We start from the raw sequence: 57,450 nt of genomic DNA on the forward strand, positions 1-57,450 counted from the left end.
AGCGTGGTGAAAGATGATGTTGGCTCCCTTTACAAGAGCTTCTACCAACTTGGTGTCGCGCAAATCACCACGGACTAGTCGAACGGGGCCTCGATTAAGCGACTTCCTAAGATTCTCCGGTCGGCCGGTCGTCATGTTGTCCAGCGCGACGATCTCGACGCAGCCTTCGTCGCACAACAAATCTACGATATGCGAACCGATGAATCCGGCCCCTCCGGTAACGAGAACGCGTTTGCCCTTGAGATCCATGCTGACCGCTCTCCTGGTTCTAGGCTAATCGGCCATCTCGAGGCATTTTGTTCTGAAATACCCGGTCGCTCCGGAATATCTGGGCCTCTCGTGGAGCAACTTTTCTCACTTCGGAAGCAACAATGCCGGCTCGCTCCGGCAACAGCTCGGGATAAATGGGAAGCGATAGAAACTCACGCGCAAGCCTCTCACTTACAGGCAGATCGCCGACGCGATATCCAAGTTCTACGTAGCTCTGTTGTAAATGCACCGGAACGGCGTAATGAATGCCGACGCCGATGCCCGCGCGGCCTAGCATGGCAAGAGCCTGATCGCGATGCTGAAGTCTGAGGGCGTAGATATGATAGACATGCCGGCTGTGGCTGGGTGGCCGCGGACTCGCAAGTGCAGCAGTCGACAATGCCTGATCATATTGCGCCGCGATCGCTCGACGTGTCTCAGTCCAGGATTCGATGTGATCCATCTTTACGTTCAGTACTGCCGCCTGCAATTCGTCCATTCGATCATCGCATCTTGCGAAAACGTGATTGCGCTCGTCATCCTGAGTCCGACCGAGGAGCCACGACACACGTCGCGCGAGTTCCGGCTGATCGGTAACAACTGCTCCGGCCTCACCATGGGCTCCGAGATTCTTATCGGGATAGAAGCTGAAGCAGCCCAAGTCTCCGATCGAGCCGGCACGCCTGCTCTTGTACACAGCACCATGCGCCTGCGAAGCGTCCTCGATCACAAAGAGACCATAGCGGCGGGCAATCGACATGATCGGATCCATGTCCGCCATGAGCCCATGCAGATGGGCCGGCAGGATCGCCCTCGTTCTGTTCGTAATCGCAGCCTCGATCAAAGCAGGATTCATCGTCCACGTGACTGGATCAACGTCCACAAAGACCGGTGTTGCACCGCACCTGATGATGGCAGCGGTCGCCACGACGAAATTCATCGAGACGGTGATCACCTCATCGCCCGGCCCAACTCCAGCCGCCAGCAATGCGAGACGGAGCGCCGACGTGCCGCTGTTGACAGCGCAACAGCACGCGACATTGCAGTAGTCGGCAAACCGCTCCTCGAAAGCGGCCGCTTCGGGCCTCCATGTAGACCGCAGGTCCCGAACGGCGCGCGCGATCGCAACGTCGATTTGCGATCCGACTGTCCGAGCTTGTGCTTTCAAGTCCAAGAAGGGTATCAAATCGGTAGTCTCGCCTCTGGAGGGTTCGGCAGCTTCACGTTCGCGCAGGCATATCTTGCCATATACCCCGAGTATCGATGACGTCGAGATGACGGCGTTCGGCTAGTGGAACCATCTTGAATTCGTCGTGGTCGACCAGGAGAAGGGCGATCTCACACGTGCGCAATGCTTGGTCGATGCTCAAGAATCCCAGCCGATAGTCAGCAAGTTCGGGCGGTAAGTGCCGCAGATTCGGTTCCACAAACTTGATGCGCTCCCCGTACTTCTTCGCGAGGTGTATTGCGATTTCCATCGCCGGGCTTTCGCGCAAATCATCGACATTTGCCTTGAACGTCAGCCCGCAGCAAGCCACGTTTGCATATGGATGATCGTCGATCAGAGCCTCGGCTCGCTCGATAATGCTTTCCGTCTTGGCAATGTTGACCTCGCGGCTCGCCCGCATGAGGCGCGCGAGGTCCGGCGCCGAGTCGATGATGAACCAGGGATCGACCGCAATGCAATGACCACCCACACCTGGTCCCGGTCGCAGCACAGTCACGCGCGGATGACGGTTGGCAATATCGATAACCTCCCAAACGTTGATGTCGAACCTATCGCAGATCAATGAGAGCTCATTGGCGAATGCAATGTTCGTGTCGCGGAACGCGTTCTCCGTGAGTTTGACCAACTCGGCCGCGCGCGCGGTGGTCGCGACGCAGGCCCCCCGAACGAACATTTTATAGAAGCGCTGAGCCCGGCGAGTGCAGGCAGGGGTCACTCCCCCAATGCATCGGTCATTGTTGATCAGCTCACTCAAGATCCTCCCGGGCAATACGCGCTCCGGACAATAAGCGACGTAGATTGCACCATCCTCATGACCGTTGACACCAACTCTCAGGTCGGGCCTGCGTTCGCTAATCCGCTTGGCGATTCCTTCAGTCGTTCCGATCGGCGACGTCGATTCGAGAATGACGAGATTACCCGGTCGAAGCAGATCGAGTATGGACTCGACCGCGGTATTCACGTTGGACAAATCCGGCCGATTGTTTCCGTCAATAGGTGTGGGTACTGCGATGATGAAGACGTCGGCGGCTTGCGGTTCGCTCGATGTCGTCAACGCTCCGCTCGACACCACTTTGGAAACGAGACCATCAAGATCGGGCTCCGAAATGTGAATGGATCCGGAACCAACCGTCCTGACCACATATTCCTTTGTGTCCACCCCAACCACCTGAAGGCCGCGGCTGGCTATCAGCGCGGCTGTCGGCAAGCCGATGTAGCCAAGTCCGATGACAGCAACTTTATGGAATTCAGGCATCAAGAAGCACCTTCACGATCCGCTCGCTCGCCCGCCCGTCACCAAAGGGATTATGGGAGCGAGCCATAGCCGAATAAGTCTCATCGTCGTCGAGAAGACGAAATGTTTCGTAGACGATCCTATCGTAGTTCGCGCCGACCAGTCGTGCGGTGCCGGCCTCGACGCCCTCCGGACGTTCCGTCGTTTCGCGCATGACAAGGACGGGCTTTCCGAACGTCGGCGCCTCTTCTTGCACGCCTCCTGAGTCAGTGAGAACCAAATACGAGAGCGACAGAAGGCTGACGAAATCGGTGTACTCTTGAGGAGAAATGAGTACGACACGCGGATGATCGGCGAGGCGGCTCGCGAACACGTCGCGAACGTTCGGGTTCGGGTGAACCGGAAGTACGACGGCAACGTCCTCCCTGCTCAGGATTGTCTCCAGTGCATTGACGACGTTGAAAACTCCCCCGCCGAAATTCTCTCGGCGATGGCAAGTGACTAGGATAATGCGGCGGTTGCCGTGGCGCTTCTTGATTCCGTCCCAGCGGGACGAGAGCTGCGGATCGGCCTCCACCATGGCTTTCGCGAGGATCAGCGCGTCAACGACCGTATTTCCTGTAACATGAATGCGATCCTTTGAGACGTTCTCCGCCCGCAGCGCTCTCGCAGCACGCTCGGTCGGCGCGAAATGCTGATCGGCGATCGAGCCGACAATCTTGCGGTTCACCTCCTCGGGCCAGGGTGCGAAGATATCTCCACTTCGCAGTCCCGCCTCGACATGTGAGACCGGAACGCGGTGATAGTACGACGACAGCGCACCTGCCATAGCAGTCGCAGTGTCGCCCTGGACGATCACTCTGGTGGGCTTCACCCTCTCCAGCACATCTCCGATCTGCGACAATAGCCGGCCGGTTAGACTATCGAGCGTCTGATTCACTGTCATGACGTCGAGATCGACATCCGGGACCACCTTGGCCACCTTGAGAACCTGGTCGAGCAATTCCCTGTGCTGCGCTGTCGCGCAGACCGTGAGGGCGATGTCTTTGCTCTTTTCGGCCTTGAGCCGCTTGATGACCGGAAACAGCTTAATCGCTTCCGGCCTGGTTCCTAACAGGATGAGAAAATGCTTTCGCACGTCTCACCCTCCGATCCGACCTGCCCCGGGGGGCAGCACACTGTACATGCCAGGCGCCCGTCTAACTGCCTGCCACATGAAGGCTTGCGTCAAGATTCCCGCAAATAGCGTGTTGGTCCTGGCATACCGCCACCACATCCGCCTGGGCTCCTGATAGATGCGGTACAACCATTCGAGGCCGAGCTGCTGCATGCGAGTGGGAGCTCGCCGAACCGAGCCCGCGAGAACGTCGAACCCGCCGCCCACGCCCATGATGAACGGTACGCCGAGCTCGTCGCGGTGGGCCGCAAGAAATCGTTCCTTCCGCGGCGTGGGCATGCCGATGAACAGGCAATCAGCGCCACTGGACTGAATGCCGCGGACGACCTCGTTCTCCTGCTCGCTCGAAAAATAGCCGTGCCTCAACCCAGCAAAGACAAGCGAAGGGTGCTCGTCCCGAACACGCTGCGCCGCCTGTTGCACGACGGCGGGTGAGGCTCCCAGAAAATACGGTCGGAGGCCCTCTTGGGCGCACACTTTCAGCAACTCGCTGAGTAGATCTACGCCGGTGACTCGCGACGTTGCCGGGAGACCAAACACCCGCGCTCCCCACAGGATTCCCATGCCGTCGATTCCGACAATGTCGCTGTTGGCGACATCAGCGGCAAGCACTGGATCGGAGCGCATGTTGACGAACTTCGCTACGTTGAGCGCCACATGCTGCAGACGCTGACGGTTTCGCATGGCCTTACGAGCAAGGTCGACAGTCTCTGCCATAGTCAAGATATCGATGGGGCACCCCAGAAAGTAGGCACGCATGGGTTCCTCCCCGGCCATGGTTCGCTTCGAGCGATGGACCGCCTGCAATTGAACTTAAATAATATCGAGATAATAATGATAGCGATTTTATTTGCAAGTTATATTGATATTATATTTTGACCTTAAATGCGAGGCCGACAGCGCCGGCGACGGGCAAGTCGCGGCAGTCAGTGGCGGAGAGAATTAAATGAACATTAAATCTCGGGCGATTTCGGTGATTGTCCCACATTTGAATCAGCCAAGCGCGCTGAAAACATGCCTGGCCAGTCTCGAGGCGCAGAGCCTTCCCCGGGATTCGTTCGAGATCATTGTCGTTGACAACGGCTCCGCAACCTTGCCAACCGACGTCCTCGCTCAATATCCGGGCGTACGACTGTTGTGCGAGGCGCGGCCCGGGCCTGGCCCGGCGCGCAACACCGGAGTTGCTGCTGCGAGCGGCGAGGTGCTTGCCTTCATTGATGCCGATTGCAGGGCACATCCGGATTGGCTGAGCAGCGTGTGGCGCTCACTGCATTCGTTGCCGCCTCGAACAGTGCTCGGAGGGGACGTCCGCATCTGGCGGGGCACGAAGCCACATCAGGATGCCATCGCGGCCTACGAGAGCGTCTTCGCTTATCGATTCAAGCTCTATATCGAGCGCGATGGCTATTGTGGCACTGGCAACATGGCAATGCTTCGCCGGGATTTCCATTGCGTCGGTCCGTTCGCAGGGATCGACGTGGCGGAGGATATGGAGTGGGGACAACGGGCGCAGCGTGCCGGGCTTCGATTTCAATATATCCCGGAAATGATCGTCTTCCACCCGGCCAGGAGTTCTCTCCAGGAGCTCTATGTCAAGTGGGACCGACAGCTTCTGCACTACCGCAACATGGCCGACGGTAAGCCGGCGTGGAGATTACGTTGGATTGCGCAGGCCCTACTTGTTCTGGCCTCGCCCGCTCCGGGCATCATCACGATCTTAACGAGTGACCGGCTCTACGGTATCCGGGCCCGCATCAAAGCTATCGCAGTCATGTGTGCCGTAAGAATGCATCGGGTCACAACAATGCTGTCGCTGCTGCGCAATCGGCGAGCCGTCATCTGGAACCGTTAGCACAAGCGTTCGTCCCACGGCGTCAGGCCGGAATGGCTACCTTGCCAAAGGCCGAGTTGTGGGTCAGTTCCAGCAAGTCAGCGCGCTGACCGAACGACCACAATATCCAGCCCAGTTCGTAGCTACGGCATTCCAGCCGAAGTCCGACACCGGCATTTTCAATTAGCCCGGACTCGTGTCCGGAGTAGGCGTTTGTGATTGCGCGCAGCATCCTGGGCGCCCTCGTTGTCAGCTCCTGCTTGCGGAGCTGAGATCGGATGGTCAGCCCGAGATCGGGCACCAGCATCGAGCGGCGAAGCTGGTTCTTGCCCAGTACCCAGGTAAATCCCTTGATTAGGGCATTCCGCGCCCCCCGAACCCGGTAGCGCTCTGCCCATTCAAGCAACGCCGGAGCCATGCCATACTGGTGCACCGAGTAGACTTCATAGAAATCAAGCACGCGCCCACCAACCGCATCGAAGAACCAGGGCCACTCGCCGTCGGGGCCTTGAAGCGCAATCAACTTGCGCACGCAGGCCTCTGCCATGGCGAGTGCGGATGACTCGCCTGCGAATTCACCGTAGTGATAGCACGCAATTGAGAGATAGATCTGCGTCGCGAACGAAGCGAAGCGCCGCCGAAATCCCGATGCTGCGTCGAAGAATAGCCCTGATCCGGTGTAAAATCGCTCTTGGAGAAAGCGATACAGCGGAGCGGCGAAAGGCGCCCACTCCTTGCCGCCGGCCCTGGCCTGAGCCACCACGCCCGTCAACAGCATACCCAAATCTTGGGCCCGAAACGTCTTCCACCCCCCCTGATCGCTCAAGAGCGCTTTCACTTCACGCCTAACTTGTTCGGGCAGATCGAGGCTGAGTTCTGCGGAAACCCAAAGCGCCATGCCGAGTGCATACTTTGGTACCGAAAGGACCGTGAGCTGGACCGCATTCCGATGGAATGTTTCCGATAGATTGATGCTGCCAGGAACCTCCTTTATCCTTGACATTCCGAGCAGAACGTTAAGCGTGTAGAACACATCGCTGCGCCGTAAAGACTCGTTCGGCGAAGCGCGCCCGTCCAGATGGTAGATGTGTGACCAGCAGCCGTGTTCAGGTAGCCAACACCGCTCCAATCCTCTGAGCGCATAGCGCACCAGCGGGGAATTTTGCGAGGGATTGGGCATCAAAGTCCCACTGTTGATCGGGTTGATGTTCATCGAAGAACCATGAGTTAACTCGTTCCAATGTCTGCGGATCACTGAACCCGAGACTCAAGTCGGCAGAGACCCGATCTCGCGCAAATACTGACCGTAGCCACTCTTCTCCAACGGTCGCGCCAACTCTTCGATCTGGTTGCGCCCGATGAAGCCCTGCCTCAGCGCAATTTCCTCAAGGCAAGCGACCTTCATGCCCTGGCGCTTTTCAAGCGTCTGCACGAACATAGCCGCATCGATTAGCGACTCCACTGTTCCGGTATCTAGCCAAGCGAACCCGCGTCCCATCCGCTCGACATGGAGCGCCTTGGCCGAAAGATACTGCATCTGTAGATCGGTGATCTCGAGTTCCCCGCGCGACGACGGCTCAATGCGCCGTGCGTAGCGCACGACGTTGTTGTCGAAGAAATAGAGACCTGTGATCGCCCAGTTCGAGCTCGGCTGCTTCGGCTTCTCCTCGATCCGCAGCGGGCGATCAGACTCGTCGAACGTAACGACGCCATACCTCTCCGGGTCTCGTACATGATAGGCGAAAACGGTTGCACCTTCCTCACGCTCGGCAGCCCTTGCGAGCATTTCGCTCAGACCGTCGCCAAAGAAGATGTTATCTCCAAGCACCATCGCAACACGATCGCTCCCGATGAAGTCTGCGCCGACAATGAACGCATCCGCCAGACCGGCGGGTCGGGGCTGCTCCGCGTAACTGAGCCTAACTCCCCATTGACTGCCGTCCCCTAGTAGGCGCTCAAACTGACACCGATCTGATGGCGTGGTTATGATAAGAATCTCGCGCACGCCTGTCAGCATCAGCGTTGACAAGGGATAGTAGATCATCGGCTTGTCATAGATGGGCAGTAGCTGCTTGCTCACCGCTCTCGTGATTGGATACAGTCGAGTTCCGCTGCCTCCGGCCAGCACAATTCCTTTCAGCATCGATTCTACCTTCCGCGAGTTGGTCGAGACAAGTTTCGAGAGAACAACGCCATAACGGCAATCGAATACCTAAGACGCGTTCTGCCTTGGATGAATCGAGGCGCGAATTCCGCGGCCGTCGCGCGGCCGTCTGGTACTGTTCGCTCGTGATCGCCTCAAGCTGCGGCACTCGGATTCCGCGATGAGCGAGCAAGTCGAAAATCGCTTGGGCAAACCCATGCCAAGTCGTCTCACCCTGTCCGGCAAGATGAAAGATGCCGGCCATGGTTCTACGATCATGGGTAAGCAGCCGCGCCGAGAGCTGAAGGATCGCCGACGCAAGGTCGAGCGCGAAAGTCGGATTTCCGCGCTGATCCTGAACGACTCTGACGACTGGTTGCGATTCACAGAGCCGCAGCATCGTCCGAACAAAGTTGTTGCCGTGGGGACTATAAAGCCATGAAGTGCGAATTACCGTTGCGAGCGGGTGAGCCGCTAGAACGGCAGCTTCGCCCGCGAGCTTCGATGCGCCGTACACATTCATCGGCGCAGGAACATCGCTTTCCTCGTAAGCATCCAGCTTTGTGCCGTCAAAGACGTAGTCGGTTGAGATTTGGATGAACGGTATATTCATTTGCCATGCGACATCGGCCAACGCGGCCGCTGCGTCGCGATTAATGCTGAAGGCCCTTGCTACTTCCGATTCTGCTAGGTCCACCGCCGTGTAAGCGGCAGCGTTGATGATCATGGACGGCGCGAATGGATCGATCGCCCGTCGGAGTTCCCCATGCGCCTCCAGATTGAGTTCGCTGCGTCCAAGGGAGACCACGGGCATGCTGTGCAGCACCGCGAGGTCATGAAGACACCTTGCCAACTGACCGTTGCGACCAGCAATGAAAATGGGCCTTTCCGTCATTCTCAGCCTCAATGTTGTGGAGCCAAGAGCCCCAGACGCGAGCCGTCATAAACCCCGTTGCGGGCACGCTCCCACCACGCGCGGCTCTTGAGATACCATGCGACTGTTTCGGTCAGCCCCTGCTCGAACGTTCTTGTGGGCCGCCAGCCGAGCTCACGGCGAGCTTTCGACGCGTCAATCGCGTAGCGGACATCGTGTCCCGGACGATCCGGCACAAAGGTAATCATCGATCGTCGCGTTGCCGGACCGGGATACAGCCTGTCGACGACGTCGCAGATCTGGGTAACCACGTCGAGGTTCGAGCGTTCGCTATCGCCACCGAAATTGTACTTCTCGCCGGGCCTGCCTTCCGACAGAAGCGTGATCAAACCTGCCGCATGATCTTCAACATGCAGCCAGTCGCGCACGTTTCGGCCGTCGCCGTACACCGGCAGCGGCTTGCGCTCGATCGCATTAAGAATCATCAAAGGGATGAGCTTTTCTGGAAATTGAAAGGGGCCGTAGTTGTTCGAGCAATTCGATACAATGACCGGCAGGCCATAGGTCTTGAACCATGCAAGCGCGAGATGATCCGAGGCAGCCTTGCTCGCTGAATAGGGCGAGCTCGGCTGGTAAGGCGTTTCTTCCCGGAAGAAGTCGGCAAGTCCGAGTGAGCCGTAGACCTCGTCTGTCGAGACGTGAACGAAGCGAAACCGCTTTCGTCGTGACACCGAGAGGCCCTCATAATATTTTCTGGCTGCTTCCAATAACGTGTAGGTCCCCACGATATTCGTGGCAATGAAAGCGGCCGAGCCGGTGATCGAGCGGTCGACGTGACTCTCGGCTGCGAGGTGAATAATTGCGTCAGGCTGGTAGCTGCTGAACACGAAATCCATGGCCTCGCGGTCGCAGATATCCTGCTGCTCGAACAAGTATGACTTTCGCCCCTCGATAGACGCCAACGAGGCTGAGTTGGCCGCATAGGTCAGCTTGTCAACATTGATCACGGCAGCGCCCTTCTGTAGCACCAAGCTACGGCACACTGCAGAGCCGATAAATCCCGCTCCCCCGGTCACCAGAACGCGCATCTGACCGCTCTCCGTCACTCGAAAATGGCCGTAAGCTGGTCCAGCCTGGGCAGGGACCTGTCTTTTGGCGACACTTGGGCCTCGACTGTTGTCACCGGCCACTCGATCGCCAGTGCCGGATCGGCCCAATACAGCCCTCCGTCATGGCTTGGAGCGTAGACCTGGTCGACCTTGTAGAACACGACGGTCTCAGGTTGCAGCGTGCAGAAACCGTGCGCAAAGCCCTTCGGGACAAGCAGTTGCTCACCCGTTTTGCTATCCAGCTTGACAGCTATATGCTTTCCGAAGGTCGCCGACGAACGCCGAAGATCGACCACGACATCCAGGATGGCGCCGCTCAGCACTCGGATGAGTTTGGCCTGGGCGAACGGCGGTCGCTGGAAGTGCAAGCCCCGGACCGTCCCGACCTGATCTGAGCTGGATTGATTGTCCTGAACGAAATCGACGGGAATCCCTTTCTCTGCGAACGCCGATCGCTGAAACGTCTCGCAGAAATAACCCCGCGCGTCGGATACTCGATCCGTTTGAATGATCTTTATATCTGGGATCTCTAAACACCGTACTTCCAGCATGAAAACGTCCTCCGGTACGTGGTGCTCAGTCCCGCCAGAAGGCGCAACGAAGTCTTCAAAGCACCGATCGAAATTGCTCTCGTCGAAACTGCCTTCGCCGTTGTCATTCGAGCCGTCATGATGGGCGCTCGCACATGCCACGCGTCTGCAGCGCGGGAGGAATTAGATTCTTGCCGAGTCGCATCGCCATGCCAGCACGCGGCCCATTCAAGGCGTTCGACGGTCGTTGAATGATCGGGGAGACCCGACACGCTTCTTCCTTCACGACCGGTCCCGCGCCATGCTTTAATCACCATAATTCAAATATCATTTAATAATTCCGTCCGCCGATTATCGTGAGCGCGCAACAGCGACTCCGCGTGAAGTTGGCCAAAAGGCCCCCTTCCGCGGACCGTCATCCAATTAATAACCGAATAACATTTAATTTGGCAATCATATTTTTCTGCGTTATATTCATTTAATAAATCATATACCAAACGCTCGCATGCGGGCGACCAAGCCGACGTGTTCCCGAGCCAGACAGGTACTTCATGCTTCAGAGCAATCTTCTACAGACCGACAGAACACGCTTGCCACTGGCCAGCCACGCCCAGTCGAACGAGATGGACGGCGGGGGAATCGGCGATCTCGTCAAGTTCGCCGTCGTCTTTTTAAGACGTCGATATCTTATGATCATCGTCACCGCGGCTCTCGTATTCGCCGCCGCGATGTTCTACCTGCGGTTCGCTCCCCCGACCTACACAGCTCAAGTACAGATCCTGCTGTCGAATCCTCGAGCTCAATTCGTTCAGCAACAGTCACTCCTTCCGGAGCCCGTCGTCGACGCGGCCCAAATCGAAACGCAACTGCAGATGGTAAGGTCGCGGGGGATTGCAGCGGCGGTCATAACCCAGCTGGATCTCGCCAACGATCCGGACCTTACCGCTTCACGGTGGTCCTTCAGCTCGCTACTGCATCGCATTCGAAACCCCGGCCAGCAGCCGGAGCACGTTTCAAAGACTGATACGCCTAACGAAGGCGCGATCGCCGCGTTGCTGGATAGGCTCTCCGCGTACAGGATCGGATATAGCAAGATCATCGAGGTTAGCTACAGCTCGAGCAACGCGGAACGCGCGGCGGAGATCGCCAATGCCGTGGCCAAGGCGTACATTAACGACCAGATGAATGCGAAATTCGAGGCCACGCGAACGGCAGCGAGTTGGCTGCAGGAACGTCTCCAAAACCTCAATGAGCAAGCACTGACGGCCGAACGCGCCGTGAGCGCATATAAGTCCCAAAATAACATCGTCTCGACCGGCGGAAAATCGATTGATGAACAGCCCGTCAACGATCTCAACGCCCGATTGGTAGCTGCCCGAACCCAGACCTCCGATGCACAGGTCAAGTTCAACCGTTACGACGCGGTCCTACGCGCCAATGCAGCTGGCTCCTCCACCATCAGCGCTCCCGACGCGGCGAGTGCCGATGTCCTCCAGAGCGCGATCATCAATACGCTTCGCCAGCAATATCTCGAGTTGTCACGTCGCGAAGCCGATTGGTCAGCCCGGTTCGGCCGCGACCATCTGGCGGTTGTTAACCTGCGCACTCGGATACGCGACATTCGCACATCCATCCTCGAAGAAGTTAAGAGGCTCGCCGAAACCAGCAGAAACGAATTGGAAGCTGCTCAGCAGCGGCAGCAGGAGCTCGAGAAGCAACTTGCTCGCGCCGTCTCGCAATCACGCCTGACGAACTCAGCAGAACTGACAATACGGGAGTTGGAGAGCCGAGCGAAAAGTCTGCGCGCCATGCATGAGGCGTTTCTGCAGCACTCCATGGGGGCGACCCAGCAGGAGACATTTCCGATTTCGGAAACACGGGTGATCTTTCCCGCCTCCCCGCCAGAACGCAAGAGCAAGCCGAAGGCAAACTTGGTGCTCGGCTTCGGCTTGGCCGCCGGGCTAGCACTCGGGATCGGCTTGGCTCTTCTGAGAGATGTTTTGGATAGAGTTTTCCGCACGTCCTCGCAGGTGGAGACCGCACTGGAGCTACCATGCTTGTCGCTGGTCCCCTTGCTGTCGTCTCCGAAGGGGCAGAAGTCTACCGCCCGATCCCAGCAACCGGATGAAGATCTGCGATCACGCACGATCTCAAACGTTCCGACGCTTCACCGAGCCGTCATCGGGATGCCGCTCTCCCGCTTCACAGAAGCCATCCGTTCGATCAAGCTCGCTATCGACCACACCCCCGCGAAGGCCTCCAATCAAGTGATCGGAATCACGTCGGCTCTGCCAAATGAGGGCAAGACGACGATTGCAGCCTCTCTAGCTCACCTCATTGGACATAGCGGCAAGCGAGCTATTGTCGTCGATTGCGACCTTAGAAACCCTTCACTCTCTGCGGCTATGGCTCCGAAGGCTGCATTCGGTTTACTCGAGGTGGCGAACGGAAAGCGTTCGCTCGAAGAAGCGCTGTGGCACGACCCCAAAACCAATCTCGCATTCTTGCCAGCCGTCCGGCGTGGTCCCATCCTTCATACGAGCGAGATCCTTTCCGCCGAAAACATAAGCAAGCTATTCGACCGTTTGCGGCAGACCTATGACTACGTCATAGTTGATTTCCCACCACTCTCGCCTCTGGTAGATGTGCGTGTCACTGCGCCGTTGGTCGACTGCTACGTTCTCGTCGTCGAATGGGGACGGACGAAAATCGATGTGGTTCAGCATGCCCTGCATACTGCGCCGACCATCTCCGATTCCTTGATCGGCGTCGTCCTTAACAAGACCGATATAAGGGCAATGGCACGATACGACGCTCACCGGAGTGATTACTACGATGACAGCCACTACGTCAGATATGGCTTGTCGGTCTCCTAGGATGACCCTCTGACTTGCGTCGAGCCACAACGATGGGGTCAGGCGCCTTCTGCAACATGCTCTTGTTGAGCGGGTCAGAGTCAGAAATGGTGTAAAATGGTTGTCCAGTCTGCAATGCTCGCTGTGCCTGCGGCGGTCGCTGCGGCTTTTGCTGTGGTCGAGAACCTAAAGAGTCCAGTGGTGCTATCGGGCATTCTTGCGGCTGCTATACTGGCCGTCGGCCTGTTCTCCAAGTCGTCAACCCTTGCCTCTTTCGCAAGGCTTCTGCGGCCCGTTATAATTCTGGCTCTTGCCGCACCCGTGCTTTGGATCGTATTGCAAGTTGCTCCGATCCCGCTCCGCGGGCTCGGAAATCAGATCTGGGCGACGGCGTCGGCCGCTCTACACCAACCTCTCGCACAGAGGTTCTCGGTTGATGTACACGAGACGGTACTGGCGCTTTCACATTACAACATTGTCCTCGCTGCCGCCCTCGTCATCGCGGTCGTTAGTCTGGACACACATCGGGCGGCGCAGGTCCTCTATATCCTTGTATCGATCACCGCCGTCAGCTGTATATTTTCGATCTGGAGAAACAACAACCTGAGTGGCTCCTGGCCCGCCGAACAAGCTTGGACCGGCTCGACCGCGGCAGCACTTGGTGTCCTTCTCTCCACTGCAATGGCTATCCGTGCGATCGACCAGTTGCGGCGGCCTAGACGATCGCCTCGCTCGCCGACAGGACCGCTCGCCATTCTTAGCAGCGCGATTCTATCATTGATCGTCTCGCTTGTGGCTATCGCACTTTGTAGCGGTTCGACAGCGCTGATTGCCGTGCTGCTCGGAGTGACAGTCATCCTCACGGTGGTCGCAATTCGCAAATGGTTCTTTGGCCTGTGGGGCAGAGCTGGTGTTCTCTCAACCGCCACCATGTTGTTCGTCGCCAGCCTCACTTTCGTTCCGATCAATAGGAATGCTGACCTAACGATTGCCTTATCGACGCAAACTCGGGCCGCAACCGAGCGGATGCTACAGGACACTCACCCGATCGGGACCGGTGCAGGCACTTTTGTGGTGCTTCTGCCGATTTATGGAGACGTTGGCATGGTCGCAATGCGCGAACGGCCGACCGCTGCCGCGGCGGTCGCGGTCGAAATGGGACGTACGTTCCTCTGCGGGGTATTGATAGTCACCGTCATCAGCGCCTGCATCTTGTTCGGGCGCGCGTTGTCTCGCAATCAGGCTTACCTATATCCAGCCGTCGGCGCAGGCGCTTGCGTATCGTTGACAATACTGGCCTTTGCCGAAAGCGGCCTTTTCGATTTATGGACATCACTGCTGGTGGCGGCGGTCTACGGCCTGGCGTTCGCGCAAAGCCTGTCCGGTACAGCCCGCGACCTGGATTCCATCAAGTTGCGGCAGCTTACACAGGACGCCAGCGACCGAGCCACGGCAGCACGACGAATTCCTTCGGCCATCTTCGCTTTCCCGTGGCCTCTGACACGCGTTGTTCTAACAATGATCGGGTTGCTGTTAGCTGCGCAAGCAGCTTTGATGGTTTCGCAAAGTTGGCCGTTTGGTGATCGCCTCTCTGTTACATCGGTTGCCGGTTCGAACGAAGCCTTGATCTCAGCGCACCAATCCACGCGCGAGGATGTCGCCACTGCAACTGTGCGCCTCAAATCTGACAAGGCCACGGACCCGCAGAACACCGGCCGGTCCACGGACTTAAATGCTTTTTCTGCAGTGCTGGAATACTCGCCCCTTCGAGGCGACGTTTGGCTCATGCTGGCGGCGCTTTCAAAGCAGCACGCGGCGACTTATGACACGACAAGCTTACTTAGGATGTCCTATTATACTGCACCAAACGCGCTGGATCTTATTCCACTACGGCTTTCCGTCGCTCTCGGCATTGACGCTGCGATCAAGGATCCTGAGCTACGAGATCTTATCCGGCGCGACCTCAAAGTTGCGATTACCGGCCGGACCGCACTCGGGCCAGCTATCGCCGCCGCATACCAATCGGCATCGGCAGACGGCAGGGCGCTTGCCGAGAGCTCGATTTCGGAGCTCGACCCAAGCTACGTCCACAAGTTGCGCTCGCAAGGCCCATAGCGTCTTCCAGCAAGTGTGCCCGATCACACCCAGATCGGTCCTGATTGATAATCGGGCGGGCGTTAGAGATCCGATCAAATTATCGAATCACGACCAATTCAGGTTGAATAATTTATTTAAATTCATAATATATTAATTATTAACCGCATGCGCTCCTGTTGATTGGCCATGAATTTTATCAACCGGCATATCGGCGAGCATGAGAGCGATCTAACTCTCGTCAACTCACGATCGTCCATTGCTGATGAAGGCAAGTGGCCCGTCCGGTACGACTCTGTTGAATTCGTAGCGATCTGCGCCGATATTGCGACCATTCTATTCGCCGGCTTCCTTTCCGCGCTTCTTTCACCCGGCAGCCCGGCACCAGCTGGCCTAGGCCAGGCATGCGCCTACGCGGCAGCAGCATCAGTATCTTTTGTCTACATTCTGAAAGGCAGGGGGCTGTATCGGCCAACAGAACTCCTCGTTCTCCGAAGCCAAATTCGCGCTATTTGCCTCACGTGGATTTTGTTGCATGTCCTGGCCGCCGCTGTAGAGATGCTGGATGACAAGCCACAGTTCTTCCGAGGTGCCGGCCTCCTGTTTGCGGCACTCGGCCTGGCATCTTTGATTGCGCAACGGTGCGTTGCCAGGACACTGCTAATAAAATGCTTCAGTGGCAGGAGGTTCGCTCGGACGAATCTCGTCCTGATCACCGATCAGCCGCCTTCGAATCATGCTGGTCTGTCGGAGACTCTTGCGGTCCTCGGCTATTGCGTTAAGGGCCGCTTTGGGTTGCCTGCGATGGGCTCGGACCCCGGTTCCAGAAAACGGCTCAGCTGCCGCGTGATCGAACATATTCGTAATTCAGAAGTCGATAAAATCGTGCTGGAGGGCAATCCGGAACGTTGGGCCGACCTTCGTGCCTTTATCTCCGACCTGAGGGTGCTGCCATTCCCTATCGTGTTCGTCCCGGTTGGTGCCGCATCCGAACTGCTTCGACATCCGACGAGGAGCTTGGGAAGTGCCGCTTGCGTGGAAATCCAGCCGGGCCCCCTCACCGCAATCGAGCGCGCAAGCAAGCGAATAATTGATATTATCGGCGCGGGATTTGCTTTGATAGTCTTTGCACCATTGCTCGCGATGGCTGCGGTCGCGATCAGACTGGATTCTCCCGGTCCGATCCTGTTCAAACAACAAAGATGCGGCTTCAATGGCCGAATATTTTCCATCCGAAAGTTTCGGACGATGCATGTGCTTGAGAATGGACCTGTCGTCGTTCAGGCAACGCCTCTTGATCCTCGCATCACCAGGGTTGGCAGATGGCTACGGCGAACGAGCTTCGACGAGCTGCCGCAGTTGTTGAATGTCCTCGACGGCAGCATGTCACTGGTGGGCCCACGCCCCCATGCCGTGGCCCACGACGGACAGTTCGAAAAGCTCGTCCGGAAGTACGCCTTCCGGCGCCGAGTGAGACCCGGATTGACCGGATGGGCTCAAATCCATGGCTGCCGTGGACCAACGCCTACAGCGGCCATGGTTGAGAGACGTGTGGAGTACGATCTCTGGTATATCGACAATTGGAGTCTTCGGCTAGACCTCGCAATCCTGCTGCGAACTCCCATGGAAGTGCTGCGGGGGCGCAACGCCTGTTAAGCGAACAGGATCGCGTTAAGCGAACAGGATCGCGGCGCCACGCCGGCCCATGGACGGCAATTCACGCCCGTTGCCGATACTTCGGAGCCGCTTCCCCTATGCGAAACTCCTCGATCCGACGGCCGGATTTCATGGCAGCAACCAACCACCGCGGCCGCTTGCCACGTCCCGACCAGGTTTCTGAAGTCTGCGGGTTGCGGTATTTCGGCAGCACGCGCGGATATTTGCGCCTCGGTTTGCCGGTCGGAGAGACACCCGCCCCCCCAGTTTCGGCTGACACAGCCATGCCACCGCCGAGAACCGCCAGGCGCTTCTCCAGTTCCTGCTTTTCCGCCTTGATTCGATCCGACAAAATGCCGCTAATTTCCTCATGAAGCGACCATAGATCGTCGAGGGACATCGCTTCTAGTTCGAGCTTCTTGGTCGACATGCTAGCATCCTGTAGTTGCGCCCATTTAATATTGCCCCGGCCGGGTAATCAAGAACCAAGAGGGTCAACATTACAAAAATATGTGGAACCGAACGATAAGTTCGTGCTCCACATAACTGCGTCGCCGGTTCTAATCAAGACAGAAAAATGAGCTATCCCCCTCAATTTAATTTGGCCAAAGCAACATCACGCGCCTTACGTGCACCGTTTCCTTCGATTTCAAGCTAAGAATGCAGGTTAAGTGGGCCGCGGGATCAATCTGCCGCGCCGCACTCTCGGCGGATATGATCGGCGCGCGAGCCCGCCTTTCTTCGTTGGCAATCCAACTGAAATGCGACCATCAGCCTGCCGCAATCGCGAGCTTATGACTGCGATGTCTCTCAGCGCGAGCCGTCGCAGCTGGATTTGCAGCTTCAAAGCCTGGATGTCGGTCAATGCAGCCGACGGAGCGATAAACCGGCTGATCGCCGCTTCAAGGCGCCCCATAGGGCAGTCGATAGCGACTAATGTTTCTTTTCGGGCTTGCAGCAAGGCTTCTGGCCTTTCAATACGTCGATTAAAAATAATGCTCGCAATATAATATTAAATAACATACTATTTATTTATTGTCGCGTCAAATTTGAAAGACCGTCTCGGTCCCTGTCCGTCACTCGCCGCGCGAACAACGATATTCGGCGTGGAGATGACAGGCAGGTGGGGGCATCAGTCGAACGGTGACGAGAAATGCTATGCGAAGGCAAGATCTCGAAGCCATGGATTTTGAGGAACTCTGGCTCCTTCACGAGGAGCTGACGAAGATTCTCGCCGAGAAGATCACCGCCGAGAAGCGGGAACTGGAAAAGCGTCTTGCGCAACTCAACCAGCCGGATCAATTCGGTGAAGCTGAAAGCCGGGCGGCCGAGGCGGGAACAGGCCAGCCGCCCCGTCGCAAATACCCGAAGGTCGTACCGAAGTACTACAACCCGCTCCAGCCAACAGAGACTTGGTCAGGACGTGGTAAGCAGCCCCGCTGGCTGGTTGCCGCCCTCCAATCAGGCCACACGCTGGAGGAGTTCAAAATCCGCGAGAACGGCGAATCGTCCGAAGGGAATCCTGGTGGTCGAGAGCATTCCTAGCTCTGCGCCATTGGGCGCACCTCGGATCGACTGAGAATGTTCAGTCCTGCGGATTGGGGCAGCCGCCCACCCACCTGGAGCAGGTAGCGGATCGAAAACCCGCTCAGCCAAGATCTGCCGCCACGATCTCTCGAGAACGCTCGTGTGACGGTCACAGGCACTAGACCTTTCCCGCGCGAACTGCGGTCGTCGCATTCAGCAGAAATTGTAAGGTTCTCGCTCTTGGCACAGACCACAATCCACGTCGGTTCGCGCTGGTTCTTGTCGAGAGAACGGCCGCCTCCCTGCGGTAGTTTCTGAGGTCCAGAATGTTCATCGCCAGGAGGGGCACGCGTGTGGCCGGAAAGCGTGCTTGCATCAACTGCCGCATGAACTGCAGGCGCGGAATCAGTCGGGAGCGCAACGCGTGCGGAATCTCGACGCCCAGCAGCTCAGTAAGAGCGAACAGCTGAGTTTCGACTGCGTTCTTCATCAACTCGCCCGAGACAAGAGAGCTAAGCTCCCCCCAATCGAGGCCCTCGGCGGAATTGCTTAGATCGCGTAATTCAACAAGGTGCCGCAGGTCGAGGTCGCCGAGCCAATAACCATAGTCTTGAAACTGATCATGGATGATCAACATGAGCGCTTGGTAGGTAGGCCTGGGGATATAGACGCGTCCCCGTCCCAGCGGCGCAGGGACGCAATGGTTCAGCGCATGCCCGAAGCTCTGGTAGAGGTACGCAGGACCTGGAGCTGCCCGCTGCAGGTCGATGGTCCCGACATCCTGCGACCCATTCAGCTCGACGTGCCATCTCTGGCTTTCGGAAGGGGCCTGGTAATCGATATCGTAACCAATTGCACATAGAGCGGCGACTGCCGTTCTGGCCTCCTCTGGCATAATCATGATGTCCAGGTCAGACATTAACCGAACGCCTCGTCGCTCCTCCGGCGCGGTCGCCAGTGTCGATGCCCCCTTGAGCATGATCGGCGTAATTCCCGAGCTATTCATCGCAACGACGGCTTCTTCCAGTTGGGCGATGAGCCGATTGTTGCGCAGCACGTTTCGGCGGTGGATCTGGCGAATATATGTGCAGACGTCCTCCGGCAGCATCGATGCGAATTTGTCGACAAAATCGATGAGCGCCGGCGTCGTCAGAGTCTGGTTTGCGAGCCCGATTACGGGCGTCCACTCTACATCGACCGGTGGCATGCCTCGCAAGCAATTGCAAAGGCTCGTCAGTGCGGCGCTATGTCTTGCCATTGCACAAATCCATAATCAATCGCCGAGCCTCCACGGCCTCGCAATAGGTGAGTTGAAGCGATCGCGCTCCCGCGACAATCCGCTTCAAAGCGAAAAAGCCGGCCTGCGAAAGTCGTCCGTCAGCAGCAAATGCGTCCTCGATGAGCCGCTTCATCGAATCCAACTGATCTATCGCGGTCAGTTCGGCCGGTCCGCTCGCGACCCGGTTCAAGAAGATGACCCAGCTTGCGGAAAAGCATTGGTTCTGTGCATCCGTAACGGGTACGTACCGCACCAGAACGCCGTCGGAACGGCAATGCGTCGCGTCGTGCCGGTCGCCATGTAGTCGCGAGAGAAAGCCCCACGATCCCTGCTTGAGGGTGAGCGCAAACGGAAGCCCGCAGATCGTTCCGTCAGCTCCAACCAGCGCAACATCATCGCCGGGATACCGAAGTCCGGCGTCCACCAGTTGCAGTGTGAGCGTAGACTTCCCAGCTCCCGGTTGGCCGCATAACAGCAGGCCCATACCGTCTTTCACGAGAGAAGCGGCATGAAGGGAGAAGACCCAACGACTGCTTCGAATGAGCCGCTCGGTGATGTGAGCTTTGATCGTAGGTGCCAGTGCTTCGACTTCACATCTGGAGATGCGGGCATCCTCTCCGCGGAATCGTCCAGCATCATTGCCTCGACGGTAATGTCGACGTCGCAGCCGGCGTTCTGGTCCGGAACACAAAATAGCGGAAGCAGCCGATTCAAGAGGTCCCGATTTGCAGCCCGGATGCCTATTCTGTGCCGACCCAGGACCGCTGAGAAGGCACAATCGGCCGGCATTCGCCAATCGACTTCAAGAAACCCTCGATCGATCCAGACATTTACAGCCTGTCGCGTGAACTGGCGTGCCGTTTGCTCGTCAATGTCTAGCGCACCAAGCCGCTGATAAATTTCTTCCAGTGAGGCGCCTTGTGCCAACTTACACCAAATGAATGCCGCTACTCGGTCCAGTTCAAAAATCTTCTGCCCTGCTTCGCTGAAGAGCATTGATCGACCCTCCAGCAGCGCGAACCCTGCATCCGGAGCCGGTCTCAACACCATCTCTGCCGACGATCTTTCCAGCACGGCTCCGACCAATGTGAACAAGTCTGCCCCGCCCTGTACCGACGAGGCGGCGACAGCATCTGGGAGGCGCTATTGTCGCGGCACCAGGAGACGGCCGTCGCCCACGAGATTCAGTCTAGCCCGGCCTGCGGCGTTGCAATTCCCGTTCAGCCGAACACATGCCATCCGATCGGGCTCGTTTCGAAAGTGACAATCCGGCCGGTCAGGCCGCCAGCTGACCGTCCTTGCCCCCTCCCTGCGGAGAAATGTTCAACACCTGCTTTCCAAGAAGGCTCGCTCTCGCGATCAACCGATGAGCATCCAATAGGTACCGATAAGCTTCGCGATCGGCACTCCGTTCTCTCAGAATGCGCTCTTTCTCGCCGATGCTTAGCAATTCAGCGCGCATCTGAGCCAACTGCAGTGTATTCGAGGTGAGGTTGTGCTTGTTAAGAATTGATTCCCACATCGTCTCCTCCAGTCGAACGAACTTGGACGAGTTTAGCTTACGTGATTGGCGGCAATTAACAACGAGATTTGCATATTTATCGCATAATCAAAATTTGTTTCATATTTGAACCTCGAGTAACCATTTAACCCTACGAGCAAGCCGCAGCACGCAACGAAACCGGCGACGGGAATGAGGGGGTTGCTGACGCCAGCGAGGAAAGGTCGGATATTTTTGGTGAGGGACATCGTGCCGTACAGCCCCCGCGTAAAAAATAAATTGGCCGAGAGTCGCAAATCAGACCGACATGCAAATTTTTATTTGCACATTAAATAAAGACGGAGAATATTAATGAACTGCAGGAGGGGAGCGAGACCAGTGATCCGGTGGGCTGATCTGTCCGTCAAGACCAAGATAATGGTTTCATTGCAAGCGGAACGTTCCGCGCGAAACCGCAGGGATTTGGACATGACTATTGTTAGGCGCCTCCCAGAAGCTTTCGGTTGAGGTCGCAGCACATTCAAGGTTGCCGAGCGAAAGCCGGCGATATCCCCATTTCGCCAAGCAGGAATCCGGTCGGTTGGAGAAGCGTCGTCACGAGCAAGCTGCCCCTTGCTCGAACAACGACCCCAGGTGCGATGCCCCCCAGTTAACCCGCACCGACGAGAGCGCACTCCAGCCGGCCGGCCCCTTATTCAACCATCAAATTATTTCAGGGAGGCTCGCATGGGTATGATTATGGTCAAGTGCCCGCAAACCGGTCGCGCGATCCCGACCGGCATCAAATCCGATCGTGAGACTTTCCTGCGGAGCATCGTGTTTTTCGGCAATACTCGTTGTCCGATCTGTCAGGCTAATCATAACTGGTTCGCCCGCGAGGCCTGGGTCGAAGAGCCGATCATCCGGACGGCGGAGATGCTTGGTGCGGCTCCCTCGTTCTGATGCAAATGACGAGGCCGTTCTGGAGAGTGCGTCCAAATTCCCTTTTCCCGATGCAGGCATTTTGTTACGACGCGTTAGAATGCGCGAAAATATTTCCGCGTATCGTCGTAAAGCGAACGGACGGCGCGATGATCCATCGCTTAGACGTTATTGGCAGGTCATCACAAATTCGAGCTTCCCGTCACGGATTTGGCAAGGGCCTGTCTGGGGGTGTTGTAGTGAGTAGTGGGATTTGCAGCCTGGCTGTTCTGCATCACGCAACGATCGAACTCGTTGGCCTGCTCGCTCAATTGCAGCGGCTCCGGGAGAAAGTACGAAGAGCGGAAGCACGACGCTCGGGAGAAAGACGGCGATCAGCATCCGCCTCGCGCACGCGAACGCCCCGAGCAACAAGGTATCGCACGCGTCTGTAGCCGGCGTGACCCTCACCAAGATCACCTGCAAGCGTCCTATTGTTCCGAAACTCTACGCGCGACTCGCGCTGCGCAAGACATCGATCGCCTCAGCGCGAGTAGCAGTCCGATGACGGGCTGCGAATGTCCAGTTGTACGAAGCGCATGTTTCGGCCCGGACTAAATTCAGCGACGTAGGCATCTTGCCGAGAATAAAGAGACGAGCACAGACCACGATCACTCCTCGATCCGAATTGAGACGGTGATCGGCTGAAAGGCCGCTGATCGCTTGCTGGAATACCCGTATCGCCAGATACCCAAGCGGTTGAAAAGCTTGGTGGGCGCACCAGGGCTCGAACCTGGGACCCGCTGATTAAGAGTCTGATGTTTGATGAACAACCAGAGGTACTTAGGTGTAAAAAGACACGCGAACGAGCCTATACAGATCAACAGGTTACGGCCGAATTGTAAATCAAGCCGCCGCGGATCAACGAACCCGCAACACCTGCGTCCCGAACGTAAATAGCGATCGAAAAGATCAATAAAAACGATGAAGTTCGCTTCTGCTTGAGTACCTCATCGCCGTTTGTTCACGGTATTTCGGTGGTCAATCGGTGGTCAGACCTAAAGTGCTCAATCGTGCGCATGCCGAGCGTCGATGCAGACCACCGGAAGCTCAACCCTGCGGAGTTCATGCCATAGCCAACTCGCCATCGCCCCGGTCTCAAAGCCGATACGCTCGGCATGAGGCGCATGTTTGCGAAGCAGGTCAGTCAAGGCTCCAGGATTAGACTTCGCTTTTCCTTCGAAGATTACTTGACCAGTCTCGTTGGAGACGTCCAGTCCGACGTACTGCTTCATGGGAGCTCCTTCGAATCATTTGATTGCGAGGGCTCGACGATAACGGAGCTTGCCCGCCACGAGCGCTGACCGCAATTACGTCATCGTGGTCAGACCTAAAGTGCTCAATCTAGTCTCGGGCTGCGGCTCGCCGGCGCGCTGCAGGCACGACGATCGTTAGCCGCTTGCACCGCTGCCCCGCATCCTCTGGTACTTTGAATGACAATAGTCCCACGTTACCGGCGTCACGCGGGCGCGAGGCCGGCGGTCAGCGTCGGGGGTTCGAGACAGCTGAGCGCTACGAACGGTACCGCACCCAATCTCAGCCTTTGTTTTCAAAGACTTATCGCGCGACCTGATACCGCCAGCTCACGTCGGCATCGTCCGCTCATGGCCGCCCAGGGCGTGTCTGACTGTTGAGGCTCAATCGCATTGCTGCAGAAAACACTTCCTGCGCGGGTATGATCTCCCGGGGTGAAGCAGCATTGGCCGAGAACAATTGCGCCAAAGGCTCATGCACATTTAAGTGCGCAGTTTGACCCCATGGCGCCGAAGCTCGCCCATTTTGCCCATCGCTCAATCGGCTTTACTGAGGCTGCCTAATTCCATCGTTTTCTGGGTCACCGTTGTGAGCTGCTGCCGGTTTGATGGACACCAGGTTAAGCAAATCCCACCTTGCGCTCGAACTCAACCGGGCTGAGATAGCCCATTGCCGAGTGCCTGCGGGTCGTGTTGTAAAATCGTACAATGTAGTCGAACACATCGGCTTGCGCCTCGTCTCTGCTCCTGTAGGTTTTGCCTTCCGTCCGTTCGGTCTTGAGCGACGAGAAGAAGCTCTCCATCGCCCCGTTGTCCCAGACATTGCCGGAACGGCTCATGCTGCAGACAATGCCGTGGTCGGCCATCAAACGCTGGAACTGCTCGCTGGTCTACTGACTGCCCTGGTCGGAGTGGTGCAACAGCGCGTCCGGCTTGCCGCGTCGCCAGACGGCCATCAGCAGGGCATCGGTCACCAACTGAGCTGTCATGGCGGCACTCATAGACCAACCCACCACCCGGCGTGAGAACAGGTCGATCACTGCTGCGACGTAGAGCCAGCCCTTGGCCGTCCAGAGATACGTAAGTCGGCGATCCACTTTTGGTTCGGCCGCTCGGCAGTGAACTGCCGGTCAAGGAGGTTCGCGCCGGCACGGTCTCGAGCTGTCGATCGCCGCTGTCCTTCGGCAAGCGCCGGCGTCGCGGCCGCGCCCGCAGGCCTTGCAGGCGCATCAGCCGCTGGTGGAGGCCACAGTCCGCCGCCGGGAAAGGCCTGTACCGGGTCCGAGCCGAACTCCTTGACCCACTTGCGCAGAACATTCTCATGAACGTCCAGGTCGCCGCCGGCTTGCGCGAGCGATTTGGGACGACAGGCGGATATCCGGGCGTGCTGTGCCGTGGCCGGAGCCGGCGATCACGACGAGCAGACTGGCGGGATTGTGCCGCGGTCATGAGGTGTCGTCCGTCCTGGGCCAGTGTATGTTGAAGAGGGATAATGGTCGTATTCCTGTACGTGAACACCGCTAAGCAACTCGGCGAACAAGACCCCATCGACGGTTTCGACACGCTGATCGGCGCCTCGCTAGACGCCGAGATAGCGCTGCTACGCATATCGTTCGAGGCGCGCGGTCTCCTCTAGCGTAAGCTTTCGCGCCGCCTGCGTCACCATTCCGGTCAGATCGAGCTCCAGAGCCGCGCCGACGAGAAGGCGCGCGGCGAGAGCGGACTCCTCGATGCCGGCCGATCGCAATCGCGCGGCGAGGGCGCGACGCGCACTCTCGATGCTGTTTCCGGGAAGCCTGTCGTCAATGGAACCATCTCGCTTGGCATCGTGGATAGATCGGCAGGCTTGCTTGCGTCAACGGAAAGGAGCGCGTTTGATCGTACCTCGCAGCGATGGGAGGGGTTCATGGCGGCCTATGACGATCAGAACGTCTTCGCGAAGATCCTGCGCGGCGAGATTCCCTGCTTCGAAGTTTTCAGGGACGACCGCAGCTTCGCCTTCCTGGATATTATGCCGCGCTCGCCCGGACACACGCTGGTCATTCCTCGCGCGCCGGCGCGCGGCATCCTCGACATCGCCGATGACGATCTCGCCGCGGTTGCGAGAACCGCTAAGCGGATCGCGATTGCGGCGATGAAGGCGTTCGACGCCGAGGGTATTATCCTGCAGCAATTCAGTGAGCCGGCCAGCGGCCAGGTGGTTTTTCACCTGCACATGCACGTCATGCCCGTCAGGTCCGGGATCGAGCTGTTGCCGGCGCAGACGCGCAAGGAAGACATGGCCGTGCTCGCCGATCACGCCAGACGGATGGTCGCGGCGCTCGCGGCTAGAGCATGATCCGGAAAAGTGTGCCGCGGCATTCCGAAGAGATCATGCTCAAACATCCGTCTAAACGCCGAGATAGCGCTGTAGCAGTTCCGGCTGGGCCTTCAGCTCCTGCGCCGGCCCCTCGTGCACAATGTGGCCGTTGTTGATGATGTAGATCCGGCTCGCCAGCGCTAGCGTCGCCGCCAGATTCTGCTCCACCAGCACGATGGTCTGGCCGGCCGCCGCCAGCTCGCGGCAGGCCTTGACGAGATCCTGGACGATCACAGGCGCAAGGCCCTCGAACGGCTCGTCCAGCAGCACGATCTTGGGATCGCGCACCAGCGCCCGCGCGATCGCAAGCATCTGCTGCTCCCCGCCGGAAAGCTCGGTGCCACGGTTGTTGCGACGCTCCTTCAGCCGGGGAAACATCTCGTAGATGCGGCCGAGCGGCCAGCGTTTGGGCGCGGTGATCTGTGCAAGGAGGATGTTCTCCTCCACCGACAGGCTGCCGAAGATCCGGCGCTCCTCGTGCACCAGTTGCATGCCCGCTTGCGCGATCTTGTGGCTTCTGCGCCCGGCGATATCGATGCCGTCGAATTTCACGCTGCCGCTGCGGGGTGTCACGACGCCCATCAGGCTCTTCAGCGTGGTGCTCTTGCCGGCGCCGTTGCGGCCGAGCAGTGCCACCACCTCGTGACGGTCGACATGCATGGCGACGTCGAACAGGATGTGGGAGTCCCCGTAATAACTGTTCAGGCCGTTGACCTCGATCAGGCTCATGCGGCGATCTCTCCGTGGACGCCGCCGAGATAGGCTTCCTGCACCGCGGCGTTGGTCTTGATTTCCTCGGGCGTTCCGGAGACCAGCACGCGGCCTTCCTGGAGCACGGTAATGCGCTCGACCAGCTCGAACAGGGCATCCATGTCGTGGTCGATGATGATCATGGTGCGGCCGCGCGCGATCAACTTGAGCAACTTAACGGTCTCGACCCGCTCGCGCGGGCTCATGCCGGCGAGCGGCTCGTCGAGCAGCAGCAGGCGCGGCGAGGTTGCGAGCGCAAGCCCGATCTCCAGCCTGCGTTTCTCGCCATAGGCGAGCTCGGATACGGGCGTGTCGGCGCGGCGGGTCAGATTGACAAGGGCCAGCGTGTGCTCGACCTGCTCGGCCAGGCCCTTGATGCCCGAGAGCTTGCGGAACAAATCGAGCCGGAATTTTCCGCGCAGCTCGGCAAGCGCGGCGATCGTCAGGTTCTGGCGAACGGTGAGGCCGGTGAAGAGCTGGTTGACCTGGTAGCTCTTGGTGAGCCCGAGCTGGCAAACCTCGGTGATCTTCAGTCCCGTGATGTCGCGGCCCTCGAACACGATCTGGCCCGACGTCGGGGCGACCTCGCAGGTCAACATCTTGAAGAAAGTCGACTTGCCGGCGCCGTTAGGACCGATGATGCCACGCAGCTCGCCCTGATTGACGCTGAAATCGATGTCGCTGTTGGCGACGAGGCCGCCATAGCGTTTGGTGAGACCTGTGGCCTTCAGGATCGGCCTGGAATACGCAGGATGTTCGACTTCTTTGGCCTGCATCGATGCTGGCGCAGGTTGCCGTGTCGGCGCGGCGTCCGTAGCCTCTTGTTCAGCCTCTGCTTCCGTCCGCTTACGCCTGCCGGAGGCGAGGCGATAGAGATCGGCGAGGCCGCCGATGATGCCGCCGCGCAGAAAGCAGACCAGCAGCACGAACACGACACCCAGCACGAGCTTCCAGGCGGCTCCGAGGCCCAACGCGGCCTGCAGGAAGTCCTGCAGGAGGAGCCAGACCGCCGCGCCGACCAGCGGCCCGAACAGCGTGCTCCTGCCGCCAATGGCGGTCTGCATCACCAATTGGCCGGAGGTGTCGAACGTGAACGCGTCCGGCGGCATGAAGGCCTGGAGCACGCCGAGGAGGCCGCCGGCAAACCCCGCATAGGCGGCGGCGATCACGAAAGCAGTCAGCTTGTAGCCGTGGATGTTGTGGCCGACGGCCGTGGCGCGCAGCGGATTGTCCCGGATCGCGCTCAGAATCGCCCCGACCGGCGAGCGGACGATCCTGAGCGCGATGATGACGCCGATGAAATAGCACAGAGCGATGAATTGATAGAGCGACCAGCCGTTGGTGAAGTGGATCGTGGTGAAGCCGAGATTGAAACTCGGCGTCGGGACGCCGGGCAGGCCGTTCTCGCCGCCGGTAAAATCCGAGAGCGGATTGAACTCGACGAAGAAGAACACCTGCGCGATCGCCACGGTGATCATGGCGAAATAGATGCCGGTCCGGCGCAGCGCGATCAGGCCGACAAGATAACCGGTCACGGCGGCGGCGATCATGCCGATGATCAGCGCGCCCAGCACGTTGCTGAAGCCGGCGCGCGTCAGGAGATAGGCCGCGACGAAGCCGCCGGTGCCATAGAAGGCGGACTGGCCGAACGACAACAACCCCGTGAAGCCGAACAGGATGTCGAAGCCGAGCCCGAACAGGCCCCAGACCAGGATTCGATTGACGGTGTTCGGCGCGAAGCCGAGATGGGGCAGCACAAACGGAGCCGCGATCAGGCCGATGGCCGTTAGCGTCTCGATCAGGAACTGACGTTGCTTGAGCATGACGAAATGACTTACTCGCGGCCCTGAACGCCGAGCAGGCCATGCGGTCGCACCACGAGTACGAGCGTCATCACCGCAAACAGCATCACATAGGCGTAGCCGGGGTTGAACATGGAGGTGACGCTGATGATCTCGCCGGCAATCAGGCCGCCGAGGATCGCACCGGGGAACGAGCCGACGCCGCCGATCACCACCACCACGAACGTCTGGACCAGGATGTCGTCACCGATGCCCGGTGTCAGCGAAACCACCGGCGCGTTGACGATCCCGGCAAAGCCGGCGGCCATCGCACCGATGCCGAACACGACCATGAAGACGCGATAGACGTTGATGCCGAGCGAATCGACCATCACAGAATCCTCGATGCCGGCGCGCACGATCATGCCGAGCCTGGTCCGGTAGAGGATGATGAACAGCGCGCCGAGGGCGATGGCGACGATGCCGACCACGGCGAGGCGGTAGGTCGGATAAAACATGAAGCCGAGATTAGTGATGCCCCGGAACATCGCCGGGGGTGGCACCAGCTGCGACTGGCTCGAAAAGATCAGGCGCACGAGCTCGACGAAGCAGATACCGAGCCCGAAGGTCACCAGCAGCTGATCCTCGTGCGGGCGATGATAGAAATGGCGGATGATGACGCGTTCCATGAGCACGCCGAGCAGCATCACGAACAGCGATCCCGCGATAACGGCGAGGACGAACGATTCCGTGTACTGGTAGGCGACAAAGCCGGCGTAGCCGCCGATCATGAACATCGCGCCATGGGCGAGGTTGAGGACGCCGAGCGTGCCGTAGATGATGGTCAGACCGGAGCTGATCAGCGCGAGCAGCGCGCCGAGCGCCAGCCCGTTGAAAAGCTGCGAAACGAGGTTGGGCCAACTGATCATGAAATGGTCACTGCTGCGCAGGCGCGACGGAGCGCGCCAAAAAGGTGACACCGCACGGAGCAGAGGGCAGCCCGCGGCGTCACAGGGGTTAGAGCGGGCTCAGCTGTAGTCGCCGAGATGGCAGCCGAAGGCGTCCGGCTTCTGCATCAGGCCGTCGCCGGGGACGACCTCGACCACGTCGTACCAGTCTTCCTTGTTCTTCATGTCTTTCTGCTGCTTACCCTTTACGATGACCACCGGGCGGACGCACTGATGGTCCTCGGGACGGTAATGCACGTCGCCGACGAGCGAGGGGATCGTCTCGCCCTTCTCATAGGCCTTGATCACATCGGGCGGGTTGAAGCTGCCGGCCTGCTCGCACATGCGGGCCCAGTGCGCGAAGCTGACATAGGCGTTCTCCGCGCCCCATTCCGGCTTGTAGCCGTACTTCTTCTCGAAGGCCTCGTTGAACATCTTGGCCAGCGGGAACTTGTCCTCAAGTGTCCACCAATAGTCGGTGGCAGCGTAGACGCCCTGCATCAAGCCGCCGGTCTCCCGGGCAATGAACGGCACCTGATACGGTACCACCAGCTTCATCTTGTCGAGGACACCGAACTGCTTGGCCTGCTGGGTCGACAGCACCGCGTCGTGGCCCCAGTTGACGTTGATCAGCACGTCGGCGCCGGAATTCGCGACGTTCAGAAGATATGAGGAGTAGTCAGGCGCACCGAGCGGCGCCACCTGGTTGGTCACGGTGGTCCAGCCGGCGGTCGCAAGGAAGTCCTGCATCGACTTGGTGACGGTGTGACCGTAGGTGTAGTCCGGCGTGAGATACGCAGCCTTCTTGCCCTTGCCGAACTCCTTGACCATGACGGGGCCGATCGCCGCGGCGGCGGTCTGGCCGAAGAAGTTCTGGCGGAAGCCGTAGCGGACGCAGTCCTTGCCGGTGGTGTCGTTCGAGCCGGAAATGCCGCACACGAAGATCACCTTCTCGCGCTGGGCGAGCTTGTTGAGCGCGACCGCGACCGCGCTCGAGGTGCCGCCGGTGATCATGATCGCCTTGTTCTCGCTGATGAAGCGCTGCTGCGCCTGCACCGCCTCGTTCGGCTTGGCCGCGGAATCCGCGACGCCAAACTTGAGCTCCTTGCCGAGCACGCCCTTGCTGGTCTTCGGCGAGATCTTCTTGATCAGGTCGTGACCGCTGTTGATGTGCTCGATCGCGAGTTGATAGCCCTTGAGTTCGTCTTCGCCCTGGACGGCATAGGTGCCGGTGCGCGGCACCGAGATTCCGATGAAGGCCGTGGACCCGGACACGCCCGCAGGATACGTGCCGATCGGCCTGTCCTCGGCAAGGGCCGGCATTGCCGGCAGCACCGAGCCGCCGATGAGACCTGCAGTGGTCTGGAGCAGGCTGCGGCGCGAGAGGCCGCGGCGGATGAGATTGTCGGTCATGATCGTTTCCTCCGAATGTCATTCTTGTTTGCAGGCACAACACGACCTGTCCTGCGGCAGCAGACCTCGAGGGCCTGCCTGCACCGGGCACGTCACATCCGCGTGTAGCTCCTGCACGTAAACATTGCTTGTGAAGTCCTTCTGTCAATTTCGCCTTTGGTCGAACGACAAAAATTGTCACGTGAAAACATATCGGATTGCGATATATATTAGTCTTTGTGAGTAAGAGGCTGGAGGGTTCAGCGGGAGAAATGGCGCGGCAAACGACGATAGCGGGTGCCCGGAAGCGACGCTCTTGGCCGCAAAAGGCGGAGTTGCAGGAGGCGGCGTGGCCGGTCAGAGAGGGGAGCGACACGCGTGCGGCGCCGCAGTCCAGCGATGCGGCCCGCATGTCCGAGCCGCGCAACCGGTCTGCCGGCAAGCGGGGACTAGCGGTTGGCGCCATTCAGGCGAAACGGGAACTTGGCCCGATGCAGAAGCTGAGCGGGCGCGCCCAGAATGTCCTGAAGGAGCTCGCGGTCGAACTCACCGGCGAGCAGCCACCTAAGGGGACTTGGTCGCCCTCGCGTGAACTGCTGCGCGCGCTGACGGCCGAGCGCCTCGCAACTGCGCGCAACTGCGGTCCTCACACCATGCGGGAGATCGTCGACTGGGCGCAAGGCTGCGGCGTGACCATCAAGCCCGTGATCCCGCCCGGCGGCTCGCTGTCGCAGATGTGGGGCGAGTTGATCACCGATGCGGCGGCCGGTAACCTGACCAGCGCCGAGATCGCGGGCGCGCTGCAGCGCTCGATCAGGCGGAAGAGCGTCCGCATCCCGATCGCGTTCCAGGTCATCCTGGTCAAGATCCTGCTGTCCAGCTTCGAATAGGCAGCTGGGGAGCACCGGATATTTGTGCATCCGCGGCCCCGCCGATTGGTCCCGCCGTCCTTCCTTGATAGTCTCGGCAGCGACCGCTTCGCCGGCGGGCTGACGTCGAAGGCAGGAATGGCTGAATCAAAGCGGAAGACTGGACGCAGGGCGCATGGCGTGCCCGCCAAGGGCGGCGCGATGCGTGAGGCCGACTACGCGGCGCTAGCCCGATTCCGCTACCAGTTGCGAACCTTCCTTGCTTTCAGCGAAGCCGCGGCCCAGAACGCCGGGCTGACGCCACAGCAGCATCAGGCGTTGCTGGCGATCAAGGGGTTCGCCAGCCCCGGCGGCGCCAGCATTGGCGACATCGCCGGCTTCCTCCTGATCCGGCACCATACGGCGGTGGAGCTGGTGGATCGCATGGCGAAACTCAAGCTGATCGGCCGGGAAGCCGATCCCGAGGACACAAGGCGCGTTCTCGTCAAGCTGACGGCCAAGGGCGAGCAGAAGCTGCGATCGCTCTCGCGCATACATCTGGACGAGCTGAGTGCCGCCGCTCCCGGCTTGGCCAAGATGCTGCGGTCGTTCCGGACCAAAGCGCGCTGAGGGAGATGGCGTGAGTCAGGTGCGCTGAGCTCGTTTCGGAAGTCCAACCACACTTGAATACTCGTCGCGCCGCCCTTCTCGGATGCCAGTATGCGAGGCCGCTCCCCGCAATCATGAATGCAGTTTCACTTGCCGAGAATCTGTAGGCCGCTATAGTCGCGCCCCAATGGCTCACAAGAGGCCTGTTGAAGGGAGAGAACAACATGAAAAAGAGACTCTCTGCTGCGTTGCGAATAGCACTTGGTACTGCGGCCAGTGTGCTGATGACGGCACCAGGCGCGGCACTTGCGGCGGATCCACTTCGGATCGGCGTTATCGCGGAAGCGCAGGCGATCGCCGGCGCCTCCATCCCACAGGCGGCGCAACTTGCCGCTGACGAGATCAACGCCAATGGCGGCGTCGATGGACGCAAGATCGAAATTATCTCCTACGACAATCACTCCTCTTCCGCGGATTCTGTGCGTGCCTTCCAGCGTGCCGTCAACGAGGACAAGGTCAACGCAGTCATCGCAAGCTACATCAGCGAGGTCGTACTTGCGCTGGAACCGTGGGCTTCGCGGCTGAAGACACCGTTCGTCACGCCCGGTGCTGCCTCCAACGAGATCAGCAAGAGCGTCCATGCCGATTACGAGAAGAACAAGTACACCTTCCACGGCTATCTGACTTCGGCGGCCCTGGCGCTCTCGGTTTGCGATGGCGCCAAGGACTTGCTCGTCGACAAGATGCACATGAAGACAGCAGTCATCATGAGCGAGGACGCTGCCTGGACCAAGCCGCTCGACATCGGCTACGAGGAATGCCTGCCCAAAATCGGGCTGAAAGTGCTCGACCACATCCGCTTCTCCCCTGACACCACCGATTTTACGCCGATCTTCAATAAGATCGAGGGCTCCAAGCCCGACGTGATCATCACCGGCATTTCCCATGTCGGTGTGCAGCCGACGGTGCAGTGGAAGAACCAGCAGGTGCCGATCCCGATGTTCGGCATCTCCTCGCAAGCCACCAACGAAACGTTCGGTAAGGACACCAACCAGGCCGCGGAAGGCGTCCTCTATCAGGGCGTCTCGGGACCGGGTGTGGCTGTCACGCCGAAGTCGGTGCCGTTCGCGGAGAACTTCAAGAAGAAGTTCGGTAACTATCCGTCGTATGCCGGCTACACTGCCTATGACGAGGTCTATTACATTGCCGATGCGGTGAAACGGGCCGGTTCGACCGAGGCGGACAAGCTCGTTGCTGCGCTGGAGAAGACCGACTGGGAAGGCACCATTGGCCGCGTCCAGTTCTACGGCAAGGACGACCCGTTCACGCACTCGATAAAATATGGCAAGGGCTTGATCACCGGCCTGATGCTGCAATGGCAGAACGGCAAGCAGAGCGCGGTCTGGCCCAAGGACGTCGCCACGGTCGACGTCAAGTTCCCGAACTTCATCAAGCTCAGCAACTAGCAGGAAATGCTCCCTGGGCCACTTCCCAGGAGCTTCCGCACGCGTCCCACACAGCACTCTTTCTCAAAGCGGCAGCCCCGCTGCCATGCGGCCTATTATCAATGCGAGTCTTCCACATCTTGGATTCGCGGCGCATTCCCAATGAGGAGAAGGAGATCTTCGTCCTCACCGGCACCCTGCTCTGGGGCATCATGATCCAGGAGCTGATCGCCTATTTCTTCACCATGCGCAGCCGGAGACCTTTGGCAGCTTGTTCAGGGCATCCTCGGTCGCCTTCAGGATTGCACGGGAATCGCCGCCGGCGCGGTCGATCAGACCGCCAGCAAGCCCCTCGCTGTCATCCAGCAGGACCTTCAGCAGATGCAGGGTGGAAAACTGCTGATGACCTTCGCGCATCGCCAGCGACTGCGCGGACTGGATGAAACCGGGCGAGCGCTCGGTATATCGTTCAATATTCATCATCGTCTTCCCTCGGCGATGCCGCTTCGCCCCCGAGTGCGATCAGCAAAAGGAGGTACCGGTTTAGCGTTCGACCGCGATCAAGGCATTGAAGATCCGCGATCTGATCCCCAAACCGCGCGCCGCTTAGTGAATTGTGCGCAAGGCAACAGACGGCATGCTCTTTGGGTTTCCGCAAGCTCGCACTGACATTCGTCAATTCGCCAAGCGGTTTTCGCCGTCGACGCTGAAGCCTACTGCGATAGTGGGCGCATATCGGCGCCTTTGAGCCGTGCCCTGTCCGCGCCAGCCAACCGCTCGGACGCGCGTCTCACCTGCAGCCGACTTGCGTCGTCCAACCGTGGCGATTCTTGCTAATTCTCGTCCCTCTCGCAAGTCAGCTCGAAAAACGTCAATCCGTCCGCGGATCCACACGAAAATCCGGATGCCCAAACTAACCAAGCGCTACCGGCCAGCGATGCGCGAACAGCCTACCTTGTCGGCGGCGAGCGAAGTTGAGCAATAGTTGTCGCGGTTCCCGCGCCGCAATAGCCTGCCGCGAGGAGTGACTCCGGGCGGCCTTCGGCCGCCTGGGCGACTCTAGTCCGCTTAGCGCGAACTCCGGACATTCGCAAATCGGATGTTATGGAATTTTGACAGCGACTTCGCAGCCTCAGATGAAAAACGTCGTCCAACTCTTGGCCACTCGACCATCCCCGATAAGTTCATAAAACTTAGTGCGCCCGAGTTCACTTCACAGGCCTCCGTGATGGTGCAGGTCAACCGCTGCGCAAATGGGAGGCGACACATGGCGGGGCATCAACTCATCTGCGGCTGCACCACGTTCAACTTCGATATCGTCTTCGAGGTCTGGACCACGCCGTCTCAAGATTAGGCCTCCTTCACAGCCGAAGGAGCTACTCTGGGGCGAGCCGCAGTCCACATCAAGGAAGCAAAGAGCAGAATGGAGAGCCTTAGCGAGGAACAGAAAACGTCGGAGAAGTCTAGGCTATGAAAAGCGTCGCAATTTTTCATAACTGGTATTGACGTACAAGTTCGATGTCGGCCAGCGGCGCTAACTACATCGATGCGCCGTGGCAGTTTTCTGCTGAACATCAATACGACGCTGACGACCGACCCACCAAGGATCGGGCAATTCAGGGCAGCACACGATGGAGCATGAACATGTACTTTGCAGCTGTGCAGCAGTGCCTCGATGCGAACCCGCAAGCCATGCGCCAGCGTCGCGAGACGGCCGAGCATCCATTCGGCAAATCGACGCTCCCAAGGGGCGACGCACGTCCCGGGGTGTAGTAGCACCCAACGCGTCGGCACTCGGGTGAAATTGCTGACAGAGTATCTTGAATAGGCTATTCGGGTCGAGCGGCTGGCGAGCGGTGAGCCGGACTCGGGCTCAAAGAACAGCTTTGCAACAGGCTGAAGCGCATCGGAAGCTCGCATCCGGGCGGGCAAAGCACTGTGGGATGCCCTCTAGTCCGCCGGAGAACGCAAATTTGGGACCTCGAAGTTCCACTCAGGGCACTGACGTCTTCAGTGCGTGTAAATCGACAAGGCCCTTGATCCCTCTTGCCCACTAACATCGTCCTTTGGCGTCTCAGAGCTGACCAAGTTGTACCGTGATATCGCCTGGCAGTAGCGCTCCCGATTCTGCGGGGACTCCTCGCCACAAGCAATCGCCTGCGACCAAATCCGGCATGGGCAGCTGGTGGTCGCCAAAGTTGGCGACAATCTGCAGAATGTCCCCCCTCTCAGTCTGCCAGCGCACGTCCACACCGCCACTGCCGCTATCCTGGCCCAGTAGCTCACGTCGCGCCGAAACGAAGCCCTGTTTGATAAGAGGTACGATCTTGTCGTGCCGTATCTTCAGCAGCTGCGTCGTCAGCGTCCGAAACTTGGCGCTCCCGGGAGAATGGTCGATGCTATTCCAGTCGAGCTTCGAGGCCTGAAACGTCGTTTCGTCGCACGGGTCTGGAATCCTGGCACGCATTTCGGGCGTCGAGAAGGCCTTGAACTGGGAAAACTCCTTGCGCCGCCCTTCCCGCGTCAACTCGGCGGCTTGTCCCGTCCAGTCTGCAAAGAACAGGAACGGCGTTTCGACAGCCGCTTCCTCCCCCATGAAAAGCATCGGAATGTGTGGATTGAGCAAGACCAACGCCATCGCCTGGCAAAGCTTTTCCGGGCTCACCAATTTTGATAGTCGCTCGCCCAAACCCCGATTGCCGATCTGATCATGGTTCTGCGCGAAGAAGATCGTGGCGTCCGGCGGCAGATGGGCGCTCGGCTCGCCGCGAGGCTCGTTATGAAGCGCGAAGATCTCGCCTTGGTAGGCAAAACCTTCCGTGAGCGATCGCGCAAGGTGTTCGAGCGGCTTGTCCGCAAACGCGCGGTAATATCCCTCCTCTTCTCCCGTCAGCAGGACATGAAGCGCATTGTGGAAATCGTCACCCCACTGGGCGTCGTAATATCTCGGGGCTCCGTCCACTCGGTCCAGCAGGTGCGCCTGATTGGCCTCATTCTCCAGCATCAGATGCACGCGCCGGCCCGGCAATTCATGCCGGATGGTCTCGGCAAGCTCGACCAGGAAATGCCGTTCGGAATCGTCCTTCAGCGCATGAACGGCATCGAAGCGTAGCCCGTCGAAGCCGTAGTCGCGCAACCACATCAGCGCGTTCTCGATCAGGAACTCGCGCACGAACGCGCCATCGCGTCCCTCGAGGTTGACGGCAGGCCCCCAGCCGGTGCTGTGGCGTTTGTTGAAGAAATTCTCCGCGTAGCTGTGCAGATAATTCAACTGCGGTCCGAAGTGGTTATAGACCACGTCGAGGTAGACCATGATGTCGAGATCGTGGGCTGCCCGCAACAGCCGCTTGAGATCCTGCGGCCTGCCGTAGCGAGCATTGGGCGCATTCAGCAGCACGCCGTCATAACCCCAATTGTGCCGGCCGGGGACGTCGTTGATCGGCATCAGCTCGATGGCCGTGATGCCGAGATCGCGCAGATAGGGCAGCCGCTTCTCGACGCCGGCATACGTCCCCTCCTCGCTGAAGGTGCCGACGTGCAGCTCGTAGATCACGGCGTCCGCCCATGGCCGCCCCGGATAGAGGGTGGCATCACGTAACCCCGACGTATCGATCACCTCGCTGGGCGCACCGACATCATCAGGCTGGAAGAACGAGGCCGGATCCGGGACGATGAGGTCCTGGTCGATCCTAAACTGATAGCGCGTGCCGACATGCGCTGTCGAGCTGAGCAGCTGGTACCAGCCGCCGTCATCGCCCACCATCCGCTGTGGCGGTCGCCCCACCTCCAGCAACTCCACCGAGCGAGCCGTCGGGGCCCAGAGGTTGAAGCTTATCCCCTGATCGACGATGTAAGCACCGTGTCGCCGGGCCTGTCCGGCAATTCCCAGTCTCTGAATCAAATCTTTCCCTTTCGCGCCCCATGCACGGAGTTGGGCATGCCTCGGCGAACTGCGATGGGTCGGTCGTACGATCGCTTGAAAGATGCCTGCGCAGGAAAAAGCTGGCGTGCGTGCATTCGTTCCTCGCCACAGGCGTTCGCGCCAGCCACAGCCGATCCGAGCCCTGCCACCGTGAACCCGCAACCGAAGAGGCGATCCGGATGCCCATACCTTCCGCCGGTCTGGAGATAAGCGCGACCAGCTAACGCCATTTGCTACCCGCTGGAACGGAATGATCAGGCGACTGTTACGACCAACACACAGGAGTTGCCACCATGCGCCGCTCGACGCCAAAATCGATTCGCAACAAGCTCGACCTGACCGACCGCACTCAAATGCGCCTCGTGAGAAAACGTTTGGGTCTGTCCGATGCCGAGCTGACCGCGATCGCCGAGCGTATCGGCAATTCGATCTCCGCGATCAGCAAGGAAGTCGCCAAGCAGCGCGCCAACCCGCCGGCCAAGCCGGCCGACGTACCTCCCGCGGCCGTGATCGCCTCGGCTGCGGCTACCGAGCAGGCCGCAACCGAGATACCCACACCAGCGTCGACATCCTGACCGGATTGTCATCGGGGGCAGACATGGACCAAAAGACGCAATCGGACGACGCCCTGACGCGGGCGGCGTCGAGCCTCCGCCGATCCCGTATCACCGAGGGCAAACCGTTTCCGCTCGGCGCCACCTGGGACGGCCTCGGGGTCAATTTCGCGCTGTTCTCGGCCCACGCCACCAATGTCGAGCTCTGCCTGTTCGACGACAACGGTGAAACCGAACTCGAGCGGATCGAGCTTCCGGAATACACCGACGAGGTCTGGCACGGCTATCTGCCCTCGGCCCGTCCCGGCACCGTCTACGGCTATCGCGTCCATGGACCCTATGAGCCTGACGCCGGACACCGCTTCAATCCCAACAAGCTCCTGCTCGATCCGTATGCCAAGCAGCTGGTCGGGCAACTGCGTTGGGCGCCCGAGCTGTTCGGGTACCAGCTCGATCACGCCGACAAGGACCTCTCCTATGACGAGCGCGACAGCGCGCCGCTGATGCAGAAGTGCCGCGTCATCGACCCCGCGTTCACCTGGGGCGCGGCGCGCAAACCCGAGGTACCGTGGGAGCGGACGATCGTCTACGAAATGCACGTCAAGGGTTTTACGCAGCTGCATCCGCTGGTGCCCGAGGCAGACCGCGGCACGTTCTCCGGCCTCGCGCATTCGGAAATCCCCGCGTATCTGCGCTTGCTCGGGATCACCAGTGCGGAGCTGCTGCCGATCCATGCCTTCGTCGACGATAGCTACTTGGTCGACAAGGGCCTGCGCAATTACTGGGGCTACAATTCCATTGCCTTCTTCGCGCCAGAGCCGCGTTACCTGAGGACGCCGTTCGCGAACGAATTCAAGGAAATGGTCAACCAGTTCCATGCCCATGGCATCGAGGTCGTCCTCGACGTCGTCTACAATCACACGGCGGAAGGCAACGAACTCGGCCCGACCTTGTCGTTCAAGGGGATCGACAACGCCAGCTATTACCGCCTGCTGCCGGACCAGAAGCGCTACTACATCAATGATACCGGCACCGGAAATACGGTGAACCTCTCCCACCCAGGGGTGCTGCAACTGGTTGCGGATTCCCTGCGCTATTGGGCGACGGAGATGCGGGTCGACGGTTTCCGCTTCGACCTGGCCACCATCCTCGCACGCGAGCCCTATGGCTTCGACGAAGGCGGTGGCTTCCTCGACGCCTGCCGTCAGGATCCGGTGCTGTCCAGCGTCAAGCTGATCGCAGAGCCTTGGGACATCGGCCCTGGCGGCTACCAGGTCGGCCAGTTTCCGCCCGGCTGGGCCGAGTGGAATGACAAGTTCAGGGATACCGTGCGCGCCTTCTGGAAGGGTGATGAAGGCACGCTGGCAAACCTTGCCAAACGTGTGTCAGGGTCCGGCGATCTCTTCAACAAGCGGGGGCGGCGGCCATGGGCGAGCGTCAACTTCGTCACCGCGCATGACGGCTTCAACCTCAATGATCTCGTCTCGTACAATGAAAAGCACAACGAGGCGAACGGGGAGAACAATCGCGACGGCCACAGCAACAACCATTCCTGGAATTGCGGCGCCGAAGGAGCCACGGACGATCAAGAGATCACGGCGCTGCGCGAACGCCAGAAGCGGAACATGCTCGCGACGATGCTGCTGTCCCACGGCACGCCAATGCTGCTCGCGGGCGACGAGTTTGGACACACTCAGCGAGGCAACAACAATGCGTATGCCCAGGACAACGAGACCACCTGGCTCGACTGGATGGGTATCTCGGCAAACGGCCGCAATCTTCGTGAATTCACGCGCAAGCTGATTGCGACACGCAAGGCCTTCCCGATCCTCTATCGCAGCCGGTTCCTGATCGGCTCCCACCACGAAGAACTCGACGTCAAGGACGTGACCTGGCTGTCACCGTCCGGCGAAGAGATGACCGACGAGCAATGGCAGGACGGCAACGCCAAGTGCTTTGGCATGCTGCTCGACGGGCGCGCCCAGGAGACCGGCATCAAGCGACGCGGCTCGGACGCGACGATGCTTCTGGTCTACAACGCCCACCATGACATCGTGAACTTCATCTTGCCGGCGGTCACCGACGGGCGCAGCTGGCTCAGCCTGATCGACACCGACCAGCCGGATGCGTCCATGACGGACTTCGAGCTCGGACACGCCTACGGTGTCACCGCGCGCTCGCTGGCAGTGTTTGGACTTGCCAACGATAGCGTCGCGACCCGCCGCCTGCGTCAGGGGCTCGGCGCGTTGCTCGACATCGCCGATACGCCGTTATCGCGCTAGATCTGGGCCGCACGCTCCATCGTTGACTTCGCCCAATAGGGCCACGCGGACGATCACCTTAATCCTGAAAATGCATCAGTCGCGTGCAAAACATCAGGCGGTACCCAGCCGATCTCTTCAGTCGTGCCGCGACTACCGCACTGCTCGAGAGGCTCCTTCAGGCTGCCCCCCGCGATCTATCAGATCTTGACGTTCTCGAGTAGCTCGGCCGCCTTCGCACGCCTGTCGCCTTGGCCACGCCTGCCCCGGAAGTGGAGGCGTGGCTCTCTTTGGAAATCACCAGGAGAAGGGGCGAGCTCTCTCTCAAATCGCGCGTGTGTGCACATTTGCACAGTCAGTTCCGGTTTGTGGAACTAAGGTGAAAGTGCCGATCGTCCTAGAACATTCCGGATAAATGATGCGACCGACTCCGGCGCATAAAGCCGCCACCACGCGTCCGGCCAATAATCTTCTTCGAAATCTCAGCGATGAAGACCTTCTGCTAATCCAGCCCTACCTCGAGATCCGCCAAATCGTTGCCGGCCAGGTTTTAACCCACCCTGGGGATCCCAATGATGCGCTGCATTTTCCCTGCGGCCCAAATTTTGTCAGCTTGGCCGTTCCGGTCGACGAAGATCGCGAAGTTGACTCAACAATCGTGGGCAGTGAAGGAGTAGTAAGCGGATTTATTGTTTCGGCCCTTCCAACCTTCTCTCGGACCACAGTGATTGTTGGAGGGGAAGCCATCCGGTTGCCTGTGCGGAGGTTCGCACCGGCGATGCAGCACTCGGCCACGTTCCGACCCGTGTTTGCGCAATACTCGATCGTGTCCCTAAGCGTGGTGTAACTGGCGGTGGGAGACCGCGTTCGCCGGCAAGAGCCGGACTGGTCAGCTGGCGATAGCCGGGAGGCTGACGGTTGGATCATCGCTCAACAGAGCGATAGTTTCCCGTCATGTAGCGGGCGCGCTGGACGGCCCATTCGTCGTTCTGCTCGAGCAGGATCGCGCCGATGAGGCGGACGATGGCGTCCTCATTGGGGAAGATGCCGATCACCTCGGTGCGCCGCTTGATCTCACCGTTGAGCCGCTCGATCGGATTGGTCGAGTGCAGCTTGGTCCGGTGCTGCGGTGGGAACGTCATGTAGGCGAGCACGTCGGTCTCGGCCTCGTCGAGGAAGCCGGCAAGCTTGGGCAGCTTGGGACGGAGCTGGTCGGAGACCTTGCGCCACTGCATTTTAGCGGCCTCGGCATCGTCCTGGGCAAACGCGGTGGCGATGAAGGCGGAGACGACGCGACGGCCGCTCTTGCCGGCATGGGCCAGCGCATTGCGCATGAAGTGGACGCGACAACGCTGCCAAGAGGCGTTGAGCACCTTGGCCACGGTGGCCTTGATGCCCTCGTGGGCGTCGGAGACGACCAGCTTGACGCCGCGCAGGCCGCGGCGGGCGAGCTTGCGCAGGAATGCCGTCCAGAACGTCTCGGCCTCGGAGGGCCCGACGTCCATGCCGAGAACCTCGCGCCGGCCGTCGCTGCTGACGCCGACCGCGACGATCACCGCGACAGATACGATACGCCCCTGCTGGCGCACCTTCACGTAGGTAGCGTCGATCCACAGATACGGCCAGTCGCCCTCGATCGGACGGCCGAGGAATGCCTTTACCTTGTCGTCGATCTCCGCGCACAGCCGCGAGACCTGGCTCTTGGAGATGCCGCTCATTCCCAGGGCCTGAACAAGGTCGTCCACCGAGCGGGTCGAGACGCCTTGCACATAGGCTTCCTGCACCACGGCGGTGAGCGCCTTCTCGGCCATCCGGCGCGGCTCCAGAAAGCCCGGGAAGTAGGAGCCCTTGCGCAGCTTGGGGATACGAAGCTCGACCGTGCCGGCGCGGGTCTCCCAAGTCCGGTCGCGGTAGCCGTTGCGCTGTGCCAGACGCTCCGGGTTCTTCTCGCCGTAGGCGGCCCCGGTCTGGCCTTCCACTTCCAGCTCCATCAATCGCTGGGCAGCAAAGCCGATCATCTCGCGCAGTAGATCCGCATCAGGGGTCTTCTCCACGAGCGTGCGGAGGTTCATCATCTCATCGGTCATCGGTGGTTCCTCGAATCAGGTTGGTGTCAGCAACCCGACCCTACCGGCGAACTGCCGGTGACCACCCCAAAGCCGCCCGCCCGCTACGGCACTATGTGACGGCGCGCGTCCGGGCGGCTTTGCTCTACCGAGCTACACCACCACCGGGGACACGACCGCGCCGACGCCGATCGGCAGGTTCGCGAAGACGGGCCCGGCTCTGGTGCCATCGGGCCTTTGTCCAGCCGTCGAACCCTCGGACTATATTTCTCAAGCGATGAGGGACCTACCCGCCTACGCGGCTTGCCATCTCTTTGCACCAGGTTAGCGCTGATGGCCCAAGCCAACTCCAAGACTACGCGCCTTTTGCCTCAACGAACCCTCTGATCGCTTCATCAGCTTAGAAACTTGGGCCACCGGCCTGCGAGCCTTGGAATGTGCCTTGATTAGCCTGACATCGTCCTTGGTGTACTCTTTGCGCTTGCTCTTGGTCGCTTTTGCCACTTGGTGCTCTCCAACTTGATCGCACGCGGGGTTAAAGTGCTCTTGTGAATCCGTCGAGCCAGGATGATCTTCATGGGGCACTCCGATCGCAATTGATGGTTTGTGCCCCAGGCAGCATGTGAGGACTTCGATTCCCAACGGAGTGTGGTTACATTTCGTGATTGAACCTCTTAACTCTGCCATCGACCAACTTTCTATATTCAAAAAATTATGAGGCGTACGATGTCACCTTCAGAAGAAGAAGACGATCGGCGCGAGTTTTTAGAGGCTTGCGGCAGGTTCACCTCCGTAACACCTCCGGCCATTACAGCGTTGCTTTCGACCTCACTTAGTAGCGGCGCAATTGCGCGCTCCGACGGCCGGCGCGGTGTATCCTTGATCACTGCCGCTGAGAACCGGAGGCCGCGATCAGCACCCTCAGAAGCGGCGCAAGAATCCAGGGTCACCGCTCCCACTCAGGCTGCTCCACAGACTTAGCGAAGGAGGCGCTTGCAAGCTGCTGGACTCCGCTGCTGACTTGCCCCACGCCGCTGTCGCTTTGCGCCCGCCTGCCCGCTCCCGGGGACTCGATCCTCCATCGGCACGAAATCGCGAGAGGTAATTTGGGGCGTTCGGATCATGGCGCGAAGACTCTCGCGCGCTGCCCTACCGCTGCGGCCACATGATCCGGCTATCCCCTGGCCGAGGTCGACCAATGCCCGGACGATGTCCGCCTCTCCGGTTTCGGGCCGAAATTCACCTGCACCACATGCGCGGCGCCGACGCATGGCCAGATTTTGAGGGACCGAGGATCGACGCCGGCGATTGAGGCTGGGACGCTGGGACTGACGGTGGATAAGGCGAACGGGCCGCCGCAACCGGCACGGTGGCTCCTTCCCGCCAGGGCAGGAGTGACAACCGCAGACCCCGCGAGGAAGCTCGTCCATGCGGCGCCGAATAACGCACCGGCGGACCGCGCTGGCGGACTGAGCGGCGGGGTTAAGCGGGCGCACCCGGTGTTTCACTGGCAATGCTCGAGATGAGTCTCATTCTGACGATCGGGGAGCCGTCGTTGGGGTGCGTTAGTGGCGCTCTTCGAGATCTTGCCGTCGATCGCGGCGCCGCGACCTGAGGCGCTTGCCACCAGAGAAATCACTGGAGGCCGCGGCGCGTACCCCCCGAACGACGTCTGAGTAGCGGATTTTTCTGCGGCCGCGATTCTTTCCACTCGGCGGGTTTCGCCGCGCAGCTCCTGACACTGGCCAAGATCTTCCGGTCTTCAACCCAAACGATTTTTGGTCGACTTGGCCGCGGGAGCCCCATAGTCCTCGCCCGCTTTGGGCCAGCTCGCGATATGGCCCGGCTAGTTGAAGCAGCTGAATTTCAACGCTGAATCCGGTTCGCTGATCGCCAGATTTAGCTGGACCGCGCGCTCAAGATAGTCGGTCAGAAACTTCATGAGATGGCCTTTTCGCCGTGCCAGCTGCCTGCCCAAGTGCAGTAGGCGGCGCTACCCCTGGTGCGGCCAACCAGTCATTGATTTGCAAAGCAGCCTCAGCCTGCCTGACGCGCTTCATTAGAAGGTCTCGCTGAGTACCGCCCACAACTGTTCGGCGGCTTCCCGAAACTTGGCAGCTTTCTAAATGAGACGCTGCTTAAACGAGCTAATAACAGGAATTGCCGTTTTGCGAGCGCGTGAGATCGATCCTGCAGGTTGTCCTGAATAGGTCTCCGCGAACTGCCGATCGCCTGGCAAGATTACCGAGACGTTTTGACCGCTACTGATTACTGGGCAACGGCCGAAAATTGGGACGCCACCGCACGCTGAAGGCGTAGCTAAGAGCTGACCAACTCCTTTGGCGTTCTGGACAAGCCTATCTGACGCAATCGTCCGGCGGTCTTTTTCCCGTGAAGCGGTCAGTCATCCAATTTACCGCCGCCATCGCGCTCGCCTGGGCTGCGCGTCCGTGGCCGATACCGGGCAACATCACCATCCTGACCTTGCTGCCGGCTTTGCACAACTTGTCCATGTAGGCCTGCGTGACCGCGGGCTGGATGACCTGGTCGTTGGCCCCCTGCGCAAGAAAGATGGGGATCTCAGGGGAGAGCACCCTGGTGCTGTTCTGTTCGAGAAGCGATCGCCAAGGTTCTGCCTTGCTCGGATCTTGCACGGTCAGGAAATATTGCTCGAGTGGCCGCCCTGTCCTCTGCCTGACGATCAGGTCGAAAGGGCCTTCGATGCATTCTTGCGCCAGCCTGTCGATTGCAGGCATGGCGCGCGGATCGACGACGTTGTCTATGGCGACGCCGTAGACCCGGTGCCACGACCAAAGCGTCATCGCTGTGATGTTCTTGCCGCCGATCGTGTTGATGTCGTCGCTCATCAGCTTCACGAGGTCCGTTGCCGGGGCCGCTGCAGCGACACCGAGAAGCTTCAGCTCAGGAGCGTAGGCGTTTGCGATCATTCCGGCGAAGAGCGCGGCCTGCCCGCCTTGTGAATGCCCCCAAACCGTGAAGTCCTTGCCATCGCCTGCGCGGGGAACGGAGCGTGCCGCGCGCACAATATCAATCACGGCTCGACCTTCGCTCTCACCGACCAGATAAGGATGCGGGCCCGGCGTACCGAGCCCTGGATAATCGGTCGCCGCAACGACGAAGCCACGTGAGATCATCGAGCGAAGTCCCTGGATCTGCTGAAACAGAAAAATGGCGAGCGATGGGGCGCAACGCGGGACGATACCCGAAGTCGGATGTGCCCAAGCAACGATCGGACGTCCGCCGAGCGGGGGCGTGCCTTGCGGAACGATGACGACGCCGGACACAAAGACCGGCCGACCGTTCAGCCCCGTCGAGCGATAGAGCACGCGATAAGTGGAGGCGCCGAGCGGAGCACCGTCCATCGGCTCCTGCCGCACTAAGGTGCCCGGGGCGCCGTTGAGCAACGATTCCGGCCCATCATAAAATGTCGTCTGGCCCGACGCCATTCCCGGAAGGCCAAGCACAGCCGTGGCGATGAGCGCGGTCGACATCCACCTGCGCGGCCAGCCACCAAAGAGATTGCTGGTGAAGTATCGCATGGTCGAGCTCACGTGCTTACAGTCCGTAAACTATCTTCAGACCGCCGCTGGCATGAAGGGCAATCAGGATGCCTTCGCGCAGCAAGTGCACTTTTCCAAGCTTTGCGGAGTCAAGGTGGCCCTCCATGCGAAAGCCGTCCTTCAGCGGGCGCGTCAAGCGTTCGTTCGCGGCCATGAGCAGGTTTTGGTAGGAAATGCCGTAGTCGAGATTAGAGCCATTCTTCAATTGCGCCGCGAGCTGTTGCACGGCAGATCCAATCTGGCTGTCCTCTGACGTCGTCAGATCAATTTCGGAAAGGCCAAAGGTCCTATTGTCGGCATCGACTTTTGGCTGGGCCGAAAGATAGATCCATTGGCCCGCGTTGGGATCGGCGTCGGAGCTCATTGCTATGCGAAGGCCGACCACGAGTTTGCCCGAGGACGGGTAGATCTGAACCTCGCGCACGGACGTGTTCTGCGCCGGAACGGCTGCAATTGCCTGGCTTACCTTTTCCTTGACCGCCTCGTAGTTGATGCGCACGGGAAGAATGACATCGAAGGTGCCCGGCTCAGCCACCGCGGCGCCGAGCGGCGGGAGAGCCGTTGCCGTGACAGCTGGCGGCTGCTGCCCGATTAGAGTTTCGGCGGAGCCGGTAAGTTCAAGCGATCCCAACAACACCTTGCCATCGGCGCGGACACCCGCGAACGCCGCGGTCTGCGGGATCAGCTGCAGCCAGATCGGCGGATCCTCCGAGATATTAATGGGGTTAAACGCGTGCCGCCATGCGGTCTCGGCCTTGCCGTGCAGGTCGAGTGCCCGCGCCGCGGCCAGCGCGCGCGACCGGATGCGGCCCAGCTGGGTTCGAATATTGGGCTCGACATAGGGGGCAAGGTCAAACTCGCGACCCAGCACGTGAAGGTAGGGATGTTCACTCCAGTGGAACGAGTCGCTGATGTTGAGCTGGAGCGATCCATCCCTCCGCAGCTCGGGGCGCGCTTCAACCTCGATCGTCGCGCGTGCCTCGGTCTCGCCCCGGATGCGCGCCGTGAACCGATTAGCTCCCTGACCTTCGGCAGCACCATGTATGGAGACCGCGCCGAAGACGCGATCGCCCCGGCCATACAGCGAGACCGGGCTCGTGCGGTCGACAAATCCCCATACGTCGCAGTTGGCGTTGACCCGGAAGATGAAAACATGACGATGAACGCAGTTGATGCGTTCGTCTATGGTGGCAAGTCGCTTAGGAATGTCCCGCTCGATCGCTGCAGCGAGAGCCGGCAGCCCGAGCTCGACCGTCGCAGAGATGCGTGAAGTCGTTACGAGTGGCGTTGCAGCGTCCGGGCTATATGCCGGCTTCTCAGCGGCGAACGCGATCGACGGGAGCACTAAGACAAGGAGTGCACCTAGGCCGACGATATCCATGTGTGATCTGCTAGCTATCGAAAAGCATTCCGGCGCATATGACCATGATGGAAACATCATTCTAGTGCTCCAGCTTCAAGGAAAACCAGAACCACAGCAGCATTCGGTGGGCGGGCGAGTGCTAACGGTCCCGTCCGTTAGGGGGAACGACGCATGCTGCTTCGGACCCGGCCGACACCGGCAATCAGCCATTATCCCTTCCGTCAGGTGTTAGGCCGATCCCCACGCGCTTGAGAACATCAGAGGCAACTCCAAGATGAGCCCCTTACATCGCGCAAGTCAAATGACGAATGAGGCAAATGCTGCGACCTGGTGGGGTGCTTGTCGGCGATGAATTTCGCGGTTGTCCCAGCGGGAGTGATGCCGTGGCGTGCAGGACAATCAGGTACTGTTCTTCGGGGCCGCTACGGGTCTTGTTTGTGTGCAAACGGATAGGTCGGCACGCGGCCGTGGTCGCCCATCATTGCGGGCGGCCGATGTTGTCGCGTCGGATCGTCCAATGGCGGCCAAAGTGGGTATCACGACGCGGTATTGCGCTTTTGGACGCACTTTCCGGCCTTCAGGAGGCGCGGCTGGCGAGCGTCGAGGTCGCGTAGCTGCCGGCTTCCTCCAGGCTCTTGAGCCCACACCCACGCGCAAGCGCTGACCGTCGGCGTAGACGCCAGAGTTGTCGATGATCGCATCCATGCGGCCGATCGCATTGATCTGCTCCGCCGATGGTTGTGGTCTCGGTGGCGCTACGGAGTTCGCCGACGACCATCCCCGCAGTCCGTGACGCGGGATCGCCCGACGGTCGCGGATTCCTGCGATGCGACGGATTGCGAAGTGCCCTACCCTTCCCCGGCCTCTCTCAGCGGCCGACAAACTGTAGCTTGCCACCGCAGCTACTCACGCGGCCGTCGGCTCCCTGCCGAAAGCTGAAGAGTACGCTGCCCGGCTAGAACCAGCCGCAGTACTGATACGGTTCCCAGTCGACAACTCACTCCCTTTGCGACCAAAGCTCATGAGTGAGCCAAACTACCATCGGCGCGAGCCTCGCGAGGCGATGGTCTTCTCGGAGGGGCATGCATTGAGGACGGATTACCGCACGCCGTAGCGCGCGAACTCGTCGGCGATATCGCCCCGGACAGCTTTCGCGGCCGCAACGTCGGCTTCTCCTGAAGCGGTCTCGCCGCGGCGGATCTTCGCCCGGCCCCGGCCGTACAGCGCGGCGGCGAGCGTGGGGTCGATGCGCAACGCGGCGTCGTAGTCGGCTATGGCCGCATCGATTCGTCCAGCCTTGAGGTGGGCGAGCGCGCGGGAATCGTAGGTCGCGGCCGTATGCGCGCCCGACCTGATCGCCTTGTCGCAGGCTTCCACCGCGCCCTGCGGGTCGCCCGTGCTCGCCCGGGTCCAGCAAAGGCCGCTCCAAGCCCCCTCCATGTCGGCATTCAGGCGAGTCGCCGCGGCATAGTCTCTTTCGGCGCGTACGAGATCGCCCTTCTTTAGCCAGGCCTCAGCGCGGTTGACGAAGGCACCGGGGTAGGTCGGCTGGAGGGCGATGGCCCGGTCGAAATCCTCCATCGCCGCGTCGTAGTCGCCCGTCCTCAGTCTTGCCGCGCCGCGGTTGTTGACAGGCTTGGCGAAGGTCGGATCGATGCGGATGGCCGCGTCGAAGTCGGCGATGGCGCGGTCGTAGTCGGCCTTGGCCGCGTAGCCGATGCCGCGGTTGTTGTGGGCGACGGCCATGGCCTGCGGCCCGCCACGGCCGGCCGCGATGAAGGCCGAGCAGGCCTCGATCCTCCGGTCCGGCGACGAGGTGGCGTTGCACAGCTCGACGTTCCGGAATTGACTCTCCGGCTTCTGCGCCGACGCGGGGACGGCCAGCAGCAGGATCATAACTGGCGCCGTCCGGACGACCTTCAGCATCCCCGGCAGACGCCGAGAGCGCGGTCGACCCTGCGCTGCCGGGGAGGCGCAACGGCCGGACCGGCCTTCCGCTTCATGACGGCGTCCTTACCGTCCTCGATCAAAGTGGCGAACTTGACCGTGCCGTCCTCGGAGAGCTCGATATGGGGCGTGGTGCCCCGGATCCCCAACGTCGCCACCGGGGTGTCCACCTTCATGCTGACGGTCTTGGCGACGCTGCCAGCAACGAAGGTGAAGGTGCCTCTGGTCAAGCTGATCAGGGTCGAATTGTGGTTGCCGTCCGGATCGTAGACGAACTCGTTCATTTCCATGCTGGCGTTGCTCGACAGCCTGAAGGAGCTGCCGTCGGCGAAATTGATACCGAGGCCGCCGTCGGCGCCGGTCCTGACGACGTCGCCTCGATAGACTGGATCGCCGAGCTTCGCTCCGGCCCTGTCATCGGACAGTCTCGCCTGCACGACCGCGGCATCGATATGCTCGATCGTTGCCTTGCCGGCGACGGTCACGACCTTGCCGATCGGCTTGACCTCCTGCGCCCAAATCCGCGCAGGCGGACACGCCACCGCCACGAGCAAAAGGCCGAGGAGTCCTGCAACCGTCCTTTGTCCGCGCATGCGTCCGCTCCCGTCCGTGAAGAGCCCGCTTTCACCCCTGCGGAATAATGGCAGAGCCGCGCCCGGCGCACCACATCGCACGTTGCGACTATCGTTTTCAGTCGTGGGGGACGGCGGTCCTGACCGCTCCGGACCAACAAAAGAGCGCATTTGCGCACACCGAGTCAACAATTTGTGAAGGGGCCTCGGGACGACAAAGCGTAGGCTGGCGTCGAACCGGAAACCTCGGCGGGTGGCGACTTACACTCGGTCGATCGGTCCGGCCGCGTCGGCGGAAGCGGCAGCATGCGAGGCGTTCAGGATGTCGCTCGCACGTGTCTTCAGCGGTCTTTGGCCGGCGCCGGACCAACGCAGTCCGGCGTCCGTCCGCGGCCAGCGTGCAAGGGAGTCGGCGGTCGTCGCGGGACTCGGATGGGCCGGAGGGCTGTCCTTCCTCACGTTGATCCTGTCGGCGCTGAAGGAGGCGTGGGCCGCCGATCCCGATCTCGCCTTGTTCGACGACGCCTCCATCACTTACAAGGGGTTCGAGCATGGCACGTTCGAACTCGTCACGAAGGAGGCGGTGCCGCGGCATATCATCGTGGACGATCCCGGGCAGACGGTCATCCTCAGCAGGACCGGATCTTCCGTCGGCTTCGCGCAGGTCGCCAACAACGCTTCGCGAATGGAGGACCTGCAGAACCAGCAGCAGGACGTGCTCGCCAATTACTCGAAAGACCATGGCCCGGGCGGATCCGGCACGCCTCCGGGCGAAGCGGTCGATCAGTCGCCGCAGCCGATCGACTTCCAGCCGCCGGACGGGCCCATTCCACAACATGCCCTTCCCGGGCTGGTGGTGCCGGCCAGTTTCGCGCCGGATGCGCCCTTGATCCATTCGCCACCCACACTGACACTCGGGTCGGGCCCCGTCGAGGTCGACACGGTCGCGTTCGACGAGTTCTCGGCGAGCAGCGGCAGCTTCTCGGCCGCGAGCTTCGGCTCCGGCGCGACGCCGATCTTTGGCATCGCGGGCGGCGCGGTCGGCCCCTCCACCTTCGCGGGCGCAAGCTACGACGTCGAGAAGGCCGGCTCCTTCGGAATCCTGTACTTGAACAGCGCGACCGGCGCCTACGCCTACGTGCCGAACAACGACGCCATCAACGCGCTGAAGGCGCCGAGCACCGACAGCTTCACGATCATGGCGTCTGACGGCTTCGCCTCAGCGAGCCAGACCTTCACGGTCGAGATCGCCGGCACCGACGACGCGGCGGCGATAAGCGGCGAGACGGGTGGATCCGTCGCAGCGGGTGCCATGACCGCCGCCGCAATCGTGGCGGCGTCCATGGCACCCGACGTCCCGACCGCGACCGGCACGCTCACCGATACCGACGTCGACGATCCGGCCAACACGTTCACGGCGGTGAACTCTCCGCATACCAGCGACAAAGGTTGCGGTAGCTACACGATAACGGCCGACGGGCACTGGACGTACGCGCTGGATCCCGCCAACGCCGCGGTGCTGGCGCTTGCGGCGTGCCAGAACCTGACCGACACGTTCACGGTGACCACCATCGGCGGCACGCCGCAGGTCATGACGATGACCATCCGGGGCGCCGACGATCCGGCCGTCATTTCCGGGGACACCCAGGGTCGCGTGGTTGAAGCGGGCGGGGTCCACAATTCGGCGCAGGGCGTCCCGACCGCGTGCGGCCTTCTGACCGCCACCGACGTCGACGGTCCGTCGAACGCGTTCGACCCCATCAGATGTCCGGAGCCGAGCGACCACGGCTACGGCAGCTTCACCATGACCGCGGACGGGCACTGGACCTTCGCGCTCGACAACGGCAATTGCGCGGTGCAGGCGCTTAACGCAGGTCAGGCGCTGACGGATGATTTCACCGTGAGGGCAGCGGACGGTACGGCACAGACGGTGACCGTCACGATCGAGGGCAGCAACGACGCCGCGGTCGTCTGCGGCGATACTTGCGGACGCGTGACCGAGCCGAGCAATTCCTGCGACCCTCCGCCACGCGCCAGCGGCACCTTGTCCGACAGGGACGTCGACAATCCCGACGACACCTTCACAGCGACAACATGTCCGCAGGCAAGCGACAACGGCTACGGCAGCTTCACGATGACCACCTGCGGCACGTGGACGTATGTGCTCGCGCTCGACAACCCCGCCGTCCAGGCCTTGAGGCCTTGCGACGCGCTGACCGACACTTTCACCGTGACCACGATCGACGGCACGCCCCAAGTCGTGACCGTGGTCATCCAAAGCGTCGGGGACCAAGGCTTACGCGAGCAGGCCGAGTCCGCGTTCCATTTCGAGGCGGGTGCGGAACAGCAGCATGCGAGCCTGACGGCGCCGGTGGTGGTTTCCTCGGCCCCTGTCGCCGCGCTCGATCCGGAGGACGATTCCGCCGCGACCGCATGGCCCCATCCGGCCGATGCAGCGGCGGATGCTTGGCGTTTCGGCGAGCAGGAGGTTGCTGGCCAGGGCCTACACCTGCGCTTCCAACAAGATCTGATCGTCTGAGGCTCGCCGATGCCTTCGTTGCCTCCGGGCGGCTTTGCGGATGAAGAGGTGCGCAGCAAATCAACTCCACGACGCGCCTAATCGAATACTGTATGCGTACAGCGGGCCAAGCAATGGTCACAAAGATTCAGCGAATGCTCAAACGTTTGCCGACGTATGTAGCCGACATCAAGGAAAATCCCCGATGGCTGCCGATGTTTGCACTGGGGCGCGTGATGCTGTTCCGCAAACTCGCATGGAAGTTTACCGCTCCGCCGGAACACATCGATCTCACGAACACGCTTTTCCCGGAACTTAGCGCCGAGCATGTGACGGAGCAGTTGCGGCGAGACGGGCTATTTCAGGGCGTCAGCCTTCCGGCAAACATTACGTCGCAGATCTCTTCCTTTGCCCGACGCACGCCCTGTTTCGGCAATTTCGACCGCAAAATTGAGCTGGTCGCCGAGGAACATCGCCCGATCGAGCTTGCGACCGGGAAGGCCATTGTCACAGGCCACTTCTTCGAACGCGTGCTGGATTGCGAAGCGGCCTGCCGCGTCCAGCAGGATCCGCTATTGTTGCAGATCGCCCAGAACTATCTGGGAGGCGAGGCGCGCGTCACCGCGACGCGGCTCTGGTGGAGCTTTCCGAGCAAGAACGCGAAAGACTACGACCTCCATCTAGCCTCACAGGACCGGTTTCATTTTGATCTCGATGATTGGAGGATGATCAAGTCCTTCTTCTACATCGAAGCGGTAGACGAAAATTCGGGCCCGCATGTCTATGTCGTGGGCAGCCACAGGCAGCGCCTTCTGCGACACCAGTTCACCCTCATGGTCGGCCACGCCTCCGAGGAAATCGAGCGGACCTATGGTCGCGAAGCAATCGTGAAACTGACGGGGCCTGAAGGCTTCGGCTTTGTCGAGGATCCCTTCGGATTCCATATGGGTTCGCTGGCCAAACGCGCGCCGCGCCTCATCTTGGAAATCAGCTTCGGCGTCAGCGAAAAGCTGCACCGCCGTTTCTATGGTGAGCCAGTGATTCATTAGCTCCCAGTTGGCGGTTACGATGTGCGCCGACCCGGCGACGGCGATTAAGCAGTTCCTTCGGCTACGGACGACCGAGTTTCACCGCGCGGGCAACGCGCGGTGGGGTGCCCCAGCTCGATCATAGACCGAGAGGGGCCGCCCCCAGAGGTTGGACCTTCAAGCCTTGAAGAAGGTCGCAAGATAGAACACGGCAGCCAAGACGATGGTGATACCGATGACTGTAAAGGCGGCCTGTCTGGTTGAAACGTCGCGCATATCAACGCCTCCTTCAGTTGGACACGCCTAGCACCGTCAAGGACCGCTTGTTGTTGCCCGGCGTTTGAAATTCGATGGCTTGGCCAACCGACAGGCCGATCAACGCAGCTCCAACCGGCGTGAGAACCGAGACGCGCTTCAGCGTTATGTCCGCTTCGTGGGGATAAACCAATATCACGTCCCGGACTTCACGGTCTTGTCATCGCAGTACCGGACCTGCGAGCCCATGCGGACTACGCCGCGCAGATCGGAATTGTCCGCCACCACGCTTGCACGCTCTATCTCCTGTGCAAGGAAATGGGCCACGCGCGGGAAGAGCACCGCGCTCGAACTGGCCAGAGCGTTGAGACGCCTCGCCTCATCCTCTATCACAGCGATGGGCGGCAACACGATTTCAGGTTTGCCTTTGCGATTAGTCTTGCTCATTACCTTCTCTCCTTTCCTAAGCGGGCGATGGTCCCGGATCATTGTCATCAAAGAGCTTCTTGCCCTTGACCTCCGGATTGCTAAACAGAACCCTGACAACATCATTCGGATCACCTCGGCTGACGCGTTCGATCTTGACGACGTTGGTGCGCCCAGCGGTGAAGAAGGGAATTTCGCTTCCGACCTTCAGCCCGACCAATGCTGCACCCAACGGCGACATCACGGGGATTTGGGTTCGCTCGGACGTGTAGTCTTCGGAGTACACCAGTTGCCTTGTCTCGCGGGGGAAGCCCCAAGTGATCCAGAACGTCACCCCCGAACCCATGGTAACGATGCTGTCCAATCTGGCTGCGCGATCAGGGACGACTTCCGCACGGTTGATCTCACGCAACAGAAAACGTGCGTCCACGTCGCCTTGATCCGCGCCAGCCTGCGCGAGCCGTTCCAAGCGGCGATGGTCAGACGCCGGAAGAGTCACGTTCGGGAAAAAGGGGTTGTTCACGACATGCCTCCTTGTTTGGGCTTCTCCTCGCGGAAGAGCCACACACCAAATCTGTTTGATGAAGGAAGGGGATAATCCGGACGGCACCAACTACCGTCCGGCTAAGCTCCTGCTTGGAGCCGTCCGGCGTGCAGGCAACGCCGCGCATTGCGCGGATCGATGTCGAGGACGTGGATCATGTCGCGGCCACCATAGGACCTTCCGCTGTCCATGTAACGCGACTAAAGAGCACACACGTCGGGAGAGAGTTGTAAGGATTAGTGATGTCCGTTTGGATCACATGCTGGAGTGAAGAGACTTCACGGCCCTAATCCGCTCTCCACCTGAAAGCAGACGGTCGTTGGATGGTCGGGCGAGGCAGCTACGGATGACGCTCGGCGCATAATCTCCGCCACAGAGTAGTTCCGACCTACCCAAAAAATCACCCCAAATTGATGACGCTGTTCCGTTGTATGCTGCTCTGCACGCTCGGGAACGCCGCTTGTTAAAAATCATTGATTCTTTGTTTTCTTGTCAGCGAGTGGAGTTGATCATGCGTCTTCTGTTTGCAAGAATCGCGATCGCGTCCTTATCTGCTTGCTTGCAGTCTCCGTATGCTTCAGCACAAAACTTCGACGACAGATGGTCTATTATTCCGAAGGCGCATGCTGAACCTGCTCCTGAAGAGAAGGAGCAAAAACAAAGTCCTCCTGAGCATATTCAGGCAGGGCCACTATGGACGCGGACGCCAGACAATCTCCGGCCTTCCAAATCATTCAATAAAGCCTTCACCGGAAAAGCGTCCTTCTATTCTTATACAAAAGGTAAAACAGCTAGCGGGTCGCTCTACCATCGCGATGAAATGACGGCGGCCCATCGAAGTCTTCCCTTTGGAACTCGGGTTCGCGTCACCGACATTGCGAGTAGCAGGTCGGTCATAGTTCGTATCGCAGACCGCGGACCGTGGATTCGCGACCGCGTGCTGGACCTCTCCCTTGGCGCCGCACGCGGCTTAGGAATTACCGATCGAGGTGTGGCACAAGTTCGGGTAGAGGTCCTTTAGGTAAGCGCCGCGCTCTATGTGGCAACTCATGTGCGCTGGCAGTGGGCGATTCGCCTCGGCAGCTGACGCGGGCAGAACGCTGTGCTGACAGCATAGGGCGCCTTTGCCGACAGCCACTTCGTGCTGAGGCGCGAGCACTGTGGCCGCTTCGTGCTGAAACGGCTGCAGTTGTTAACCGCGTTGGTTGCGTGAGCTTCGAACACGATCGCCTTAAAGCCGATCGTCATTGAAGGCGTGACGCTTCAGGATGTCGGCGAACGCCCACAGTCTTTCTTCGTCGAATGTCTCTTTTGGGGTCATTGGCGTCAATCAGGTTTGACCGTGACTACGGCCGGTTTACCCCAAAGAGCCGACGCAAAAACGGAGATGGGATGTCCGACGCTAGGGGCCCTTGGTAACATCACTGGCTTCCGAACTGAGGCTCCATCAATAGGATTACAACTGCCCGACCTGTTCGCGCAAATGGGTGAGGTTCCGGGTAAGCGCCGCCAGCTTGTGCTCGAAATCATCCTTGATCGGTCCGCCCGGGAGTCGGTCGCGAATTTTGTCGGCGCTCTTCACGGCTGCCTCGAGATGGCCAACGGCGGTCCGCAGCCTCGCTTTCGTGAGTCTGTCCAGTTCCTCCGCAAGAGCGCGCTCACCGTCATGGATCTCGAACGGCAATAGCGGCCGACCAGCTTGCTTGAGATGAACGACCGTCCCCATGGCTATCTCCAGATCTATTTTTGGATCGCTGGCGTGATTGTTGAATATGCGGCGCTGAAAGTGACTTGAAGTTGTGTGCACGTCATCCAGTAAATTTTTTGGAAAGGTTTAGTTGAAGTATTCGGGACCGCAATTGCGGATTGCATATTTTTTGCTCAGCGCGCCTAAGCTTCGAGCTGTTTGGATGTCCCTGGAGTCTGCATCCAGCAACGACCGCATCGGGCCATCACCGGTAAGCTCGGAAGGAGCATCTCATTTCTGCTTCGCTTCCAAGCCCCGACATTGCTCGCGCTAGCGCGGGGCCGTTTGTTGAAAACTCGCTGCCGGAATTAGGTAAGATTAACCCGAGCTTTACGGAATGCAATCATTGATGATGGCCAGGACGGGCCACAACCCGTCCGCCCATCATGGCCGCTTGACCGACGGCAAGCTGCTATCAACTGTTTTTGCTCTGAGCAATGACTTCCGGTTAGGGTCACGAGCGTCGATAGGCCATGACGGCAAACACGTCCGGTCTACCCCAAAGAGCCGACGCCAAGGCGAGGATTGAGGTTCGACGCTAAGGGCCAGAAGCGGTCTTCTTACTCAACCAGGATGTACGACACGCTGTTGCCGGCCACTATCCCCGCCACCAGCACAGCGGCGCTGGCGACCCAAAGCAAATAGCCAATTCCGTAAGAGATGATTGGACGCATCTCGAAATCAGCGACATTCACGCCTTCGGGTCCAGGACCTAGAACGGACTTGACCCAGACAAAGCACAATGTGAGGCCGAGCGCTGTCACGGCCGAAATTAGCCCCGCGCGCCGGAGGTCGCGAAGATAGAATATCCACGCGACCGCCAGTATCGGGTTTGCAAGCCAAACAAGCAGGCTTGGAACATCGCCAAGCACGCTAAGCCCGCCAAGGATTAATAGCTCCCAGCCGTAAGAAGGAAGTCGTTCCAGGCCTCTATCGGACCCGTCAACTACAATGGCGGTCTGGGTCAAGGAAGCCACGAAAGTAGTCGCGCTCGCAAGTACGACAAGCGCGCGAAACGTCGTCGAATTCCATGGA

At 59.9% G+C, this 57,450-nt stretch carries 48 protein-coding genes and 4 pseudogenes (1 of these 52 cut by a window edge); 18 read left to right on the forward strand and 34 right to left on the reverse strand.

What is annotated here, in order from left to right; genetic code table 11:
* The 5 genes in view from IVA98_RS07715 to IVA98_RS07735 are tightly spaced (at most 34 nt apart) and all read right to left on the reverse strand, a layout consistent with a single transcriptional unit that may run on beyond the window.
* Positions 1-249, reverse strand: the 5' end (the start) of a protein-coding gene (locus IVA98_RS07715) for an NAD-dependent epimerase/dehydratase family protein (protein WP_247298788.1). The gene continues 750 nt to the left of window position 1, outside the view; 249 of the gene's 999 nt are visible here — the first part of the coding sequence; it begins with the start codon at positions 247-249; the stop codon falls past the left edge of the window.
* A 19-nt stretch (positions 250-268) separates the two neighbouring features.
* Positions 269-1,435, reverse strand: coding sequence for a DegT/DnrJ/EryC1/StrS family aminotransferase (locus IVA98_RS07720; protein ID WP_247298787.1), 1,167 nt, complete (start codon positions 1,433-1,435; stop codon positions 269-271).
* A 34-nt stretch (positions 1,436-1,469) separates the two neighbouring features.
* Positions 1,470-2,732: a UDP-N-acetyl-D-mannosamine dehydrogenase gene (gene wecC / locus IVA98_RS07725; protein ID WP_247298785.1), complete on the reverse strand. Its 1,263-nt coding sequence runs from the start codon at positions 2,730-2,732 to the stop codon at positions 1,470-1,472.
* Positions 2,725-3,849 carry a non-hydrolyzing UDP-N-acetylglucosamine 2-epimerase gene (gene wecB / locus IVA98_RS07730; RefSeq protein ID WP_247298783.1) on the reverse strand — a complete coding sequence of 375 codons (1,125 nt, stop codon included), beginning with the start codon at positions 3,847-3,849 and terminating at the stop codon, positions 2,725-2,727. Before wecB ends, wecC begins: the two co-directional genes overlap by 8 nt.
* 3 nt (positions 3,850-3,852) lie before the next feature.
* A complete protein-coding gene (locus tag IVA98_RS07735) occupies positions 3,853-4,647 on the reverse strand; it encodes a WecB/TagA/CpsF family glycosyltransferase (protein WP_247298781.1) in 795 nt (264 codons plus the stop codon).
* 187 nt (positions 4,648-4,834) lie between these two features.
* Here IVA98_RS07735 and IVA98_RS07740 point away from each other — a divergent pair, with 187 nt between their 5' ends.
* The gene (locus IVA98_RS07740; RefSeq protein WP_247298779.1) at positions 4,835-5,740 is read left to right on the forward strand and encodes a glycosyltransferase family 2 protein; all 906 of its coding nucleotides are present in this window, start codon (positions 4,835-4,837) and stop codon (positions 5,738-5,740) included.
* A 22-nt stretch (positions 5,741-5,762) separates the two neighbouring features.
* On the opposite strand, the gene IVA98_RS07745 is transcribed toward IVA98_RS07740, so the two are convergent.
* Genes IVA98_RS07745 through rfbC form a run of 5 tightly spaced genes read right to left on the reverse strand, consistent with a single transcriptional unit; the run spans position 5,763 to position 10,396 of the window.
* Positions 5,763-6,932: a hypothetical protein gene (locus IVA98_RS07745; protein WP_247298778.1), complete on the reverse strand. Its 1,170-nt coding sequence runs from the start codon at positions 6,930-6,932 to the stop codon at positions 5,763-5,765.
* Positions 6,933-6,986: 54 nt separating this feature from the next.
* A complete protein-coding gene (gene rfbA / locus IVA98_RS07750; protein ID WP_247354596.1) occupies positions 6,987-7,862 on the reverse strand; it encodes a glucose-1-phosphate thymidylyltransferase RfbA in 876 nt (291 codons plus the stop codon).
* On the reverse strand, positions 7,771-8,757 hold the full coding sequence (rfbD, locus tag IVA98_RS07755) for a dTDP-4-dehydrorhamnose reductase (RefSeq protein ID WP_247298774.1): 987 nt from the start codon (positions 8,755-8,757) through the stop codon (positions 7,771-7,773). The genes rfbA and rfbD overlap by 92 nt, the downstream gene beginning before the upstream one ends.
* An 8-nt stretch (positions 8,758-8,765) precedes the next feature.
* Positions 8,766-9,824 (reverse strand): dTDP-glucose 4,6-dehydratase, encoded by a 1,059-nt coding sequence (gene rfbB, locus IVA98_RS07760; protein ID WP_247298773.1) that lies wholly within the window; start codon positions 9,822-9,824, stop codon positions 8,766-8,768.
* A gap of 14 nt (positions 9,825-9,838) precedes the next feature.
* A complete protein-coding gene (gene rfbC, locus IVA98_RS07765) occupies positions 9,839-10,396 on the reverse strand; it encodes a dTDP-4-dehydrorhamnose 3,5-epimerase (protein WP_247298771.1) in 558 nt (185 codons plus the stop codon).
* A gap of 530 nt (positions 10,397-10,926) precedes the next feature.
* Here rfbC and IVA98_RS07770 point away from each other — a divergent pair.
* The 3 genes from IVA98_RS07770 to IVA98_RS07780 all read left to right on the forward strand — a co-directional run bounded on the left by IVA98_RS07770 (position 10,927) and on the right by IVA98_RS07780 (position 16,980).
* Entirely contained in the window at positions 10,927-13,251 is a 2,325-nt protein-coding gene (locus tag IVA98_RS07770) for an AAA family ATPase (protein WP_247298768.1), read from the forward strand.
* Positions 13,252-13,347: 96 nt separating this feature from the next.
* A complete protein-coding gene (locus IVA98_RS07775) occupies positions 13,348-15,345 on the forward strand; it encodes a phosphatidylglycerol lysyltransferase domain-containing protein (protein WP_247354597.1) in 1,998 nt (665 codons plus the stop codon).
* 168 nt (positions 15,346-15,513) lie between these two features.
* On the forward strand, positions 15,514-16,980 hold the full coding sequence (locus IVA98_RS07780) for an exopolysaccharide biosynthesis polyprenyl glycosylphosphotransferase (protein WP_247298765.1): 1,467 nt from the start codon (positions 15,514-15,516) through the stop codon (positions 16,978-16,980).
* Between the two features lie 61 nt (positions 16,981-17,041).
* Here the strand turns inward: IVA98_RS07780 and IVA98_RS07785 are convergent, their stop codons facing one another.
* Complete coding sequence (locus IVA98_RS07785) at positions 17,042-17,410, reverse strand: H-NS histone family protein (protein ID WP_247298762.1); 369 nt, start codon at positions 17,408-17,410, stop codon at positions 17,042-17,044.
* A gap of 728 nt (positions 17,411-18,138) precedes the next feature.
* On the opposite strand from IVA98_RS07785, the gene IVA98_RS07790 reads away from it, so the two are divergent.
* Entirely contained in the window at positions 18,139-18,525 is a 387-nt protein-coding gene (locus tag IVA98_RS07790; RefSeq protein ID WP_247298759.1) for an H-NS histone family protein, read from the forward strand.
* A 160-nt stretch (positions 18,526-18,685) separates the two neighbouring features.
* Here the strand turns inward: IVA98_RS07790 and IVA98_RS07795 are convergent, their stop codons facing one another.
* From IVA98_RS07795 to IVA98_RS07810, 4 genes are all read right to left on the reverse strand, one after another.
* On the reverse strand, positions 18,686-19,765 hold the full coding sequence (locus IVA98_RS07795; protein ID WP_247354598.1) for a nucleotidyltransferase family protein: 1,080 nt from the start codon (positions 19,763-19,765) through the stop codon (positions 18,686-18,688).
* On the reverse strand, positions 19,752-20,270 hold the full coding sequence (locus IVA98_RS07800) for a phosphoenolpyruvate carboxykinase (ATP) (RefSeq protein WP_247298754.1): 519 nt from the start codon (positions 20,268-20,270) through the stop codon (positions 19,752-19,754). The genes IVA98_RS07795 and IVA98_RS07800 overlap by 14 nt, the downstream gene beginning before the upstream one ends.
* Positions 20,271-20,278: 8 nt before the next feature.
* Positions 20,279-20,782: a PqqD family protein gene (locus IVA98_RS07805; protein WP_247354599.1), complete on the reverse strand. Its 504-nt coding sequence runs from the start codon at positions 20,780-20,782 to the stop codon at positions 20,279-20,281.
* A 280-nt stretch (positions 20,783-21,062) separates the two neighbouring features.
* Positions 21,063-21,308: a hypothetical protein gene (locus IVA98_RS07810; RefSeq protein ID WP_247281186.1), complete on the reverse strand. Its 246-nt coding sequence runs from the start codon at positions 21,306-21,308 to the stop codon at positions 21,063-21,065.
* Between the two features lie 705 nt (positions 21,309-22,013).
* On the opposite strand from IVA98_RS07810, the gene IVA98_RS07815 reads away from it, so the two are divergent.
* Entirely contained in the window at positions 22,014-22,229 is a 216-nt protein-coding gene (locus IVA98_RS07815) for a hypothetical protein (RefSeq protein ID WP_247298749.1), read from the forward strand.
* Between the two features lie 1,031 nt (positions 22,230-23,260).
* Here the strand turns inward: IVA98_RS07815 and IVA98_RS07820 are convergent.
* Both IVA98_RS07820 and IVA98_RS07825 read right to left on the reverse strand, forming a co-directional pair.
* Positions 23,261-23,482, reverse strand: a pseudogene (locus tag IVA98_RS07820) (IS110 family RNA-guided transposase); the annotation flags it as partial.
* Positions 23,483-24,120: 638 nt separating this feature from the next.
* Positions 24,121-24,751: pseudogene (locus IVA98_RS07825) on the reverse strand (IS3 family transposase); the annotation flags it as partial.
* 241 nt (positions 24,752-24,992) lie between these two features.
* Here IVA98_RS07825 and IVA98_RS07830 point away from each other — a divergent pair.
* On the forward strand, positions 24,993-25,136 hold the full coding sequence (locus IVA98_RS07830) for a hypothetical protein (protein ID WP_247298852.1): 144 nt from the start codon (positions 24,993-24,995) through the stop codon (positions 25,134-25,136).
* On the opposite strand, the gene IVA98_RS07835 is transcribed toward IVA98_RS07830, so the two are convergent.
* Positions 25,101-25,247, reverse strand: a complete 147-nt coding sequence (locus tag IVA98_RS07835; RefSeq protein ID WP_524536349.1) for a hypothetical protein — start codon at positions 25,245-25,247, stop codon at positions 25,101-25,103. The genes IVA98_RS07830 and IVA98_RS07835 overlap by 36 nt on opposite strands.
* Positions 25,248-25,406: 159 nt before the next feature.
* Between IVA98_RS07835 and IVA98_RS07840 the strand changes: the two genes are divergently transcribed.
* Positions 25,407-25,838: an HIT family protein gene (locus IVA98_RS07840; protein WP_247298744.1), complete on the forward strand. Its 432-nt coding sequence runs from the start codon at positions 25,407-25,409 to the stop codon at positions 25,836-25,838.
* A 51-nt stretch (positions 25,839-25,889) separates the two neighbouring features.
* On the opposite strand, the gene IVA98_RS07845 is transcribed toward IVA98_RS07840, so the two are convergent.
* From IVA98_RS07845 to IVA98_RS07860, 4 genes are all read right to left on the reverse strand, one after another.
* The gene (locus IVA98_RS07845; protein WP_247281197.1) at positions 25,890-26,588 is read right to left on the reverse strand and encodes an ABC transporter ATP-binding protein; all 699 of its coding nucleotides are present in this window, start codon (positions 26,586-26,588) and stop codon (positions 25,890-25,892) included.
* Positions 26,585-28,432 (reverse strand): branched-chain amino acid ABC transporter ATP-binding protein/permease, encoded by a 1,848-nt coding sequence (locus tag IVA98_RS07850; RefSeq protein ID WP_247298740.1) that lies wholly within the window; start codon positions 28,430-28,432, stop codon positions 26,585-26,587. Before IVA98_RS07850 ends, IVA98_RS07845 begins: the two co-directional genes overlap by 4 nt.
* Before the next feature lie 11 nt (positions 28,433-28,443).
* Positions 28,444-29,319 (reverse strand): branched-chain amino acid ABC transporter permease, encoded by an 876-nt coding sequence (locus IVA98_RS07855; protein ID WP_247298737.1) that lies wholly within the window; start codon positions 29,317-29,319, stop codon positions 28,444-28,446.
* Between the two features lie 99 nt (positions 29,320-29,418).
* A complete protein-coding gene (locus IVA98_RS07860; protein WP_247298735.1) occupies positions 29,419-30,750 on the reverse strand; it encodes a substrate-binding protein in 1,332 nt (443 codons plus the stop codon).
* Between the two features lie 470 nt (positions 30,751-31,220).
* Between IVA98_RS07860 and IVA98_RS07865 the strand changes: the two genes are divergently transcribed.
* The 3 genes from IVA98_RS07865 to IVA98_RS07875 all read left to right on the forward strand — a co-directional run bounded on the left by IVA98_RS07865 (position 31,221) and on the right by IVA98_RS07875 (position 33,652).
* Positions 31,221-31,619, forward strand: a complete 399-nt coding sequence (locus tag IVA98_RS07865; RefSeq protein WP_247298732.1) for a hypothetical protein — start codon at positions 31,221-31,223, stop codon at positions 31,617-31,619.
* A gap of 117 nt (positions 31,620-31,736) precedes the next feature.
* The gene (locus tag IVA98_RS07870) at positions 31,737-32,207 is read left to right on the forward strand and encodes a MarR family winged helix-turn-helix transcriptional regulator (RefSeq protein ID WP_247298728.1); all 471 of its coding nucleotides are present in this window, start codon (positions 31,737-31,739) and stop codon (positions 32,205-32,207) included.
* A 203-nt stretch (positions 32,208-32,410) separates the two neighbouring features.
* The gene (locus tag IVA98_RS07875) at positions 32,411-33,652 is read left to right on the forward strand and encodes an ABC transporter substrate-binding protein (RefSeq protein ID WP_247298726.1); all 1,242 of its coding nucleotides are present in this window, start codon (positions 32,411-32,413) and stop codon (positions 33,650-33,652) included.
* A 231-nt stretch (positions 33,653-33,883) separates the two neighbouring features.
* Here IVA98_RS07875 and IVA98_RS07885 read toward each other — a convergent pair.
* Positions 33,884-34,111 (reverse strand): annotated as a pseudogene (locus IVA98_RS07885) (Clp protease N-terminal domain-containing protein); the annotation flags it as partial.
* A gap of 1,038 nt (positions 34,112-35,149) precedes the next feature.
* Here IVA98_RS07885 and IVA98_RS07890 point away from each other — a divergent pair.
* Positions 35,150-35,404, forward strand: a complete 255-nt coding sequence (locus tag IVA98_RS07890; RefSeq protein ID WP_247354600.1) for a hypothetical protein — start codon at positions 35,150-35,152, stop codon at positions 35,402-35,404.
* 301 nt (positions 35,405-35,705) lie between these two features.
* Here the strand turns inward: IVA98_RS07890 and treZ are convergent, their stop codons facing one another.
* On the reverse strand, positions 35,706-37,532 hold the full coding sequence (gene treZ / locus IVA98_RS07895) for a malto-oligosyltrehalose trehalohydrolase (RefSeq protein ID WP_247354601.1): 1,827 nt from the start codon (positions 37,530-37,532) through the stop codon (positions 35,706-35,708).
* Between the two features lie 314 nt (positions 37,533-37,846).
* Between treZ and IVA98_RS07900 the strand changes: the two genes are divergently transcribed.
* The 3 genes from IVA98_RS07900 (at position 37,847) to IVA98_RS07910 (ending at position 41,215) form a co-directional block, all read left to right on the forward strand.
* Complete coding sequence (locus IVA98_RS07900) at positions 37,847-38,128, forward strand: DUF3606 domain-containing protein (protein ID WP_247298722.1); 282 nt, start codon at positions 37,847-37,849, stop codon at positions 38,126-38,128.
* A 23-nt stretch (positions 38,129-38,151) separates the two neighbouring features.
* A complete protein-coding gene (gene glgX, locus IVA98_RS07905) occupies positions 38,152-40,389 on the forward strand; it encodes a glycogen debranching protein GlgX (RefSeq protein ID WP_247354602.1) in 2,238 nt (745 codons plus the stop codon).
* Positions 40,390-40,783: 394 nt separating this feature from the next.
* Positions 40,784-41,215: a cyclic nucleotide-binding domain-containing protein gene (locus IVA98_RS07910; RefSeq protein ID WP_247298715.1), complete on the forward strand. Its 432-nt coding sequence runs from the start codon at positions 40,784-40,786 to the stop codon at positions 41,213-41,215.
* Positions 41,216-41,257: 42 nt separating this feature from the next.
* Here the strand turns inward: IVA98_RS07910 and IVA98_RS07915 are convergent.
* The 5 genes and pseudogenes from IVA98_RS07915 to IVA98_RS07935 all read right to left on the reverse strand — a co-directional run bounded on the left by IVA98_RS07915 (position 41,258) and on the right by IVA98_RS07935 (position 49,918).
* Positions 41,258-42,455: pseudogene (locus IVA98_RS07915) on the reverse strand (IS256 family transposase).
* A 2,336-nt stretch (positions 42,456-44,791) separates the two neighbouring features.
* On the reverse strand, positions 44,792-45,994 hold the full coding sequence (locus tag IVA98_RS07920; RefSeq protein WP_247298710.1) for an alpha/beta fold hydrolase: 1,203 nt from the start codon (positions 45,992-45,994) through the stop codon (positions 44,792-44,794).
* A 16-nt stretch (positions 45,995-46,010) separates the two neighbouring features.
* Positions 46,011-47,396, reverse strand: coding sequence for a DUF4403 family protein (locus IVA98_RS07925; RefSeq protein WP_247298707.1), 1,386 nt, complete (start codon positions 47,394-47,396; stop codon positions 46,011-46,013).
* A gap of 1,080 nt (positions 47,397-48,476) precedes the next feature.
* Positions 48,477-49,304, reverse strand: coding sequence for a tetratricopeptide repeat protein (locus IVA98_RS07930; RefSeq protein WP_524536350.1), 828 nt, complete (start codon positions 49,302-49,304; stop codon positions 48,477-48,479).
* Complete coding sequence (locus IVA98_RS07935; RefSeq protein WP_247354604.1) at positions 49,298-49,918, reverse strand: FecR family protein; 621 nt, start codon at positions 49,916-49,918, stop codon at positions 49,298-49,300. Before IVA98_RS07935 ends, IVA98_RS07930 begins: the two co-directional genes overlap by 7 nt.
* Positions 49,919-50,408: 490 nt before the next feature.
* Here IVA98_RS07935 and IVA98_RS07940 point away from each other — a divergent pair, with 490 nt between their 5' ends.
* Together IVA98_RS07940 and IVA98_RS07945 are read left to right on the forward strand one after the other, a co-directional pair.
* Positions 50,409-52,436 (forward strand): VCBS domain-containing protein, encoded by a 2,028-nt coding sequence (locus IVA98_RS07940; protein ID WP_247298703.1) that lies wholly within the window; start codon positions 50,409-50,411, stop codon positions 52,434-52,436.
* 134 nt (positions 52,437-52,570) lie between these two features.
* Complete coding sequence (locus tag IVA98_RS07945; protein ID WP_247354605.1) at positions 52,571-53,464, forward strand: phytanoyl-CoA dioxygenase family protein; 894 nt, start codon at positions 52,571-52,573, stop codon at positions 53,462-53,464.
* A 268-nt stretch (positions 53,465-53,732) separates the two neighbouring features.
* On the opposite strand, the gene IVA98_RS37170 is transcribed toward IVA98_RS07945, so the two are convergent.
* From IVA98_RS37170 to IVA98_RS36935, 3 genes are read right to left on the reverse strand one after another with little or no spacing between them, the layout of a single operon-like run.
* Positions 53,733-53,897: a GreA/GreB family elongation factor gene (locus IVA98_RS37170; protein WP_346015865.1), complete on the reverse strand. Its 165-nt coding sequence runs from the start codon at positions 53,895-53,897 to the stop codon at positions 53,733-53,735.
* Positions 53,894-54,145: a GreA/GreB family elongation factor gene (locus tag IVA98_RS37175; protein WP_346015866.1), complete on the reverse strand. Its 252-nt coding sequence runs from the start codon at positions 54,143-54,145 to the stop codon at positions 53,894-53,896. The genes IVA98_RS37170 and IVA98_RS37175 overlap by 4 nt, the downstream gene beginning before the upstream one ends.
* A gap of 16 nt (positions 54,146-54,161) precedes the next feature.
* A complete protein-coding gene (locus IVA98_RS36935) occupies positions 54,162-54,647 on the reverse strand; it encodes a GreA/GreB family elongation factor (RefSeq protein WP_247298697.1) in 486 nt (161 codons plus the stop codon).
* Between the two features lie 481 nt (positions 54,648-55,128).
* On the opposite strand from IVA98_RS36935, the gene IVA98_RS07960 reads away from it, so the two are divergent.
* Positions 55,129-55,689: a septal ring lytic transglycosylase RlpA family protein gene (locus IVA98_RS07960; RefSeq protein WP_247354606.1), complete on the forward strand. Its 561-nt coding sequence runs from the start codon at positions 55,129-55,131 to the stop codon at positions 55,687-55,689.
* A 435-nt stretch (positions 55,690-56,124) separates the two neighbouring features.
* Here IVA98_RS07960 and IVA98_RS07965 read toward each other — a convergent pair whose 3' ends face one another.
* Positions 56,125-56,394, reverse strand: coding sequence for a hypothetical protein (locus IVA98_RS07965; protein ID WP_247298692.1), 270 nt, complete (start codon positions 56,392-56,394; stop codon positions 56,125-56,127).
* Positions 56,395-56,975: 581 nt separating this feature from the next.
* Positions 56,976-57,383: a hypothetical protein gene (locus IVA98_RS07970; protein WP_247298689.1), complete on the reverse strand. Its 408-nt coding sequence runs from the start codon at positions 57,381-57,383 to the stop codon at positions 56,976-56,978.
* Positions 57,384-57,450 lie beyond the last annotated feature (67 nt).

Source organism: Bradyrhizobium sp. 160, from assembly GCF_023073735.1.
GTDB lineage: Bacteria > Pseudomonadota > Alphaproteobacteria > Rhizobiales > Xanthobacteraceae > Bradyrhizobium.

Bases quoted from the DNA above. Each gene is read 5' to 3' on its own strand.
- IVA98_RS07785 (WP_247298762.1), bottom strand. From the start codon at position 17,410: ATGTCGACCAAGAAGCTCGAACTAGAAGCGATGTCCCTCGACGATCTA.
- IVA98_RS07865 (WP_247298732.1), top strand. From the start codon at position 31,221: ATGCAGAAGCTGAGCGGGCGCGCCCAGAATGTCCTGAAGGAGCTCGCG.
- IVA98_RS07795 (WP_247354598.1), bottom strand. From the start codon at position 19,765: ATGGCAAGACATAGCGCCGCACTGACGAGCCTTTGCAATTGCTTGCGA.
- IVA98_RS07810 (WP_247281186.1), bottom strand. From the start codon at position 21,308: ATGTGGGAATCAATTCTTAACAAGCACAACCTCACCTCGAATACACTG.
- IVA98_RS07890 (WP_247354600.1), top strand. From the start codon at position 35,150: ATGTCGGCCAGCGGCGCTAACTACATCGATGCGCCGTGGCAGTTTTCT.
- IVA98_RS07830 (WP_247298852.1), top strand. From the start codon at position 24,993: ATGGTCGTATTCCTGTACGTGAACACCGCTAAGCAACTCGGCGAACAA.
- wecC (WP_247298785.1), bottom strand. From the start codon at position 2,732: ATGCCTGAATTCCATAAAGTTGCTGTCATCGGACTTGGCTACATCGGC.
- rfbA (WP_247354596.1), bottom strand. From the start codon at position 7,862: ATGCTGAAAGGAATTGTGCTGGCCGGAGGCAGCGGAACTCGACTGTAT.
- IVA98_RS07870 (WP_247298728.1), top strand. From the start codon at position 31,737: ATGGCTGAATCAAAGCGGAAGACTGGACGCAGGGCGCATGGCGTGCCC.
- IVA98_RS07840 (WP_247298744.1), top strand. From the start codon at position 25,407: ATGGCGGCCTATGACGATCAGAACGTCTTCGCGAAGATCCTGCGCGGC.
- glgX (WP_247354602.1), top strand. From the start codon at position 38,152: ATGGACCAAAAGACGCAATCGGACGACGCCCTGACGCGGGCGGCGTCG.
- IVA98_RS07860 (WP_247298735.1), bottom strand. From the start codon at position 30,750: ATGACCGACAATCTCATCCGCCGCGGCCTCTCGCGCCGCAGCCTGCTC.
- IVA98_RS07850 (WP_247298740.1), bottom strand. From the start codon at position 28,432: ATGCTCAAGCAACGTCAGTTCCTGATCGAGACGCTAACGGCCATCGGC.
- IVA98_RS07900 (WP_247298722.1), top strand. From the start codon at position 37,847: ATGCGCCGCTCGACGCCAAAATCGATTCGCAACAAGCTCGACCTGACC.
- IVA98_RS07740 (WP_247298779.1), top strand. From the start codon at position 4,835: ATGAACATTAAATCTCGGGCGATTTCGGTGATTGTCCCACATTTGAAT.
- IVA98_RS07930 (WP_524536350.1), bottom strand. From the start codon at position 49,304: ATGCTGAAGGTCGTCCGGACGGCGCCAGTTATGATCCTGCTGCTGGCC.
- IVA98_RS07925 (WP_247298707.1), bottom strand. From the start codon at position 47,396: ATGGATATCGTCGGCCTAGGTGCACTCCTTGTCTTAGTGCTCCCGTCG.
- IVA98_RS07805 (WP_247354599.1), bottom strand. From the start codon at position 20,782: ATGCTCTTCAGCGAAGCAGGGCAGAAGATTTTTGAACTGGACCGAGTA.
- IVA98_RS07945 (WP_247354605.1), top strand. From the start codon at position 52,571: ATGCTCAAACGTTTGCCGACGTATGTAGCCGACATCAAGGAAAATCCC.
- IVA98_RS07770 (WP_247298768.1), top strand. From the start codon at position 10,927: ATGCTTCAGAGCAATCTTCTACAGACCGACAGAACACGCTTGCCACTG.
- rfbB (WP_247298773.1), bottom strand. From the start codon at position 9,824: ATGCGCGTTCTGGTGACCGGGGGAGCGGGATTTATCGGCTCTGCAGTG.
- IVA98_RS07965 (WP_247298692.1), bottom strand. From the start codon at position 56,394: ATGGGGACGGTCGTTCATCTCAAGCAAGCTGGTCGGCCGCTATTGCCG.
- IVA98_RS07875 (WP_247298726.1), top strand. From the start codon at position 32,411: ATGAAAAAGAGACTCTCTGCTGCGTTGCGAATAGCACTTGGTACTGCG.
- IVA98_RS07855 (WP_247298737.1), bottom strand. From the start codon at position 29,319: ATGATCAGTTGGCCCAACCTCGTTTCGCAGCTTTTCAACGGGCTGGCG.
- IVA98_RS07735 (WP_247298781.1), bottom strand. From the start codon at position 4,647: ATGCGTGCCTACTTTCTGGGGTGCCCCATCGATATCTTGACTATGGCA.
- IVA98_RS07800 (WP_247298754.1), bottom strand. From the start codon at position 20,270: ATGGGCCTGCTGTTATGCGGCCAACCGGGAGCTGGGAAGTCTACGCTC.
- IVA98_RS07775 (WP_247354597.1), top strand. From the start codon at position 13,348: ATGGTTGTCCAGTCTGCAATGCTCGCTGTGCCTGCGGCGGTCGCTGCG.
- IVA98_RS07815 (WP_247298749.1), top strand. From the start codon at position 22,014: ATGGGTATGATTATGGTCAAGTGCCCGCAAACCGGTCGCGCGATCCCG.
- rfbD (WP_247298774.1), bottom strand. From the start codon at position 8,757: ATGACGGAAAGGCCCATTTTCATTGCTGGTCGCAACGGTCAGTTGGCA.
- IVA98_RS37175 (WP_346015866.1), bottom strand. From the start codon at position 54,145: ATGAGCAAGACTAATCGCAAAGGCAAACCTGAAATCGTGTTGCCGCCC.
- IVA98_RS07745 (WP_247298778.1), bottom strand. From the start codon at position 6,932: ATGAACATCAACCCGATCAACAGTGGGACTTTGATGCCCAATCCCTCG.
- IVA98_RS07780 (WP_247298765.1), top strand. From the start codon at position 15,514: ATGAATTTTATCAACCGGCATATCGGCGAGCATGAGAGCGATCTAACT.
- IVA98_RS07935 (WP_247354604.1), bottom strand. From the start codon at position 49,918: ATGCGCGGACAAAGGACGGTTGCAGGACTCCTCGGCCTTTTGCTCGTG.
- IVA98_RS07790 (WP_247298759.1), top strand. From the start codon at position 18,139: ATGCGAAGGCAAGATCTCGAAGCCATGGATTTTGAGGAACTCTGGCTC.
- IVA98_RS07910 (WP_247298715.1), top strand. From the start codon at position 40,784: ATGATGCGACCGACTCCGGCGCATAAAGCCGCCACCACGCGTCCGGCC.
- rfbC (WP_247298771.1), bottom strand. From the start codon at position 10,396: ATGCTGGAAGTACGGTGTTTAGAGATCCCAGATATAAAGATCATTCAA.
- IVA98_RS07845 (WP_247281197.1), bottom strand. From the start codon at position 26,588: ATGAGCCTGATCGAGGTCAACGGCCTGAACAGTTATTACGGGGACTCC.
- IVA98_RS07920 (WP_247298710.1), bottom strand. From the start codon at position 45,994: ATGCGATACTTCACCAGCAATCTCTTTGGTGGCTGGCCGCGCAGGTGG.